At 35.8% G+C, this 50,705-nt stretch carries 43 protein-coding genes and 6 pseudogenes; 36 read left to right on the forward strand and 13 right to left on the reverse strand.

Going from position 1 to position 50,705, the window contains the following annotated elements:
- Positions 1-131 precede the first annotated feature (131 nt).
- The 5 genes and pseudogenes from FZC40_RS14535 (at position 132) to FZC40_RS14555 (ending at position 3,880) form a co-directional block, all read left to right on the forward strand.
- Positions 132-332 carry a hypothetical protein gene (locus tag FZC40_RS14535; RefSeq protein ID WP_148605652.1) on the forward strand — a complete coding sequence of 67 codons (201 nt, stop codon included), beginning with the start codon at positions 132-134 and terminating at the stop codon, positions 330-332.
- Between the two features lie 504 nt (positions 333-836).
- On the forward strand, positions 837-2,336 hold the full coding sequence (gene istA, locus FZC40_RS14540; protein WP_186843872.1) for an IS21 family transposase: 1,500 nt from the start codon (positions 837-839) through the stop codon (positions 2,334-2,336).
- A gap of 68 nt (positions 2,337-2,404) precedes the next feature.
- Positions 2,405-3,129 (forward strand): annotated as a pseudogene (gene istB, locus FZC40_RS14545) (IS21-like element helper ATPase IstB).
- Positions 3,130-3,528, forward strand: a complete 399-nt coding sequence (locus FZC40_RS14550) for a hypothetical protein (protein WP_148605656.1) — start codon at positions 3,130-3,132, stop codon at positions 3,526-3,528.
- 40 nt (positions 3,529-3,568) lie between these two features.
- Positions 3,569-3,880: a hypothetical protein gene (locus FZC40_RS14555; protein ID WP_148605658.1), complete on the forward strand. Its 312-nt coding sequence runs from the start codon at positions 3,569-3,571 to the stop codon at positions 3,878-3,880.
- Between the two features lie 148 nt (positions 3,881-4,028).
- Here the strand turns inward: FZC40_RS14555 and FZC40_RS14560 are convergent, their stop codons facing one another.
- From FZC40_RS14560 to FZC40_RS14580, 5 genes are all read right to left on the reverse strand, one after another.
- A complete protein-coding gene (locus tag FZC40_RS14560) occupies positions 4,029-5,468 on the reverse strand; it encodes an MATE family efflux transporter (protein ID WP_148605660.1) in 1,440 nt (479 codons plus the stop codon).
- A gap of 142 nt (positions 5,469-5,610) precedes the next feature.
- Positions 5,611-5,790, reverse strand: a complete 180-nt coding sequence (locus tag FZC40_RS14565) for a hypothetical protein (RefSeq protein ID WP_148605662.1) — start codon at positions 5,788-5,790, stop codon at positions 5,611-5,613.
- A gap of 64 nt (positions 5,791-5,854) precedes the next feature.
- Positions 5,855-6,157, reverse strand: coding sequence for a helix-turn-helix domain-containing protein (locus FZC40_RS14570; protein WP_148605664.1), 303 nt, complete (start codon positions 6,155-6,157; stop codon positions 5,855-5,857).
- A gap of 52 nt (positions 6,158-6,209) precedes the next feature.
- Positions 6,210-6,383 (reverse strand): type II toxin-antitoxin system RelE/ParE family toxin, encoded by a 174-nt coding sequence (locus FZC40_RS17830; RefSeq protein ID WP_311135697.1) that lies wholly within the window; start codon positions 6,381-6,383, stop codon positions 6,210-6,212.
- Positions 6,384-7,135: 752 nt separating this feature from the next.
- Complete coding sequence (locus FZC40_RS14580; protein ID WP_148605667.1) at positions 7,136-8,581, reverse strand: DHA2 family efflux MFS transporter permease subunit; 1,446 nt, start codon at positions 8,579-8,581, stop codon at positions 7,136-7,138.
- Positions 8,582-8,752: 171 nt separating this feature from the next.
- Between FZC40_RS14580 and FZC40_RS14585 the strand changes: the two genes are divergently transcribed.
- Together FZC40_RS14585 and FZC40_RS14590 are read left to right on the forward strand one after the other, a co-directional pair.
- Entirely contained in the window at positions 8,753-9,508 is a 756-nt protein-coding gene (locus tag FZC40_RS14585; RefSeq protein ID WP_148605669.1) for a MerR family transcriptional regulator, read from the forward strand.
- Between the two features lie 391 nt (positions 9,509-9,899).
- Positions 9,900-10,922 (forward strand): alpha/beta fold hydrolase, encoded by a 1,023-nt coding sequence (locus tag FZC40_RS14590; RefSeq protein ID WP_186843873.1) that lies wholly within the window; start codon positions 9,900-9,902, stop codon positions 10,920-10,922.
- A gap of 538 nt (positions 10,923-11,460) precedes the next feature.
- Here the strand turns inward: FZC40_RS14590 and FZC40_RS14595 are convergent.
- The gene (locus tag FZC40_RS14595; RefSeq protein ID WP_148605673.1) at positions 11,461-12,864 is read right to left on the reverse strand and encodes a sigma-54 interaction domain-containing protein; all 1,404 of its coding nucleotides are present in this window, start codon (positions 12,862-12,864) and stop codon (positions 11,461-11,463) included.
- 253 nt (positions 12,865-13,117) lie between these two features.
- Between FZC40_RS14595 and mtgA the strand changes: the two genes are divergently transcribed.
- From mtgA to FZC40_RS14630, 7 genes are all read left to right on the forward strand, one after another.
- The gene (gene mtgA / locus FZC40_RS14600; protein ID WP_148605676.1) at positions 13,118-14,038 is read left to right on the forward strand and encodes a [methyl-Co(III) glycine betaine-specific corrinoid protein]--tetrahydrofolate methyltransferase MtgA; all 921 of its coding nucleotides are present in this window, start codon (positions 13,118-13,120) and stop codon (positions 14,036-14,038) included.
- 15 nt (positions 14,039-14,053) lie between these two features.
- Positions 14,054-15,631, forward strand: a complete 1,578-nt coding sequence (locus FZC40_RS14605) for a glycine betaine uptake BCCT transporter (RefSeq protein WP_148605678.1) — start codon at positions 14,054-14,056, stop codon at positions 15,629-15,631.
- A 13-nt stretch (positions 15,632-15,644) separates the two neighbouring features.
- Entirely contained in the window at positions 15,645-17,072 is a 1,428-nt protein-coding gene (gene mtgB / locus FZC40_RS14610) for a glycine betaine--corrinoid protein methyltransferase (protein WP_148605681.1), read from the forward strand.
- A 25-nt stretch (positions 17,073-17,097) separates the two neighbouring features.
- Positions 17,098-17,763, forward strand: coding sequence for a glycine betaine-specific corrinoid protein MtgC (gene mtgC / locus FZC40_RS14615; RefSeq protein ID WP_148605683.1), 666 nt, complete (start codon positions 17,098-17,100; stop codon positions 17,761-17,763).
- A 271-nt stretch (positions 17,764-18,034) separates the two neighbouring features.
- Positions 18,035-19,237, forward strand: coding sequence for a quaternary amine ABC transporter ATP-binding protein (locus FZC40_RS14620; protein ID WP_148605685.1), 1,203 nt, complete (start codon positions 18,035-18,037; stop codon positions 19,235-19,237).
- On the forward strand, positions 19,230-20,054 hold the full coding sequence (locus tag FZC40_RS14625) for an ABC transporter permease (RefSeq protein WP_148605687.1): 825 nt from the start codon (positions 19,230-19,232) through the stop codon (positions 20,052-20,054). Before FZC40_RS14620 ends, FZC40_RS14625 begins: the two co-directional genes overlap by 8 nt.
- Before the next feature lie 106 nt (positions 20,055-20,160).
- Positions 20,161-21,069 (forward strand): glycine betaine ABC transporter substrate-binding protein, encoded by a 909-nt coding sequence (locus FZC40_RS14630; protein WP_148605690.1) that lies wholly within the window; start codon positions 20,161-20,163, stop codon positions 21,067-21,069.
- Positions 21,070-21,561: 492 nt separating this feature from the next.
- Here the strand turns inward: FZC40_RS14630 and tnpC are convergent, their stop codons facing one another.
- The 3 genes from tnpC to tnpA form a co-directional block, all read right to left on the reverse strand.
- On the reverse strand, positions 21,562-23,184 hold the full coding sequence (gene tnpC, locus FZC40_RS14635) for an IS66 family transposase (protein WP_148605692.1): 1,623 nt from the start codon (positions 23,182-23,184) through the stop codon (positions 21,562-21,564).
- Between the two features lie 139 nt (positions 23,185-23,323).
- The gene (gene tnpB, locus FZC40_RS14640) at positions 23,324-23,698 is read right to left on the reverse strand and encodes an IS66 family insertion sequence element accessory protein TnpB (protein WP_148605694.1); all 375 of its coding nucleotides are present in this window, start codon (positions 23,696-23,698) and stop codon (positions 23,324-23,326) included.
- Positions 23,695-24,024, reverse strand: coding sequence for an IS66 family insertion sequence element accessory protein TnpA (tnpA, locus tag FZC40_RS14645; RefSeq protein ID WP_148605696.1), 330 nt, complete (start codon positions 24,022-24,024; stop codon positions 23,695-23,697). Before tnpA ends, tnpB begins: the two co-directional genes overlap by 4 nt.
- 781 nt (positions 24,025-24,805) lie before the next feature.
- Between tnpA and FZC40_RS14650 the strand changes: the two genes are divergently transcribed.
- The 15 genes and pseudogenes from FZC40_RS14650 to FZC40_RS14720 all read left to right on the forward strand — a co-directional run.
- Positions 24,806-25,528 (forward strand): LytR/AlgR family response regulator transcription factor, encoded by a 723-nt coding sequence (locus tag FZC40_RS14650; protein WP_148605698.1) that lies wholly within the window; start codon positions 24,806-24,808, stop codon positions 25,526-25,528.
- Positions 25,529-25,785: 257 nt separating this feature from the next.
- Entirely contained in the window at positions 25,786-26,805 is a 1,020-nt protein-coding gene (locus FZC40_RS14655) for a sensor histidine kinase (protein ID WP_243135835.1), read from the forward strand.
- A gap of 161 nt (positions 26,806-26,966) precedes the next feature.
- Positions 26,967-27,110, forward strand: a complete 144-nt coding sequence (locus FZC40_RS14660; RefSeq protein ID WP_148605702.1) for a cyclic lactone autoinducer peptide — start codon at positions 26,967-26,969, stop codon at positions 27,108-27,110.
- Entirely contained in the window at positions 27,110-27,694 is a 585-nt protein-coding gene (locus tag FZC40_RS14665) for an accessory gene regulator B family protein (RefSeq protein ID WP_148605705.1), read from the forward strand. The genes FZC40_RS14660 and FZC40_RS14665 overlap by 1 nt, the downstream gene beginning before the upstream one ends.
- Before the next feature lie 165 nt (positions 27,695-27,859).
- Positions 27,860-28,060 carry a hypothetical protein gene (locus FZC40_RS14670; RefSeq protein ID WP_148605707.1) on the forward strand — a complete coding sequence of 67 codons (201 nt, stop codon included), beginning with the start codon at positions 27,860-27,862 and terminating at the stop codon, positions 28,058-28,060.
- Positions 28,061-28,129: 69 nt separating this feature from the next.
- Positions 28,130-28,702, forward strand: coding sequence for a metalloprotease family protein (locus FZC40_RS14675; protein WP_186843885.1), 573 nt, complete (start codon positions 28,130-28,132; stop codon positions 28,700-28,702).
- On the forward strand, positions 28,696-30,933 hold the full coding sequence (locus FZC40_RS14680) for a peptidase domain-containing ABC transporter (protein WP_243135838.1): 2,238 nt from the start codon (positions 28,696-28,698) through the stop codon (positions 30,931-30,933). Before FZC40_RS14675 ends, FZC40_RS14680 begins: the two co-directional genes overlap by 7 nt.
- A 794-nt stretch (positions 30,934-31,727) precedes the next feature.
- A complete protein-coding gene (locus FZC40_RS14685; protein ID WP_148605711.1) occupies positions 31,728-33,185 on the forward strand; it encodes a beta-barrel domain-containing protein in 1,458 nt (485 codons plus the stop codon).
- 85 nt (positions 33,186-33,270) lie between these two features.
- Positions 33,271-34,101, forward strand: coding sequence for a CPBP family intramembrane glutamic endopeptidase (locus FZC40_RS14690; protein ID WP_148605713.1), 831 nt, complete (start codon positions 33,271-33,273; stop codon positions 34,099-34,101).
- A gap of 1,069 nt (positions 34,102-35,170) precedes the next feature.
- Positions 35,171-37,084 carry a cellulase family glycosylhydrolase gene (locus FZC40_RS14695; protein ID WP_148605715.1) on the forward strand — a complete coding sequence of 638 codons (1,914 nt, stop codon included), beginning with the start codon at positions 35,171-35,173 and terminating at the stop codon, positions 37,082-37,084.
- A complete protein-coding gene (locus FZC40_RS14700) occupies positions 37,030-37,221 on the forward strand; it encodes a hypothetical protein (protein WP_148605717.1) in 192 nt (63 codons plus the stop codon). The genes FZC40_RS14695 and FZC40_RS14700 overlap by 55 nt, the downstream gene beginning before the upstream one ends.
- A 265-nt stretch (positions 37,222-37,486) precedes the next feature.
- Positions 37,487-37,798: pseudogene (locus FZC40_RS14705) on the forward strand (type I restriction-modification system subunit M N-terminal domain-containing protein); the annotation flags it as partial.
- Positions 37,799-38,493: 695 nt separating this feature from the next.
- Positions 38,494-39,201 (forward strand): hypothetical protein, encoded by a 708-nt coding sequence (locus FZC40_RS14710; RefSeq protein ID WP_186843841.1) that lies wholly within the window; start codon positions 38,494-38,496, stop codon positions 39,199-39,201.
- A gap of 162 nt (positions 39,202-39,363) precedes the next feature.
- Positions 39,364-39,552, forward strand: coding sequence for a hypothetical protein (locus FZC40_RS14715; RefSeq protein ID WP_148605721.1), 189 nt, complete (start codon positions 39,364-39,366; stop codon positions 39,550-39,552).
- 763 nt (positions 39,553-40,315) lie between these two features.
- A pseudogene (locus FZC40_RS14720) lies at positions 40,316-41,164 on the forward strand (IS256 family transposase); the annotation flags it as partial.
- A 223-nt stretch (positions 41,165-41,387) separates the two neighbouring features.
- Here FZC40_RS14720 and FZC40_RS14725 read toward each other — a convergent pair.
- Both FZC40_RS14725 and FZC40_RS14730 read right to left on the reverse strand, forming a co-directional pair.
- Positions 41,388-42,329, reverse strand: coding sequence for an alpha/beta fold hydrolase (locus FZC40_RS14725; RefSeq protein ID WP_148605725.1), 942 nt, complete (start codon positions 42,327-42,329; stop codon positions 41,388-41,390).
- Between the two features lie 87 nt (positions 42,330-42,416).
- Complete coding sequence (locus FZC40_RS14730) at positions 42,417-42,857, reverse strand: MarR family winged helix-turn-helix transcriptional regulator (RefSeq protein WP_148605727.1); 441 nt, start codon at positions 42,855-42,857, stop codon at positions 42,417-42,419.
- An 818-nt stretch (positions 42,858-43,675) separates the two neighbouring features.
- On the opposite strand from FZC40_RS14730, the gene FZC40_RS17835 reads away from it, so the two are divergent.
- The 7 genes and pseudogenes from FZC40_RS17835 to FZC40_RS14770 all read left to right on the forward strand — a co-directional run bounded on the left by FZC40_RS17835 (position 43,676) and on the right by FZC40_RS14770 (position 48,147).
- A complete protein-coding gene (locus tag FZC40_RS17835) occupies positions 43,676-43,825 on the forward strand; it encodes a response regulator transcription factor (RefSeq protein ID WP_420534741.1) in 150 nt (49 codons plus the stop codon).
- The gene (locus tag FZC40_RS17840; protein WP_148605729.1) at positions 43,822-44,142 is read left to right on the forward strand and encodes a transposase; all 321 of its coding nucleotides are present in this window, start codon (positions 43,822-43,824) and stop codon (positions 44,140-44,142) included. Before FZC40_RS17835 ends, FZC40_RS17840 begins: the two co-directional genes overlap by 4 nt.
- A gap of 47 nt (positions 44,143-44,189) precedes the next feature.
- Positions 44,190-44,447, forward strand: coding sequence for a transposase (locus FZC40_RS17845; protein WP_148605731.1), 258 nt, complete (start codon positions 44,190-44,192; stop codon positions 44,445-44,447).
- Positions 44,378-44,623: pseudogene (locus FZC40_RS17850) on the forward strand (integrase core domain-containing protein); the annotation flags it as partial. The gene FZC40_RS17845 and the pseudogene FZC40_RS17850, both read left to right, overlap by 70 nt.
- 145 nt (positions 44,624-44,768) lie before the next feature.
- Positions 44,769-45,044: pseudogene (locus tag FZC40_RS14755) on the forward strand (IS3 family transposase); the annotation flags it as partial.
- Between the two features lie 172 nt (positions 45,045-45,216).
- On the forward strand, positions 45,217-46,491 hold the full coding sequence (locus FZC40_RS14760) for an HD-GYP domain-containing protein (RefSeq protein ID WP_148605733.1): 1,275 nt from the start codon (positions 45,217-45,219) through the stop codon (positions 46,489-46,491).
- A gap of 483 nt (positions 46,492-46,974) precedes the next feature.
- Positions 46,975-48,147: a MerR family transcriptional regulator gene (locus FZC40_RS14770; protein ID WP_148605735.1), complete on the forward strand. Its 1,173-nt coding sequence runs from the start codon at positions 46,975-46,977 to the stop codon at positions 48,145-48,147.
- 519 nt (positions 48,148-48,666) lie between these two features.
- Here the strand turns inward: FZC40_RS14770 and FZC40_RS14775 are convergent.
- Both FZC40_RS14775 and FZC40_RS17855 read right to left on the reverse strand, forming a co-directional pair.
- Positions 48,667-49,992 carry a WS/DGAT domain-containing protein gene (locus FZC40_RS14775; RefSeq protein ID WP_148605737.1) on the reverse strand — a complete coding sequence of 442 codons (1,326 nt, stop codon included), beginning with the start codon at positions 49,990-49,992 and terminating at the stop codon, positions 48,667-48,669.
- Positions 49,993-50,128: 136 nt separating this feature from the next.
- Positions 50,129-50,320: pseudogene (locus FZC40_RS17855) on the reverse strand (hypothetical protein); the annotation flags it as partial.
- Positions 50,321-50,705 lie beyond the last annotated feature (385 nt).

The raw sequence follows: 50,705 nt of genomic DNA on the forward strand, positions 1-50,705 counted from the left end.
TTATTAATCTTGATTTTTTACACAAGAAGCATGAAAAAACGACAGGCGCACATCTTTGAATTAAGAGAAAAGATCGCAGAAAATGATCATAGAAATTAAGAAAGAAATAAAATTAAAAGGAGAAAATGAAAATGTTTGATGCAATTTTTACACACTCAACATTAGGATTTTGTATTTGGGATATCCCATCTTTAATTGTACTGATAGCAATTGTTGCTATTTTCATTGTGCATCGCCACAATCAGAAAAAACGCGAGAAGGATTTTGAAGATCAATTAGCGGAACGATGGGCGGATGAATCGGTGGATACCGGGAGAACCAGACGCTCATAAAAGAAATTCTCAAACGGTGCCTGGTACACTAACTTGTTGACCAGGCATTATAAAAAAAGAAGACGACCTGAGTTTGAACCGACCCCCAAAAGTTAGACCAAAAATCTAACAATTGGAGGTCGGTTCAAACTCAGGTCGTCTTTTCTTTATAGACTTTAGTCTGTTGAGTAGCGTATAGTACACGAAACAATAAACCACCTGCTATGCGGGTGAAAGACATAAGGGTTATACCAAAAAATCACCTTTCCATTTAAGATAGAGATGTTCAGGCTCTATCAAAGTAAGCGCTCAATAACACGGTGTCTTACATTCCTAAAAAATCCATGAGATATATTGATTTACAATTAAAAATGACCAGCAATTCACGTTTAAAAAAGACCACTCGAATCGTTTCTTTCAGCAATGACAATAATGAAGCCCAAAAAATAATGACGTTTAAAATTGACCACCTGCCAAATTTAAATTACCATACTTTTGAGACATCTCGAAAGGTGGGACAAAGGAGTGAAAAATTTGCAACAATGGGCAGCGGTTCAGGAACTGCATCGAAAAAAAATTCCGATTGCACAAATCGCAAGAGAATTGGGTATGACGCGAAACACGGTAAAAAAACTAATCAAACAAAAGGAGGAACCCAAATATACAAGAACTACCTATCCATCAAAGATGGAGCCTTACCTGGATAAAATTATCGACTGGCGGACATTGCCGGAATATGATTTTAATGGAACACGGATCTACAGAGAATTACAGAAAATAGGTTATGAAGGATCGATTAATCCCTTATATCGGGCATTAAAACGAATTGATGAACAAAGCAGAAGCTATATACCAATAGCTACGGTTCGCATTGAAACACCCGTTGGTGATCAGGCTCAATTCGACTGGTCGCCTTATGATATGGTGATTGGTCAGGAAATAAAAAGGGTCTATTGTTTCACGATGATTTTAGCAGCCTGCCGGAAAAAAGCGGTCTGCTTTTCACTGACCTGCGATGGTGAAGCCATTTACGAAGCGATTCAGGAGTTGTTTGATGATTTGGGAGGGGTTACTCTGGAACTTCTCATCGATAATCCAAAGGCACTGGTGATTGATAATAATTATCAAAGCGAGGAAGAAATACGTTACAATCCGAAAGCGCTGCTGCTTGCAGCCCATTTGGGAATGGAACTGAATGCCTGCAACTGTTACTGGCCAAGAACCAAGGGAAAGGTGGAAAAGCCTTACCAGTACATTGAAGAACAGTTTATCAAAGGCAATCCATTTAAAACCATGGAAGCCTTAAACTTTGAGGGAAAAGCATTCATCAATGCGTGGAATCATGAAACACATTCAACCACCAGGCGTATTCCCAACGAATACTTTGAAACAGAAGAAAAACAGGCCTTACTTCCCCTTCCACCGAAACGACTGCGGTTTAAACCCCTTATTAATCGCATTGTCAGCAATGACAGTTATATCCATATCAATACCAATCAATACAGTCTGCTCGTTGACTATGTGGCTCAGACCATCCGGTATCGGATTGTGTATGGTTTTCGCATTGAAGTTTATACCGGGGATGATCAGAGGATTCTCACCGTTGAAGCATTCGATGGACGTCATGGTTTATTCAAGCAGGAAGAACATTATGCGGCCATTGCCCCCCGGGCAAGTAAATCCATTCCTCAGATTCGTCGTGACTTTACCCGATTGTTTGAAAATGGGCAGCGCTATCTGGACGAAGCCAGCCATCATTTTCAGCAGCCAACCTATCATGCCCGAAAGATTCTAGAGCTCACAGATCTGTATAAACCAGAGGATCTGGATCAGGTACTGGGTTATGGACTAGCCCATGGTTTGCTCGATATCAAAGCCATTAAACGGCTGTTACGGGATCATTTCTTTGAAATCATTTCTCAAAACAAAGAAATGTCAACAAAAATGGAAGTGCGTGAACATGAATCGGAATTGATTCGAAACTGCGATTATTATGAAATACAGCAGGAGGAGATTACGCTATGAATGCATTGTCAGCACCTGGACCGGATGATTATATTCAAACACAACTGAAACGTTTTAAGCTGGTGGATATGCGGGAAAACGGCGATGAAATCATTCAGGACGCCATCACCAAAAATTTAGGCTATAAAGAATTTCTGATTAAACTCATACAAGTCGAAGAAGAAGGAAAAAAACGTCGATTAACTGAAAAGCTGATTTTAAAAGCCGGTTTCAATTATCTAAAGACTCTGGATGACATTGATTATGCCTTCAATGATCAGATCCAGCACCAGAAAATACGGGAACTGGGAACACTCGCCTTTATGGAAAAACAGGAAAATATTATTATTATCGGGCCACCCGGCGTAGGTAAAAGCATGATTGCAACCGGTATTGGATTGAATGCCTGCAAAGCCGGTAAAACTGTCCGATTCACCAATGCCAAGGAACTGACGGATCAGCTGGGCGATGCGTTGAAAAAAGGAAATCTGAAGCAGGCTCTGGCCCACTGGAGAAAACACAACTTTTGATTATTGACGAATTATCGTATTTAAAAATGGACAGAGAAAAAGAGAGTATCTTCTTTCAAATCATTCGCCAACGATATGAAAAGCACTCCCTTATCATCACAACAAACCTTCCCATGGGTAGATGGGACGAAGTATTTACGGGCCAATTGGCGGCAACCGCTATCCTCGATCGATTGGTTCATCATTGTCATGTCCTCAGTATAACAGGTGATAGTTTTCGTGTCAAAGGGGAAAATTATCAGAGAGAAAAAAGAACATTACACAAGGAAAAGGAGGATCAATAAATGCCGGGAATCTATCGTGATTATGAAAAAATTATTGAAATTTACAATGCAACCGGAAGTAAAGATGCCCAGACCTTCATCCATGATACCTATGGCACTCAAAATCCCTGGGCTTTGATCAGTCGGATGAAAAAATTCAGTTATGATAAAAACAGTCAAAAATTCATAAAAAATCAAGTGTCCACTGAAACCGCTGTTTTTCTCAATCTTGACGATTTATGCCAAATCAGGGCCCAAACGCAAACACCGGATACCCAACTGAACGACTTATACCAAGAGCTTGTTCAGGAAAAGCTACTACTGCTGTTACATTATGTTAAACTGGATACGGTTGGTCGAATGGTATCCATCAACAAAAATCGTTTGACAACCGACGGTTATCAACTGAAACTGGAATAGGGTTTCACTGATCAATTTTAAACGTAAAAAACAAATCCAGATGGTCAAATTTCAACGTAAAAGATACGATTCACGAAAAATAATCATCTGGATTTTAAAAATCATAGTCTGGTCGAGTTTAAACGTAACCATTAAGGACGATGCCTTTGGATCAGACAAAATAGTATACTCGAATGATATTACAAAAATTACCCTGCCGGAAAATGTCACAATCAATGAAACAAACATCCATTCCATGGGAAAATATGGTGCAGGATTTAAAGCGGCTTATAAAAACGTAATATCCGGCGGCAAGGGCACCTACACCTGTAATCCTTTCTCGCGACTCCCCAGGTCAAAACAATTAGAATAAATCGGATTAAGATAATTGTTGTATATCGAGAATGGATACTTATTTCAATACTGGTGAAACAAAACATCGATTAACAAGAACACAATTGGCGTACTCTCCGATTGTGTTCTTGGAATAAAAGCACATTTTTGCGGTACCATTTATTAGATCACTTCTTAAAATAATGCGATTTAACTCTTGACTTTAATAACTTCAATCGATTTGCTTCGGTTTGATTCAAGCTTCTTTGAATTTTTACTAAACTACCGCTTACATCTTCACTCATTTCTTGGGTCATAATATTTTGTAAAATTATGGTTGCGATAACAAGCATAATCAGATCTGTAGTGGCTTCAGCATAAATATATCCCCAAAAGCCAATATAATTATTCATAATTAAAAGCACAGGTATAAATAAAATACCTTGATGTGATACCGGAATAATAAGAGCCGGAATGGCCTTTCCCATGGATTGGACTGTAACGGCGCAAATTAATAATATTCCTAATAAAGGTAAAGACCACTTTAAAGCACGTAGAACCGTCCCTCCTGCTACAATTACCGTTGGATCATTCGTAAATACACTAATGATTTCCTCTGAAAATCCCCCTAAAATCAACGTTAAAGCAATACCAATAAACGTGGTAATGACGATAGCTTTTTTGAAAACATCCTTAACCCTTCCATAATCCCCTGCTCCATAACTATATCCAATCAATGGTTGACACCCTGCAGCAAATCCAAATAAAAGAGAAGTTCCAATAGTCATTACCTTGCTTGCAACCCCAAGGCTTGCCAAAATAATATCACTGTAAGAAGCGGCAATATTATTACTGACGATAATTGCAATACTCATAGCAAATTGAGCCACACTTACTGGAATTCCAATAATAAATATTTCTTTCCAAATTAATTTATCAAAACAAAAATCTCGGATGCGAATTTTCAATAATGTTTTCCCACTAAAATAGCAATACCCATAATATAGTAAGGCAACCAAATGCCCTATTATAGTGGCAAAGGCAGCTCCTTTAATGCCCAACCCCAAAATAAAAATGGGATCTAAAATAATATTAATTATGGTCCCAAGCAAGGTCCCATTCATTGTAATTATTGCTGAGCCTTCTGAACAAAGCAACTGACCTAGGATAATATTTCCCATAATAGGCAGGGTTCCTAAAAGTAAGATACTGATATAATCAAGAGCAAATGGAAACGTTTGCTCACTAGCTCCAAGAATATAAGTTATCGGTGTAATTAACGTAAACCCCAGAACCATCGTCAATAATCCAAGTATAACATAAATCCCGACTCCAATTGCCAATACGCGGTTTGCATTTTTTTCATTATTAGCGCCCAGGCATCGAGAAATATAAGAAGCTCCACCTGCAGCGACAATGCCAGCCATGGCTGACATTATCATAAAAACAGGCTGTACAATGGTGCCTGCAGCCAGTTGAGTTGAGTCATTTAAAAGTCCGATAAAAAAAATGTCAATCAAATTATAAAAAACGCGCGCCATCATTCCCAGAATGATCGGAAAGGTAAGTTTAAAAATAGCATTGGATGTGGGTTCCTTTAGTAATAAAAACAGTCGTTTATCTTCCACTTGTTTTCTCCAATCTATTTGATTAGCTTTCTGGCTTCATCATAAACATATAATTCCTCTGAAATACTCTCAAATAAGGCTTCAGTAACGTGAATTTCTCGTTTAAAATCTACTTACGTGCAATCCATTGAGTTCTCCTAACTCATGGTAAGGTCTGCGACTTTTTTTCAAGCAAAATATTTTGGGCCTTGATTTTAACACTGTCAATATTATAACCAGTGATGACCGAAACAATGGATAGCAAATTATCTTGATCCCCCAGTCTGATAGGCATGGAGTGAAACAGTCCAATGGTACTTTTTTTTGAAGTTGTTATTTCCATGTGTAAGTTTCCTCTCGTTTTTTAAAAGTTAAGTTTACTTGGCTCTAGGGGACCTCAGACATCTTCAGTTCGTTTTTTTTCGTTTTTCTTTGGGAACAATAGCCAAAGTAAAGCCCAATGGATCAAGGAGTTTAAACAGGGTATCAATTTTTGGAATTGCCTTAAGGTTTTCTAAGCGTGCAATAGCCGGTTGTTTTAAACCAGTTAAATCAGCAAGCTTCTTTTGAGACATTCCACTCTTTTCACGGGCTTCAATCAGTTTACTGATAAGGGCCACCTCAAACTCAATTTCAGCTCTCTTTGAATCGCTCACGAAACTGGGATCATAAAGACCGCTAAACTCTTCATTTCCTATTTTAATACTCATTTTAGCTTGTCCTTTCTATGAAATCGCTCATATTGCGTTTAGCTTTATCTATTTACTTTTGTGGAGTCTTTCGAGATTTCTTGTGGAAGTAATGAAGCAAAACAAATGTTTCTTCTTTCCAATAAAAGAAAAACATTCGGTCTGATAAAGGTCTAAGTTTCCAAATGGAGTCATCAATGTGTTTAACAGTTGGGTTGCCGATCCTTATTCCATATCCTACAATGATCGAATATAGGCAGTGATCTTAGTAAATTTGAATGCGATCCTGTTTGATTGGACTGGATCTGACTTTTATTCCCTTACTGGTTCATTTCTGTTTGAATCTTTATAAAATAATATTACTTTAAATATATCAATTTCTTTATTATATGAATAATAACATATTTGTTATATATTGACAATGCTTTTGTGCTATATATAGAATTTTTAGAACGATTAGAAAGAAAAAGCTCTGCAGTAGAGCCTGATTCAATTCCATCTGTAAAGCTTATTTTTGTTTCCTCTTTTGTTTTATACTACCCTCAATAAGTTGAGTCAATAAAGAAAAGAATTATTCTTTTCCTTATTGAGAAGGCAAGAGAAAAAGAAGCAAAAAAAAATCTACCCATTCGTCAGAATGCCTTAAGCATTTTATAGTGCTGTTGGAGGTGTAGAAGCACAAGAAGTTAATAACCAAATTGCTGATAGTGAATTTCAGATTAAATCCGACTATTATTTTGAGCTATGAGTGATTGATGATGTTTTAGGCCTTATGTTATAACTTTTAGGGAGTTTTTCAGAGTTGATTTGAGATTAGACATGACGATAATTCATAAGATTAATTGTCACCTTGAACCGGTACGGCCCACTGGTGGGATAGTGCGCTCTGAATTAGTTATTATCAGGTTAATCCTGACCTTGTGCTAGTTGAATCATATGTTCGACATTTGAATGAGTTCTCTGGTCTGGTCGCTGCCTTAGGGACATAGAAGAAATTTATCAAGGAGCTGTAGTGCTATTCGCTGATTTATGAGAAGCTTTGTTTGTTAAGAACAAAGCTGGAATGAACATTATCAAGCTAAGAACTAAGGCTAACATGAAACCATTATGGTAAGCAGTAGTCATGAGTGAAATCGTTGGCTCTTTACCTTGGATTGAAAGGCTAACGACGGTTGCAAGCGTTGCTGAACCAAACCCACCACCAATACTTTGAACGAGTCGAGTTCCGACGCTGGCTTGGGCTATTTCTTGTTTGACCATACCCGTGTACGCATCAGTCATCATTGGAATGGTGATCCCGCCGATACCGATACCGCGGACAAACAAGACAACACACACAACAATGAGTGAAGATGCCTCATTGAAGATGACAAATGGAATCGTACCAATGATCGCCAGTGCCAAACTTACTAAGACGACATTACACGCCCCCAATTGATCAGTCAGTTTACCGATCAATGGACGAGCAACCAACATGCCCAGTCCTTGTGGAATCAAGATCAATCCAGCGCTCAAAACTGAGAAGCCCATAATGTTTTGGAAAAACAAAGGTAATAACAGCATTGGACCATTGGTGGCAATCCCTGTAAGGAACAAGCCAACCATAACCGCACTGAAATTTTTCGACTTAAATAAGTGTAATGGAAGAATTGCTTGTTCCTTTTTGAAAGCAGCGTGAACCGTATAGATGGCTAAAAATGCGATCCCAGCAACTACAAAACCAATCGTCGTGCTGTTGTTAAAGGTAGCATTTTTCGCTGCTCTAGTAATCCCATAAATCAAAGCGGATGAACTGGCACCCAATAAAATGATACCAATAAAGTCGGATTTTGTTTTAATATTAGAAGGCGTGAAGTTAGGCAACTTCAAAATCATCAAAGTGATGGCAAAAATTCCGATTGGAATGTTGACAAAGAAAATGTAACGCCATGATAGGAATTGAACAATCACAGCCCCAATAACTGGACCAAAGATTGGACCCAAAACCATGGGGATACTAATGGTCGACATTAAACAGCCCATTCGCTCTTTTCCGGCAACTTCAACTGCCAATGTGGTCACTAATGTCATAATAAAGCCAGCACTAGAACCTTGAATAATTCGGAAAACAATCATTGAATTAATACTCCAGCTAAGTCCCGAAGCAATTGAAGTAGCCAAAAATAATATATTAGCGCCAATCATTAACCATTTACCGTTGAAACGTTGAACTGCCCAACCAGCAAGTGGCACTGAAATTGCCATGGATAGCACGTAACCAGTAATTACCCATTGAATCATATCAAGTCCAGTACTGAAATCCGTACTCAAATGCTTGACGGCAATGTTGACCATCGTTGAGTCAAGTAGTGGCATAATTGCTCCAAGCACTAAAATCCAAGCAAGGTTAATAATTTTCTTTGGAATCGGCTCAAGTTCAGGAGCTTTTTCATACTTATTCATAATAAATCCTCCTCATTGTGTTCGTCGTTTTTATTTATTGCTTTTTCACTTTACAAAGCAACGCTTTTTGTTGATAATGAGAGTATATTATGTAACGTTGCGTTCGAGTCAAGCTTTTTTAAAAAATATTCGAAAATATTTTATCGACCTATCGAACAGAAAGAAGAATAAAAATTGAAAAGTGTAAATGAAGTGAGTAAGCTCTCTGGGGTCAGCCGTCGCACCTTGCAATATTATGATGAAATCGGATTATTACCGCCCAGCGCGGTGAAAGAATCGGGCTACCGCCAATATGACGACGAGAGCTTGCGCCGCTTATGGAACATTTTATTCTATAAGGAGCTTGGTATTTCCCTCAACGACATTCGGTTAATACTTGAAAATCCAAAAGAAATGGAAAAAGAGTTAATGCGGCAGCATAAACAAATCCTTTTGGAAAAACAATCCCAATTGCAAAAAATGATAGTGTCAGTTGACCGTATTTTGGATGATAAGTTTGATATTTCAATGCTTCGGGATTTTGATAAAAATCGAATTGAAATGATAAAGAAAACATATGCAAATGAAATCCGAGAGGTCATGCAAAGTGCCTTTTTTCTGCCATTAGTGAAAAGTGGAATACTTCCGGGCCGCGTATTTATCCTTAAAAATGCTTCAAATATAATGACCTTGGATTTTAGCGAGCTCATTGCTCTTAGTGTGAAGGTCCTACAAAAGTTTCGTGAAGCCATGAAGGATGGCCCGGAGAGTTTAACGGCAAGAGAGGCAGTTACTGTTTATCAGGAATTGATATCCAAATGGACTCCAACTAACGATAAAACTTTCCGTAAAATCGGACAGTCATATTTAAAGTATAAAGAAGATTTAGACAAAAAGATGCCAGGACTAGCGGAATTTGTAAGCTCGGCCATTAGGTATATCTATCCATAATCAGATGATGCAGTGTGTGAATAAATATGTTCTTTCGCATATTTCTAAAATAAAAATTGATTTATGCTTCAGCACCAAAAGGATTATCCCAAAAACAGTCCTGTTAAAGAGACTGTAAATAATTTTGTGCTTTCATGTTTAAATATTATGACGATAGTTTTTAATATCAATTGTAACCTTGAACCGGCACGGTCCGCTAGCTTCTGAAATTGATTCAATTATTTGATTTTCCAATTAAAATTTGCAACAGTTCAGGGAAAAACATATTTGAGGTATTGAAAAAAATGAACATGAAAACATCGTCAGATTATTTGATATAATTGACAATGTTTGTAGCGAAAGATATAAACATTCAGGCATGGCAATTCAATTAAAAATTGGAGGCATTCTTATGTCACTATTCAGGGCTTATACACCATCCTTTAAAGATATAAAAGGGAGAGTAGTAGAAAATAGTATTGCAGAAATGAGTATGGTTACAATCGGAAATACAAAACAGTCGATCATAATTCGTGGTGAAAATAGAAACAATCCCGTGCTATTGCTTTTGCATGGCGGACCCGGTTCATCTGAAACTAGTCTTTTCAGATATTACAACTCTCCATTGGAAAAAAAATTTGTAGTTGTGTATTGGGACCAGCGAGCCTGTGGAAAATCATATACAAAAAGGACTGCAACCGAGCCATTATCTGTAAGTATGTTTGTTGAGGATATTTGCGAGTTAACACAGTATTTAAAAGCGCGCTTTAGTAAGAATAAAATTTTCTTATTGGGTCATTCCTGGGGAACCTTAATTGGGACGTTGGCAGTATTGCAACATCCAGAACTTTTTTGCGCATATATCGGAACAGGGCAGGTTTCCAGCATGCCGGCAAGTGAGTTGGAATCTTATCAATTTACATTAAAGGTCGCCGTCGAACAACATAACCGAAAAGCTATTCGTGAACTGAAAGAAATAGGTAAACCCCAGAACGGCATCTATAAATGCGGGGTAACCGGAACAAGAATACAAAGAAAATGGCTCACTTATTTTGGTGGAGCAATTTACGGTTCTAAAAACTTGAGTGCGTTTATTATGAAAATATTTACAGTCAAAGAATATAATCTTACTGATATTATCCGATTCTTCAAAGCAATGAATGCACCATCAAGGAATAGCATGTCACAAAATGAATTTTTAAAAATTGATCTTTTTGAAACAGTGAAAAGCCTGGAATTACCAGTTTACTTTTTCCTTGGCAAGAATGATTTTCAAGTTTCTTCCATTGTTGCTGAAAAATACTTTCATTACTTAAAAGCGCCCAAGAAAAAACTTGTTTGGTTTGAAAAGTCAGCGCATTCTCCCTGTTTTGAAGAATCTGAAAAATTCAACAGATTATTGATCGACATGGTTTTAGCCGAAAACAGATTATAAAATAATAAAACGACGTGGACAAGCTTGGTATTATGAAGACATGATTTTATCTGTTTTTACTACATTCCCGCTATAGACAAAATATACAATGAAGTCATTGCAGGATTTTCTCTCACATTATATTCTACTTGAGAGGTTACCCTTATTATGGAGTTCCTTCGTTGTTATGAGTAACGGGAATCCAGGATTCATACAAATATTTAAGACCTGAAACTCTCCCTGATTAATTAACCATTAATCTAGAAAGGCTTCCTAGACAAAAACGAATTATTTACAGTCTCAATTTTCAAACCAGTGATTGAAAAAAATTATATTTGTTTGTTGTAAGATAAAAATGGTTCTTTCCAATATTGGTTGAAATAATTGTATATCACATTACGAATCGTATTTAAAATGCTCATTTTTTATTCTTAGTAGAGCGCTTTCCACTAACTTTGGAAGGAACCAAAAAACGGCTTACAAAAAACATATACTTAAAGATGGGAGCGATATTTAGTAGCATATTCTCTCTTTTGATAATCAGTATTTCTAAATAATTTCAATTTTTACTTACATATTTTCCGATTAAACGATAGGCTGTCGCTTGACTTAGGCCAAGAGTCTCCGCAAAGTCACTGATTTGAGGATGAATTTTATGATAATTCTGGATAATCTTTTTTTTATAGTCTTCAATTAGTAGTTCAAAGGTACGTTGATAATGTACAAGTTCATTTTCATTGATAAAGTTGAGAATTTGTTCTGGAAGTTTATCATCCGTTATGATATTTCCGAGACTCATTACAGCCATGTAATCAACCGCATTTCTCAATTGTCGTACATTTCCTGGCCAGTCATAATTGGTAAGGGCGTCGATGACTTTATTAGAAAAAGATTTGTTTTGCTGGTATTTTTTATTGTGTTCATTAAGATAGAATGTTGCAATTGGTAAAATATCATGGCGTCGTTCTCTCAAAGCAGGAATTGTTTGAGTAATACCGTTAATTCGCCAAAAAAGATCATCTCTGAATTTATTTTCTTTAACCAATTCTTCTATATTTTTGTTTGTTGCCGTAATTATTCGAGTATCCACTGTTTTCTTTGTCACGTCACCAACAGACATAAAACGTTTGTTTTCTAAAAAATCAAGAAGCTTTAACTGTATTTGAGGTTGTAATTCACCTATTTCGTCAAGAAAAAGTGTGCCTTTATCTGCAAGTTCAACCAGTCCCTTTTTTCCTTTAGGATTGGCTCCAGTGAATGCGTAGGGTACATAGCCAAATAATTCACTTTCAATGAGGTTTTCAGGAATTGACGCACAATTAACCGATATGAATGGATGATCAGCCCGTAGACTATTATCATGAACATATTTTGCAAAAGTACTCTTACCAACACCAGTTTCACCAAGTAATAAAATCGGAATATCTGATTTTGCACCTCGATATAGTTTGTTGAGAGTACTATAGAGACTATAACTTCTTCCTACAATATTATTTTTTTGCTTTGATATTTCCCTGAAATTTTCTTGCTTAGTATTTTTTTCTGAGTCTAAATAATCTATATCGAACTTAATATAGGGTTCGGTTTTTAGAGTCGTATGAACAATATATTGTATTTCTTTATCGTCATCAAAAACTGGAGTTGCTACGGTAATGTGTTTCTCACCTGTAATCATAGATTTTTGGTGTGCAAATATTGTTCGTCTTTTTTCAATAGCATAGGAAGTCGATGGTGGGCTCCAGTAGCCTTGGTACGATGTTAAAAAGTTGGTCTTATACATTTTTTCAAGCGATAGACCATGATATTCATAACACATAGGATTTGAATACAATACAGATCCTTTAATATCGGTAACCGTAATTTCACAAAAGCAATTATTTAATACGGTTAATAAAAAGTCATCAAAATGGTTGAAGTTATTCTTTTTAACATCTGAAATTTTATCAGATTTGATGTTTTTCATAATGCGCTCTCCTTTTACATAAGTATATTTACAAATTATGCTATCAAAAGAATAGTCAAAAGTCTACAAAATTCTTAAGAATGAGAAAATATATTAAAATCATATCATTTATGATAAACAATGATCGATTAAAAACTTTGAAATATGCGTTTGTCGAGGATTAATACGTTGGCACGGTTTTTGCGTGATTATAATAGTAAGTCCATTGTAAGCGTGCACACTTCAATTTGTGACAAACCAAAAGGAGGAGAATATGTATAGATTTACTGCAGATCAATTTGTTTATGACATTGACGGCGTAAAAATAGGTGGTCAGCCTGGAGAGTATCCGACTGTACTTATTGGCAGTATTTTTTACCGAGGTCATAAAATTATGAAAGATCCTGAAAAGGGGATTTTTGATGAAGCAGAAGCAAAAAAATTGTTAGATCAAGAAGCGGAACTTTCAGAAGAAACCGGAAATCCACGTATTGTTGATGTGTTGGGAGATACTGAGATGGCATTGATTAAACATGTGGAGTTTGTATTGAAAAATTCGAATACTCCTATTTTATTTGATAGTCCAAGTCCAGAAGTGCGAATGAATGCTTTGAAACATTTTGCGAACAACTCTTCCGCAATTAATCGGATTATTTACAATTCATTGGATGGAAATTGTAGTGAAGAAGAATTATCTATTGTGAAAGAATGTGGAGTTAAAACAGCCGTAATTTTAGCTTTTGACAAAAAACACTTAAAACCTGATAGAAGGGTTCAGTTGCTAATTGGCAATGAAAAAGAAGAGGGCATGTTGACTAAAGCGAGACGTGCAGGAATTGAACAGTTTTTAATCGATCCAGGGGTACTTGACGTAGCTAGTAGCGGTTGGAGTGCTAAAGCTATAAATGAAGTCAAAGAAAAATATGGTTATCCAGGCGGATGTGCTTCCTCGAATGCGTTGTATCTATGGAAAAAGATGCGTGAAAAAGGGACACCATATTTTGAAGTGGCAGGATCGTCAGTTTTTACATTCCCTGTATGTTTTGGTGCTGATTTTATACTGTATGGACCTTTATCCAATGCTCCGTGGGTATATCAAGCGGTGGCCACTACTGATGGTATTCTGGCATATTGTAATAAATTTACAGGAACAAAACTTGGAACCACTAATCATCCGCTCATGAAGATATTCTAGAAAAGAGGTAATATGATGGAAAATCAAAATGATAAGCCGATAAAAAAGGATAGAACCGTACTAGTCATTTCGGCCGTAATAGCTGCCGTATTTGTAATTGCAAGTATTTTGGCACCAACAGGCATGAATACAATTATCAATGGTTTGTTTTCTAGTATAACAACAAATTTTGGGTGGTTTTATCTGGTTTCTGTAGCATTATTTATTGTAGCTGTTGTAGTCTTTACGATAGGTCCCTGGGGTAAGATAAAGCTTGGTAAGGATGATGATAAGCCAGAATTTACGAATTTTCAGTGGTTTGCTATGTTGTTTGGTGGCGGAATGGGAATCGGACTTGTGTTTTGGTCCGTTTCAGAACCAATGATGGATTATTTGAGTCCACCAGTTGCAGATGCCGGAACAGCAGCTGCAATGGCGGAAGCTATGAGATTAACTTTCTTTCATTGGGGATTTTCTCCGTGGGCGATTTTCGCAATAGGAGGCTTGGGTCTAGCGTATTTCCAATTTCGAAAGGGCGAACGTTTTTTAATAAGTTCTGCATTTAAACCGATATTGGGGGACAGAATTTACGGCCCTATTGGTAAAGCTATTGATATTTTGGCAGTATTTGCTACAATTTTTGGTGTTGCAACTAGTTTGGGACTGGGTGCCAATCAGATAGCTACCGGATTGAATTTCATTTTCGGAATAAAATCTTCGTCATTTATGATAGCTGTTATAATAGCAATAATCACAGTTATCTTCACTCTGGCAACCGTATCTGGTCTTAAGAAAGGTATGCAGCTTGTTGCAAATGCAAAAATATGGTTATCTATTGGTTTTATGGTATTTATATTCATATTTGGTGGTTGTGTTGCCATTCTCAACGGTTTTACGACAACATTTGGTTCTTACATACAAAATTTTATAGGACAAACGTTTTGGATGGGAAATATTAAATGGTTAGATAGTTGGACAATATTCTATTGGGCATGGTGGATTGCCTGGGCTCCCTTTGTAGGTCAATTTGTAGCAAGAGTTTCAAAAGGAAGAACAGTTCGTGAATATCTTCTTGCCGTAACATTGTTACCATCAGGCTTTTCACTTATATGGATTGCCATTTATGGTGGTGCAGCCTTTAATATAGATGCTGTAACTAATGGTGCAATACAAGCGGCGGTTAATCAGGATTATACAACTGGTCTATTTGCTTTACTGCAGCAATTGCCTTTGTATAGTATTACTTCTATATTATCGATTGTGCTCATTATTGCCTGCTTTATAGGTGCCGCGAATTCAGCTACCTATGTGCTTGCAATGTTAACATCTGGCGGTGATATGGATCCTAGTAAAAAATCAAGAGCAGGATGGGGGATTGCGCAGGGTGCTGTTACTATTGCATTGATTCTTGCAAGCGGAACTTCTGCACTAAAGGCTTTGCAAACAGCATCAATTGCAGCAGCCTTCCCCTATACATTTGTGATGTTGTTTATGTGTTATAGTATCTTCAAAGCACTGAAAGAAGATTATAACGAAGGTAAACTTAAATTACCTCAATTAGAAATTAAAACAGAAACAGAACCAATTGAAAAAGAAATAATCAGTGAAAAGTGAAGGAGTGTTAGAAATGTTACCAAAATTTGATATTTTAACGAACGAAGAAGTAAATAAGATTCATGAAAATACCATGAGAATTTTAAGTGAAATAGGTGTTGAATTTGAATTTGAACCTGCAGTTGAAGTACTGAAGAAAAATGGACAAAAGGTGGATGGAAATCGCGTATATTTTGACCGTGATTTTATTGAAGAAATGATTGAAAAGGCACCGTCACAGTTTATCCTGCATGCACGGAATCCTGAAAATAATCTGGTTGTTGGAGACGATAGTATCATTTTTATGCCTGGCTATGGTGCACCATTTATTCATACTGTTGATGGTGAGAGACGCGATGCTACAATGGACGACTATAATAAAATTGTAAAATTAGCAGGTGCAAGCAAGAATTTTCAAATGACAGGTGGTAACGTTGTAGAACCGACAGATATACCGGATGAAATACGACATCTTGAAATGAGTTACAGTCATATTATCAATTCGGATAAATGTTATATGGGAAGCTCTACAGGTTATGAACGAGCAATGGATACAATAAAAATAGCCGGTATTTTACATGGAGGAATGGATGTTATAAAAGAAAAACCTGCTTTAGTATGCCTGATAAATTCACTTACCCCGTTAAAATATGATCAGAGAATGTTAGGTGCACTCATGGCTTATGCAGAAACCGGTCAAGCAATGGTAATCGCTTCACTTGTTATGGCAGGTTCTACTGGTCCGGCAACAATGGCAGGAGCACTATCGTTGCAAAATGCAGAGGTTTTAGCAGGAATAGTATTGGCACAATGTATTAGTCCGGGCACTCCTGTAATATATGGTTCGACATCAGCGATCACAGATATGTCAAGTGGGGCTTTATCAATTGGAAATCCAGAAGGGTCACTATTTACTTCAGCAAGTGCGCAATTAGCTAGATTCTATGGCGTTCCATGTAGAGGAGGTGGCGGGCTGACTGATGCAAAAATCACTGATGGTCAAGCAGGGTATGAATCTATGATGGTTTTATTGACAACCAGTTTGACAGGGGTACATTTTGTAATGCATGCAGCTGGTATTCTTCAGTATTTTATGGCGATGTCTTACGAAAAGCTCATGATGGATGATGAAATAGCCGGTATGATACTGCGCTATTTGAAAGGCTTTGATATGAGTAGTGATGAAAAAATGGCTTTCGATGTTATTAAGAAGGTTGGACCTGGTGGACATTTCTTGACACAGAAACATACGCGCAAAAACTTTAAAGAAGAATTCTTTATGCCTGCATTAAGCAATCGAGGAGCTTTCGATACTTGGCATGATGAAAAAATTGAAATTAATCAAGCTGCAGAAAAAAAATGGCAGAAGGTTCTTGAAAACTACAAAGCACCTGAATTAGATGCCAATGTAAAGGCAAAGATAGAACAATTTATTGAAAAAAGAAAAAGTGAATTAATATAATAAAAATGTAAAAATGGAGGAAAAAATGAGTACAATATTTGAAGAGATTAAAGCATGTATTATCGATGGGGATGATGAGTTGGCGGTAGAATTGGCTGAGAAAGTTATCGCGGAAAAAATAAATCCAGTGGATGCTGTTCATCAAGGTTTTATAAAAGGAATCGAAGAAGTAGGAGCAGCATGGACATCAGGAGAAGCATTTTTGCCAGATGTTATGATGGCTGCAGATGCAATGAAAGCAGGGATGGATGTTCTTGAACCCGCACTAGCTAATTGTGATAAAGGTGATGCTTCTGATAACAAGGGTAGTATTGTTATCGGTACAGTTAAGGGTGATATACATGATATTGGAAAAAATATTTTATCTGCTTTATTAACTGCTGCGAAATTCAAAGTTTATGATATTGGAACAGATCAATCTCCTGAAAATTTTGTCAAAAAAGCAGATGAAGTTGGAGCCTATGTACTTGCGGCTAGTGCACTACTTACTACGACAATGAAATCGCAAAAAGAAATAGTTGATTATCTAGAGGAAAATAATATCAGGGACAAATATTATTTAATTGTTGGTGGAGGACCGACAAGTCAACATTGGGCAGATGAAATTGGTGCAGATGGTTGGGCAGAAACTACTGAAGAAGCCATAAAAGTGATTTCAAATTTAATGGTAAATAAACCGATTGAAGATTAATAATTTGTAAAAAAGGGGCTGTTTTGCAGCCCCTACAATGAGTAATAATATAATATATGATTTTTAAAATTATGACTAGATTTATTAGGTGAATCTGGACTCATTGGTTTCATCTTTCTATAGGTTTGTTTTAATCTATAACAGTTCAAAAAAATCAACATTCTTGCATTTATAAATCATCAATTATATAATATAGATAGCAACTGATTTATTAGATTGCATGTAAACGTTTTTAAATAAGGTGATAATATCAATTAAAAGGAGAATATCTATGGAAGAAAAGTTAATTGTAAAAAACCTTATTAAAATTTTTGGCCAAAATCCTGATAAAGATTTGCAAATGATGCGTAAAGGATTTAGTAAGGAAGAAATTTTAAAGGAAACAAATCAAACAGTTGCGATAAATAATGTCAATTTTACAGTAAAACAAGGCGAATTATTTGTGTTAATGGGTCTGTCAGGTAGTGGAAAATCAACAATTTTACGTTGCTTGAATAGATTAATAGAACCGACTTCCGGAGAAATATTTATTGATGGTACAGATATAAATAAATTAAATGCAAAAGAAATAAGAAAATTCCGTCAAGAAAAAATGGCAATGGTTTTTCAACAGTTTTCACTACTTCCTCATCGAACTATTTTAAGTAATATTGCTTATGGTTTAGAGGTGCAGAAAGTTCCTAGGAAAGAACGAGAAAGAAAAGCTCAGGAATATATAAAATTAGTTGGTCTGTGTGGATGGGAGAACAAATACCCACATGAGTTAAGCGGTGGAATGAAACAACGTGTAGGGTTAGCTAGAGCTCTGACCAATGGATCAGACATTTTGCTGATGGATGAAGCATTTAGCGCTCTTGATCCACTGATTCGTGAAGAAATGCAATGTGAATTAATAACATTACAACAAAAATTAAAAAAAACAATTGTTTTTATTACACATGATTTAAATGAAGCATTAAAGTTGGGTGATCGGATTGCTTTTTTGCGTGATGGTAAACTTATACAAGTCGGAACTCCAAAAGAAATGCTCACTAATCCAGCAGATGATTATATAAAAAAATTTTTACATAGTGTCGATAAAAGTAATTTTTTGACAATAAAAGACATTATGAAAACACCATCGTTTGTATTTGGCTTAAATGATGAGATAAAGCTTGCTTTGGAAAAGATGAAGCAAAGAAATATCAATAATGTTTTTATAGAAGATCAGAATGGCAAATTTGAAGGTATCTTGACATCAGAACAAGCTTGCGAAGCATATAACAAAGGCATCACAAAGATATCAATGATTAAACTAGTACGATGTCCCACTATTACAGAAAATATTTTTGTTAAAAATTCTATTGGAGAATTTATTGAGAGTGAATCAATAGCAGCAGTTGTTAACAATAGCCAGAAATTAGTTGGTTCTGTTTTTAGTAGAGATATTATTTCTGCATTAATCAATGAACAAGGAGGTGGAAAAGATGGCTAAATTTCCACTGGGTGATTTAATTAATCAGGCCGTGGCTTGGATAATGACAACATGGGGCGACCCATTGAGTGCTTTTTCTAAAAATTTTGATAAATTTATCGTTGGTTTTCATCACATATTAGCAATATTGCCATGGTGGTTATTTATCATAATTATTGTGATTTTGGCTTTAAAAACTTCTGGTTGGAAACTTGCATTAGGATCAGCAATTGGATTATTGATTATCTATAATCTTGAATTATGGCCAGATTTTTTAGACACGGTTGTTCTTGTATTGGTATCGGCATTTATTTCTGTTTTATTTGGAATACCTCTTGGAATTATTGCAGGTAAAAGTAAGGGATTTCATAGAATTGTTACGCCGGTACTTGATGTTATGCAAACGATGCCTTCCTTTGTATATTTAATTCCGGCTCTGATGTTCTTTGGACTCGGTAATTTTGCTGCAATTTTTGCAACAATTATATTTGCAATGCCACCGGTAATAAAATTAACCGACTTAGGAATACGGCAAGTGCCTGTGGATTTAATAGAAGTTGGAGAAGCCTTTGGCTCTAATCCATGGCAGCTTTTATTTAACATTCAATTGCCTATAGCATTACCGACCATTATGGCGGGATTAAATCAAACTATGATGCTTTCATTGTCCATGGTTGTTATTACAGCAATGATTGGTGCCGGAGGTTTGGGCGCCGGTGTTTTATATGCCATTAGTCAAATGAATATCGGAATGGGTTTTGAAAATGGCATTGCGGTAGTAATTCTGGCCATTATTCTTGATAGATTAACACAGTCAATTGCTCACTCAAAGAAATAATAATACTTGTTAATATAACATATTTGTAAAATTATACTATTAAAAGATAAAATTTATATATATCATAAAATGCAAGTCAGATTTGAATTTGAGAAAGGATATTATTATGATTCATTGTAAATTAAGTTGGAAAAAGATAATAACTGTAATCGTTGTTTTCATTAGTATAATAACTATAGTAGGATGTTCTAATAATACTAACCAAGCAACCAATAATAATAGTCAGACAAACATAGGTGATTCAAAAGGGATCATAAATATTGGGGAGGTGACTTGGGCTGAAGATGTCGCTGTAAGTAATTTATGGAAAGTTCTATTAGAAGATCAAGGCTATAATGTAAAACTAACTCAATTGGACTTAGCTCCGCTTTATGTTGGTTTAAATAAGGGGGATATTAATATTTTCTTTGACGCATGGCTACCAACTACTCAACAAGCCTATTGGTCACAGTATCAGAGTAATTTGGATGATTATGGTTCTTGGTATGAAGAGGCAAAAATTGGAATTGTTGTTCCAAAATATGTAGATATTAATTCTATCGTAGATTTAGAAGCAAATAAAGACAAGTTTAGTGGTAAAATCATCGGTATTGATCCGGGTGCTGGGATTATGAAGGCTGCGGGGATGGCTTGCTCAGACTATTCACTTGATGATTTTAAAATTATCCAAGGAAGTGAAGCTGCAATGATTTCTTCATTGGAAAAAGCTTATAATAATGGTGAATGGATTGCCATTACTGGCTGGAGCCCTCATTGGATATTTGCAAAATATGATTTAAAATTTTTGGATGATCCAAAGAATTCGTTTGGTAACTCTGAAAAACTTCATATGATAGGAAATAAAGATTTTGCTGCTCAATATCCCGAAATTACAGAGAGAATCAAAAGATTTAAAATGACTGATAAACAAATCGGTAGTTTAGAAGAGCTAATTACGAATGGCATGGATCCTCAAGATGCTGCTAAAAAATGGATAAGTGATAATCAGGATGTTGTTAATACTTGGATTGAGTAACATAAGCACAAGTAGGTATCATATGTAATCATAAGATTTATTCATTAAATATGAAATTGTGTAAAAATGAAAAAAAGATATAATAAGCAAAAAATAAAAAAACTCCATGGTAAGAGTCTGAAAGGATTGAATGTCACTAAACATTGTTGACAGGGAATGGTTTCTTCCCATGCTTGTAATAAAAAGTATATAAGCTAATTTAAACGAAGCAATTGAAAGCTGAAAAATTATATTTCAACCCGGTGATTGAAATATAAAAAAATGATTTATAAGTGCCTATATTTTCTAATGTTAATTGTCACCTTGAACCGGAACGGTCCGCCTCCACCAAATAAAAACGTACAAATTGATACAATTAAGGCCGCCTTGTGATGAGGCGGCCTTTTTATTTTTGGGTAGAAATGGCTTAGCGATGGGGTTTGTCGGATGGTAAGTGCCTCAAAAGATGGCGTATAGCAAGTCTGATCGAAACCTGCTATACTGATCACATCATTATTTGAGGCACTTTTTGTATTTGTGATTGAGTCTGCATACCTCGGGCAATTCCTGAGACCATGGCAGATATTTTTCAAGTACTTCCGGCTGGTGCAGATAGTCACTGTTGGGGATTTCGGACAGAAGGTAATTCAGATATTCGTAGACATTAAGCTCGTTTGCCCGGGCCGATTCCACCAGAGTGTAGAGTACCGCATTGGCAGTTGCACCTTTGGGCGAATCGGCAAAAAGCCAGGCGCGTCGTCCTGTCGCAAAAGGTTTGATGCTGGCCTCGCAGAGATTATTGGAGATGGGAAGGCGTCCGTCTTCCAGGAAGGTCTCCAGATATTTCTTCTGGTTTCTAGAGTAGGTCAGGGCCTGTGTCAACTTTTCATTTGTTGTTGGGATGGCCGTGGTTTCGTCGACCCACGACCAAAAGGCATCGAGGATGCGACGTGATCTATCCTGACGCTTTTCTCTGATCTCCTCAAAGGAAAGATCCTTTATTTCGTTCTCAACTTTAAAAAGCAGGTCGATGTACGCCCGTCCTTCGGCACCTTTTGAACCTGGGATTTCTTTTCCATTGCTAGACAGAGGGATGCTATCGATATAATAACGGCGACAGTGCGACCAACATAAGTTGCGCCGGATATTCTCCACTTTTTCATAGGCAGAATACGCATCGGTCGTTAAATATCCATGGAACCCTGAAAGCAGCCGCCTGGCGATCTCCCCTTTACGACTTGGGGAGTAGTAGAAGAAAACGGCTTGAATTGTCTCGCATGCCGCGCTCCGGATCACCCACATATAGGACTCGCTGCTGGCTTTTTTACCATCCTCCCGGTTACACTGAATCCGTGTTTCATCCATATGCAGAACTTCACAGGAAAGCAGTTCGGTATGAATGCGTTCGTAAATCGGGGTCAGCCATTCTTCGCTGCAACGGTTCGTCCAGTTGGCCATATTTGACCGAGAAAGAATGAGCCCCAGCCGATACCAGTCTTTTTCCTGACGGGCAAAAGGCATGCCCATGGCAAACTTCTGGTACATGATCTGGGCCACCAGTGACGACGTGGCAATGGAATGCGGGAGTACCGGCACCGGTACGGCGGCTTTCTGGAAATGATCCTTGGGATTCTCACTGTCTTCTTTCCCGCACTGGGTGCATTTTGCGATCTGCTGGACAATCTGTTTCACCTTCAATTTTGGCGGTTCGTAGGTCACTTCGGTCCGGACGATCCGCTTGCCGATGACCTTCAGTTCTCCGCCGCACTTGAAGCAAGACTCATCCGGTTCAATGATGTATTCTTCAATCTCTTTGGGCAGACCGGCAAGCATTTCCTGTCGGACTCCAGGTTGGCGGGCTTTCCTGGTATGACTGGGGACGGTTATTTTCTGCTGTTCGTTGAACAGTTCTTTTGCAAGCTCCTGTGTTGTTTCAAACAGGGATAGTTGTCCATCCAGCTTTTTCGATGTTTCGGTTGAGGGGCCAAACAGTTTTTTTCTGGCCTGCAGAAGCGCCTGTACCATGTTTTCAATTCGGATATTCTGTTTGGCAATGATTTCGTCTTTGGCGGCAAGTTCTTCTTTCTGTTTTTCCACCAGCGCCCGCAATATCAGCAGTTCTTCTTGTCCCGTCATCGGTATCCATTCCTTTGCTTTTTATTGGTACTATTATACCATTTTTAGCTTCAAAACGCTACATTTATTGGTAATAAAATGCCTTGAAAACGCTACTTTAAAGCCATTTTCAAAATTTATTTGCGCTTTTTTGAAACCGTTAAAAGCAGCTGTTCTCAAGTGTCATCGTTACCGGCTGAAGGGCTTTTTTCTGCTCGATTTCAAGGCCCTGGAGAAGCCACTGAACTTGCTGGCAGTTTATTTCTTTGACTTCCGAAGGGGTTTTCGGCCACTGAAATTTCATCCCGTTGAGCAGCTTCTTGCTGGCGAGAATAAAGCCGTTGCCGTCGTAACGTAAAACTTTAAGGGCATTTCTTTTCCGGTTGCAGAAGATAAAGGCACATTTGTCAGAGAATGGATCCAGCTTGAACTCCGTATTAACAACGACGGCCAGACCATCCATCTGTTTTCTGAAGTCAGTGGCTCCACATGCAATGTAAATATGGGTTGTGTCTTTGATAAAACGATCCATCATGACTGCGAAAGCTGCCGGATAAACTGCGTTGCGAGGGAGATATCACTGTGATCTGACAGAATCAGCTCAAAACCCCGCCATTTGATAATCAATCCCGCCTTCGTTGTTCTCTCATCAGAAGCCGATGGCATTTCCAGTTTTGCAAACATTGGTGCTGCAGTATCTTTCTCCACCGGTTCCATTTTCGCCTTCCGGATGCGCTGTTTCCAATAATAGAAGGTATACGTGGTAATCTGATTTTGGGTGCACCATATTTTGACCGTCATTCCACTCGATGCCTGTTCCTCAAATCGATCTTCCCAAAGCATTCTTTTTGTTTCATCCATTGTATTCTTAACCTCCTTGAACGTTCTTTCAGGTTAGTCTACAATAATTCGGTCTGATTTGCACTACGCCATCTTTTGAATCGCTTACAAAATATGTAAAATTAATTGAATAGAATGGCTTGTATTTGAGAGGGGGGTTCGGAACGGCTTCAGTGTTTGATTCTCCTTTTTCAAATAGTTTTATTTGTTGTTCAGTTAATTGATTGTACACTGATCCAATTAGTCTACCGTTTTTATTAAACGTAGGGAATTTAAAGGGTAGATAATGAGTTTTGAAGCAGGGCTAGTTTATTCAGTATGTAAGTGATTAATAATTAATTTGTATATTTCCTTTGGTAACAAGTGTCTTACATATAGCATGGTGGTAGATTAGCAATTTAAAAAAAGAGTGAGATTTGTAGTAATCATGTCGCTTTTCACATATTTATGCCTATAGTATGCCATTTTACTATTGTTTAGTTATCAGTAGTGGGTGGTTCGATTCTGCCTGCTAGTTCCAGTAAAACTTGCAAAAGAGAGCCGTTTATCGGATCTCTTTTGTATCTATATTAAAGAAAACTAGATGATAAATATACGATTTATGCACATCAGAAATAAAAACGTTCAAATAATGTGCATTTTGATTCTTTTTGTCTTTAAAATTCAAATAAATAATGTCTTTTAAAATCTTGAAAATGGACTCACAACTAAATTGATAATAGAAAAACAATCAACACATAACTGGACAGTTGTTTTGTTTTCATGTAAAATAATATTATAAATGAAAATGAAGGTGAATTGTATGTTTTTTATTGCAATATGTGATGATCAGTATGAAATTTGTTCAGAAATTGAAAATATTATCTTAAGATATCAAAAATTAACAACACAAGATATAGAAATTGAAGTATTTTATTCCGCTGAAAAACTCAATATTTTTATGGAATATGAACATAATTTTGATTTGATCTTTCTGGATATTGAAATGAACGGCTTAAATGGACTTGATCTGGGCAGAAAAATTCGAGAAGAAATGGACAATCATATCACACAGATTGTGTATGTATCAGGAAAAGAAAGCTATTATCGAGAATTGTTTGAAGTTCGACCGATGCACTTTCTATTAAAACCGTTTGAGCCCGATAAGATTATCAAGGATATCGAGCTTGCAATGAAATTAGCGAACCGAATAGGAGGTCTATTTAGCTATAAAAAAGGGTCTAGTACATATAAGCTTCCTCTAAAAAACATAATTTACTTTCAAAGTGTGAACAGAGAAATTAAAATCGTGACACCTACAGAAGAAGAAATGTTTTATGGAAAACTGCATGACATATTTCATCAAGTTGCCAAGCATCGATTTCTGAATATTCATAAATCATACATTGTAAATTATGAGTATGTAGCTAAGTTTAAATATGACGAGGTTGTTATGTGTAATTCAATTTGTTTGCCTATCAGTCAATTAAAAAGAAAAGAAGTAAGAAGATTACAGATGAGATACGAAAACGAAAGGTTTCTTTAATGAATATAAGCACCTATGAGATGGTATATCTGATATCAAATACTTTTGGAACATATATTGTTTATAAATTCATGCATATATTTTTTGAGACGAAACAAGTAAATAAAAGAATTGAATTTCTATCATATCTGGGATATTCAGTATTTATAGCGATGGTATATTTAAACATTAATATACCGGTCGTTATGATGATCTGTAATATCCTTGCTTTTTTAGGGCTATCTTTCAACTATCGAGCAGTTATGAAAAGGCGTCTTTTGTCAGTATTTTTGATTTATTTAATATTGATGTGTATTGAACTGATCGTTGGGTTGTTTTCGGGCTATTTTAATTTTCCCCTGACGTCAGCTAACAATTATTCGTCAGAATACGGACTCATCATTGTACAAATCATGTTATATTTGGTCGTTCGTGTTCTTAACAATTATAAAAATATCAGGCAAGGAGAAATAATCCCGTTGGCAAGCTGGTTTGCTATTATTTTAATGCCAATTTCATCTTTATATATTATCCTAATCTTATTTCAAGCCAATGGTCTTTCCTGGAAACAGGTTATAATCGCAATTATTCTCATTTTACTCATGAATTTTTCAATCTTTTATTTATATGATGTTATTTCAGCAACCATAGCAGATAAAATGGATAAGAGACTGCTTAACCAGCAAAACAAATATTATAAAAAGCAATTTGAAATAATGGAATCATCATTAAAAACGACAAAAGCAATGAAACATGATTTGAGAAATCATTTATCTGTTATCTACGCATTGGTTGATAAGGGAGAAAGTGAAGCATCTTTAAAACATCTATCCAAGATGACCGATATCTATGATGATAAGAAAAAACATGTATGTACAGAAAACATAGATATTGACAGCATTTTGAATTTTAAAATTCAAGAAGCGGAACAGAAAAACATAAAAACGTCATTGGATCTGTGTGTTCCGGAAAAAATGAGTATTTCATCATTTGATTTGGCAATTATTTTGGGGAACTTACTGGATAACGCAATTGAAGCCATTTCTGAGTTGGAAAAAGAAAGTCAGATAAAAATCAAAATGAACTATAATAAAGGCCGTTTAATTGTTCTGGTGGAAAATCCTTATCAAGGTGAACGATTAAAAAAGGGGAATCGATATCTCACAACGCACAAAGAACAGAACCAACATGGTTTAGGTCTGGAAAATATAAAAAGCGTTTTACAAAAATACGATGGTTCCATGGAAATAACACAGCAAGATAATATCTTCTCGGTTTCCCTTCTGTTGTTTCTATAGAATATGTTGCGGGCAAACTTTTTTAATAAGGTTGCTCGTTTTTTATTTGAATAAAAATCTTAATTCGCTACAAAAAAATATATTAATTTCAACATGAACTCGCACAAATGAAAATATATGGTAGATTTAGGCCAATATAAGATAAAAAAGGGGGAACTATTTTGAAAAATCTATCATTAAAGTGTTATCAGGTTATTGCAGTTATGGCGTTGATGGTAACAACATTAAATATTAATACCGCCTGTTTTTTTATTATGCACCAGCCAAAACTACCAGTGGGTGCAGAAAAACTCCGAAAGTTCTAATGAGAAGCTCGGTTGCAGATAGAATTACAGACAAACTTGTAAGCAAGGAAATCATCATTTCAAAGAACAGGGATCTATATACATATGGTTTAAAGCAAGGAATGGTGATGATCATTAACCTTGCTACGATTTTGGTAATCGGTATTGTGCTACACATGGTGTGGGAAAGTATCATCTTTATTATAACATATGTTCCACTTCGTTCCAACGCAGGGGGCTGTCATGCAAAAACGCAGGTAAGATGTTATATGTATTCGGTAGCAATGATTACAGCCACTTTGATATGTATTAAGATTGTATCATGGACAGGGGTTATTTGTATGTCCCTGACACTAGTAGCGGGAACTATCATCTTTTTTCTTGCGCCAGTAGAGGCTGTAAATAAGCCGTTAAGTCAAACTGAAGAAGCCCTGTACAAAAAAAGAACACATATCTCTTTAGGTTTATTTATATTTTTGGTTTTGTTGTTTTGTTACATTGGACAATTAGTAATTTCAATCTGTATAATGATGGGGTTTGTTGTGGTTAGTATTATGCTTGTATTGGGAAGAGTAACGAATCAATTAAACAGAACAAAAAAATAGTTGGGTGCATTTTATTATTGCACTTAAAAGACGATTCTCCATAAAAAAGGGAGATCATCGCTGTCTCATTGTTAGGAATACTCGCGAATATCGCTAAAGATAAATATAATCGTTGAATTTGCTGTATCATCAATACATTTAAATATAATAACAGGAGGAATTGAAATGGAATTAATGATGAATAATGGAATGACTGAACTGAGTAATAAAGAAATGTATGAAGTAATGGGTGGAATAACTAAGTTAGAAGTTGCAGGTTGGGTTGTAATTGCGGCTTCCTTTCTTCTTGCATCGACTGCTGATTGGGCAATAGGAAAAGTTTTGGACTGGGGCTATGAAACAGTGGCCGGTATGATGGGCTGGTAAATAGGTTAGTTTAAAGAAAAAAATTTCAATTGATGATATAGCAAATTAATTTGAATGAGAGGTGGAATTGTGAAATGGTTTTTTAATAAATTACCTAAAAATGAAGATTTTGATCCTGTGGAAGAAGGCTATAAAGGAATTAATGAGCCTAGTAATGTAAAGATATTCATTATGAAAATATTAGTAGCTACTCTCGTTGTAATAGTGGTTGGATTTATTATAAAACTAATTATTGGGGTTAACTATAAATTTGCTATTTGGGATAACTACATGTGGTTTGTTATTTTGATTGTTATCATTCCAATTCATGAATTGTTGCATGTGATACTTCTACCAGAAAGAATTACTTCAACTAATATATATTTTGGATATTATAGAGGTTCATTTTATGTAGATTACGCAAATGATATAAAAAAAAATAGGTATTTACTCGTTGGGTTATTCCCCTTACTGTTATTGACATTATTTCCAATCATATGTATTTCAATATTCAAATCAAATATTGAAATACTGTCAAAGATAGCTCTAATAAATGGAATGCTATCTTGCGGAGATATCATTTCCTTTTTTGTTATTCTTAGGCAAATACCAAAAGGTGCTTATGTTAGAAATAAGGGTGATGTTACATATTGGAAATGTTGAAGATTAAATTAATTAAAAGGGAATTTATGGTAAATGGAATGTTCAAGAAATATATTTGTGTTAAGCAACATGATATACAAGACTGCGGTGCAGCATGTTTGGCTACAATTTCAAAGACGTATGGTCTAAATTTGTCAATATCAAGAATAAGAGAATTAGCAGGAACGGATACACTGGGAACAAATGCGTTTGGTATGGTACAGGCAGCAGAAAAACTGGGCTTTACTGCAAAAGCGGTTAAAGGAACAGCTGAATCATTATATAATGATTTTCCGCTTCCAGCGATAGCCCATATGTTAATCGATCAAAGCCTACTTCATTACGTGGTAATACATAAAATCAATAAAAAGAAAAAACAAATTATCATAGCTGATCCGGCAAAGGGAATACAAGTACTGTCGGAAGAAGAATTTATAAATCGATGGACAAAAGTTCTTATTATTCTGGTGCCTACGCAAAGTTTTGAAAAGGGAAACCACAATCAAGGGGTATTAAGACGATTCTTTCAATTACTAATGCCACAAAAGGCATTATTGTTTAATGTATTTCTGGCATCAATTATAATCACTTTATTAGGTATTGTAGCTTCGTTTTATTTTAAATTTTTAATGGATGATATATTACCAAATAATTTACGAGGAACACTTAATGTTATATCCATAGGTTTTCTGCTTTTATATGTTTTTCAAACCATACTGGGTGCATTTCGTTCGCATTTATTATTATATCTTTCCCAGCGGTTAGATATACCACTCATATTAGGTTATTACAAACATGTTTTACAGTTGCCGATGAATTTTTTTGGAACACGTAAAGTAGGAGAGATAATATCACGATTTATGGATGCATCAAAAATAAGAGATGCTATTAGTGGTTCGACACTTACTTTGATGATTGATACCATCATGGTTTTTGCAGGCGGGATAATACTTTTCATTCAGAGTAGCATTTTATTTGGAATAGCTGTTATGATTGCAGTTTTTTATGGGATTATTGCTTGGTCATTCAATAAATCTTATAAAAAAAATCAACAAGAAATCATGGAGGAGAATTCCCAAGTTACTTCCTATTTAGTTGAATCATTACAAGGTATAGAAACTGTAAAAAGTTTTAATGCTGAAGATAGAAGTGATTTTGAAACAGAAAAAAGATTTGTGAAATTATTAAAAACTGTTTTCAAAGGTGGTGTCCTTCAAAATGCTCAAGGCAGCTTAAAAACTATTGTTCAATTATCAGGTGGTCTGATTATTCTTTGGGTAGGTTCAATTCAAGTAATGGATGGAATTATGAGCATTGGTCAATTGTTTACGTTTAATGCACTATTGGTGTATTTTCTAGATCCCATCAGAAATCTTATAAATTTACAGTTGTCAATGCAAACAGCAATTGTATCAGCAGAAAGACTGGCAGAAATTTTAGACTTGGAATTGGAAAAAGATGAAACGGAATATAAAAAATTGTCACCTCTGAAACTAATGGGGAAGATTAGTTTCAAAAATGTAAATTTCAGATATGGAACAAGAGAACTGGTGCTAAAAGATATCAATATGAAGATAAACGTGGGTGAACGTATTGCGTTAGTGGGAGAAAGCGGATCTGGAAAAACGACATTAGCAAAACTGCTTTTAAATTTCTATCAAATCGAAAAAGGCGAAATCCTCATCGATGACTACAATATCCAGGATATTAACAGAGATTTATTACGCCAAAGAATAGGGTACATTCCACAGAATATATTTTTATTTAGTGGAACAGTACAAGAAAATTTGATGTTAGGTAATGAGAACGCAACGATGGAAGAAATTATCGATGTATGTAGAATAACCACAGTGCACGATTTTATCAATCAGATGCCATTACGATATAACACCCATCTGGATGAAAATGGTACTAATTTAAGCGGTGGACAGAGACAAAGACTGGCATTGGCAAGGGCAATAATTAAAAACCCGGATATCTTGATCATGGATGAGGCAACATCAAATTTAGACTCAACAACAGAAAAATCCATTGAAAATCTGATAAAGGAAAACTTTAAAGAAATGACCATGATCATTATTGCACATCGTCTAAGTACTATACGCTCTTGTGATAAGATATTTGTAATGGATCAGGGGCAGATTATAGAAGCCGGTACCCATCAAGAATTACTTAAGAAAAAAGAGAAATATTATGAATTATGGGAAAGTCAATTTCCCGATCAAATGTTATCTACTGAAAGGAGCGAATAAAAAGAGATACAAGGCTCTGGATATGGTAGCAATTGCTATTAGTATTATAGAAATTGCATGGACACCGTATAATGTTGTATTAACAGTTAGACCTGGTGCTGTAATGTTGGCAGCTGCCAATGGTCTTGCGGCTGTAATTGGTTTAGTGTCTTCGTTTGCCTAGTGTATTAATATTGAAATAATTTGAAATAGCGTGATGTTAAAATGAGAAAAAAATATTATGTTGATTTAGTATTACTGATTATAATGTTGGCAGTATTTGTTTATTTATTGGATCGCAATCGAATAGATAATCTGATTTATACTGCGATATTGGCAATATTTTTAATTATATCTTTTTACATTTTACATTAATTTAAAATTCAGAATAGTATTAAAATATCCTTATGATGGTTCATCAAGTATTAATGATAATATTGGATATTTTTTAGTAATCTTAGGAAAGGTCGCATACATAATTGACGTAATAGCGGTGACGAATACTGATTCTAATATGAATCATGATTTTATTATATATAGTCTCTTTGCCTTTATGTTGCATTTGTTTGTTTTTAAGAATACTTCATATATATATAACAATAATTTAATCTATAATTTTTCAAAAATAATTGACATTAGTGATATTGATACATATGAAACAAAGGAAAAATCTTTAGATACATATTATTTACTAGTTTATTTAAAGAATGATGTCATCCTTAAATTAAGGCTCAGTGATCACTACTTTCGAAAATTCAAAATAGAAATAAGATAATCTGAATTTTGCTTATCTAAAAAGATTGGAGGTGTCTCTAATGAAAAATATGGTTGACATCAAGGAACTAAGTGACAGCAGAGAACTATTAGAAAAAAAGCCACCGCATTTTATTATTGGTTTCATCTATATATTTCTAGCTTTACTGATTGCATTAATTATTTGGTCTTTTTTTGGTCAAAAAGAAGTGGTGGTGAACGCACAAGGGATTGTTCAGGCAGTAAATTCTAATAATATCATTCCATTGGTAAATGGTAAAATTCAAGAGGTCAAAGTTAATGAAGGCGATTTTGTCAAAGTTGGTGATGTACTGATCACACTGGATGATGAGAGCGTAGTATTGGAAAATAAAACAATAGAAGAAAAAATAATCGATACTAGTGGAAAAAGAGAACTCTTAAAAAAGTATGAAACCAGTATTGTTCAAAATTCAAATTTATTTTCTCAAAATGATGATGAAAAAGAGTATTATTATAAATACTTGAACTTCCAAAATCAATTAAATTTAAACAATAATACTCAATCGCAAGAGACAATAAAAACAGAAGGTTACGAGAGTGCAATTGAAAATAATAATCAAGAATCGAGTGCATTACAAAGCCAAATATCTTCATTGGAAGATGAAAACAATCGCTTATTAACAAATATGAGTGAAATGACAGATACAAGTGCTAAATATGAGGATCAAATTACAACTATAAAAAATAATATCAATTTAGTAGAAAATCAAAGTAGTCTGGATATACAAGAAATCCAGGAAAAACTGGATAAAGTAAATTCGGAAATTTCTATAAACGAATCACAGATAAGTCAAAATCAGCAAATGATTCAGACGTATAAAAGTCAATTAAAATCGTATCAAGCCAATATTGATAATAGTCAACAATCAATCAGCATATCAAATAGTATATCGAAAAGATATGATATTGAAAGTGATAAATATATTGATAATGAGTTAAGTCAAACTCAAGCTCAGATAAAAGAACAAGAAGATCAGTTAAAAGAGTATACATCACAATTAAAGAAAAGTGAAATAGAGCTACAAAATTATGTGATAAAAGCCCAACTGAATGGTTACATACATTTTATTTCGCCATTAAATAAAAATGACATGTTACAAGCAGGCACTGAGATTATTAAAATTAATGGCAATGAAACAAATCAATTAAAGATTGAATTATATATCCCTTCAAAAGAGATATCAAATATTGCAGTAGATCAAACTGTAAAAATTCACAGTTACTCTTTGCCATATCAAGAATACGGATTTATTGAAAGTAAAGTTAATAGTCTGGATATTGATTCATCGATGACTCAAGATAATAGTGGTAGCTATTATAAAGCAGAAATACTGATTGATGACAAAACACTTAAAGGCAATAATGGGAAAGAAGCTGATTTAAAAATAGGAATGCCAATAGAAGGACAGATTATTACAGAACAAAAGAGCTATCTCCAATTATTTCTAGAAAAATTAGAATTGTGGATTAATGGGTAAGTTAATATTTTCGAAATGGTTTTTTTCGGATTCCTACACTGTTTAAAAATATGAAAATATGAAATGAGGGTTAAATTTGATAGAGATGTTAAAAAATATGAAGTATCGGTATCTGATTTTGGGGGTTATTTTTACATTGGCGTTAAGTTTGATCCTCTTTACCTTACTAAGGTTAGGGAGACCATATGTCACTTCGTTTGCCGGAACCTTATCCCTATATTTCTTTCCCATCGGCTGGATGTTATATCATTTTAAAAAATACCATCTATCCTTCCTGGAATGGCTGCAACCGATAAAATTCAAAATTAGAGAAACTATCGCTGCTGCATTATTTCCGGAATTACTTGGAATGGGTATTCTATTGTTGATTACCCTAGGAATTACTTTTATTTTGCCCGCTGGGGGATTCAACGAACTGCCTGAAACCACTACCAATTGGGGGCTTGATTTTGTATCCACTGTTGTATTGGCACCAATCTGTGAAGAACTGATTTTTAGAGGATTTATCTTTAATAAAATGCTGACACGATTTTCACCATCCAAGGCAGTGATTATATCCTCAGTGATTTTTGGAGCGATGCATCTATCCACGGGTATCAGTCCGACCCTCGTTGGTATGGTGCTGTGTGTGATCTTTATGAAATACGGAAGTCTCCTTCCGTGTATTGCCATTCATGGCCTGCATAATCTGGTGGTGGTGTGGTTTAAGTATTTTTCATTACTTAGCTCCGATACTTCAACTGAAATAATACCCACTTATATGCCGCCGTTATTAATTATGTCGGTCATTTTTGTTATTATTGGATTGGTCTGGCTGGTGCTTTTCTTTCAAAAAAACTGGCATTATGCTACTGAGTTTATGCAACAATACTACGGTGATAAGGACCTGCTTTCCAATTATACCGAAAAATTATAAGTTGGTGTCAGACACCGAGGCTACTCTAATAATGCGTTTTAATTTACAGAGTGATTATGGGTGGAGTATGATTAATAAATGATAGTTGAGATGGCTTAGCAGTGAGGTTGCAATGAGTAGAATCAAATAGAATTTAGTAGAATACGGACAAGCATTTGAAAAAAGAGACAAATAACTGTCCAAAACATGTCTTATATAACCAAGTAATGGTTTTAATATGCCATTTTGTTGTTGATTCACAATCAGTAGGTCAATGATTGGATCTGCCTTAACCGAGTAGTTTTGTATGTCTGTAATCAGTTATATTTATTGTCACCTTGAACCGGTACGGTCCGCCTCCACCAAATAAGAATATAGAAATTGATACAATAAAGGCCGCCTTGTTATGAGGTGGCTTTTTTATTTTTTGATATAAATGGCTTTATAAAAGGGTTTGAGAGCCGATGGAAATTTAATAATAACGAAACGGTTGGTTGCCGGAATTGGGAATAATCGCCCATGTGTAGAAGAATTCAGAATCAGAGCAGGGGTGTGCAAAAGGGTGCGTTTTTTAAAAGGGGGTGTGCATTTTGTTAGTTAAAAATGATTTAAATATTTCTTTGAACTAGGCACGCTGAGACAGTCGTATTGATTTCTAGGGGTGAGAGATAAACAGTCGAAAAGTGTTGAAAACAAGGGCTTCTGCATGTTCCAGCGAATTTGGAATAGCAGAATCCTTTGTAAAATGTTGGCATTGCGAGAATCTATATATTGTAAAAAGTCGCATAGTTGAGTAGATAGAATTGTGGCGATACAAAACTTAGGAATCGATTTAATAAAGGCAGCCTTGATTAGATGAGATGGCTTTATTATTTCTAGGTAGAAACGTCTATAGGAATGGTTCTTGGCATACAGATGGCATTGATGATTGTGATGATGTAGATTCTAAGAAAATAAAAAAATCTCTGACGCCCCAGGAGTTCACGTCACAAAAAAGAAAAAACAGTAGCAATAAAAAGAGAATCAGTTTACGATAAGAGCATAACAACCATGAACAAAAAAGCCGAAAGATTAAAGAAGGGGAATACCAATGAAAAAGGGTTATTTGATTATCTTGATTTTGGTACTGAGTGCTGTATTTATGTCTGGCTGTGTTTCAGCCGCTGACAAAAACGAAACGGTGACTGAAATAGGGGTCGCTTACCGTGGTCATGTTCAGGATTATGGCGATTGTCCCACCGATGGAACGTGGGTGGAAGATGGTAACATGCTTGGGACTACCGGAGAAAGTAAGCGGATTGAGGGATTTTGGATCAAGCTGACCGGAACCGATCAATTGCCGGCTGGAACTAGTATTCGATACAATGTCCATGTGCAAAATCAGGGATGGTTGGCTTCAACTGATTTAAATCAATCAACCGATTGGATTGCAGATGGTGATTTCGCCGGATCTCAGGGAAAAGGCCAACGAGTCGAAGCCATTCAGATCATTCTTTTAGGCGCAGATGGTCAACAACTGCCGGGTTATTCCGTTGCTTATTGCGTTCATGGCCAAGATTATGGCTGGTCCCAGGGGTGGAAAAAAGACGGTGAAATTGCCGGCGAAACGGGTCAGTCCCGACGTTTGGAATCGATTCGGATTAAAATTATAAATGAAGATGAGGTCATAACAGATCAGACACCGGTCGATGAACATGGGATGCTATCGGTGGTTGGTACTCAACTGTCCGATGAAAATGGTTCGGCTTTTCAGATAAAAGGGGTTTCAACCCATGGCCTTTCCTGGTTTCCAGAATATGTTAATGCTAACGCCTTTGAAACCATGCGGGATGAATGGGGTATCAATGCAGTGCGGCTGGCTATGTATACTGAAGAATATAATGGCTACTGTGTGGGAGATGAAAATAACCGGGCATTGCTGAAACAACAGGTTGAAAAAGGGGTTAATCTGGCCACTGATTTGGGGTTGTATGTGATTATCGATTGGCATATTCTCAGTGATGGAAATCCCGAGACCCATCAGGCCGAAGCCATTGCGTTCTTTGATGAAATGGCTGAGCAGTTCAAAGACAATAACAATGTCATTTATGAAATCTGTAATGAGCCAAACAACGGAACGACCTGGAATCAGATCAAGGGTTATGCTGAAAAAGTGATCCCGGTGATCAAGGCGCATAATCAAGATGCGGTTATCATTGTTGGTACCCCAACCTGGTCGCAAGATGTCGATCAGGCGGCGGCCGATCCTATTTCCGGATATTCCAATATCATGTATAGCCTCCATTTTTATGCTGATACCCATCGGGATGGGTTGCGAAATAAAATGGTTGCAGCAATTGAAAAGGGACTGCCCATCTTTGTCAGCGAATACGGCATTTGCGATTCCTCGGGAAATGGGGCAATCAATGAAGCAGAAGCCACCAAGTGGATGGACGTATTAAATCAATATGGGGTCAGCTATATTGCCTGGAACTTGTCAAATAAAAATGAAACTTCGGCGCTGATTCGCAGTGATTGCAGTAAAACCGGTAATTGGCTGGAATCCGAACTTTCGGCTTCGGGACAATGGCTGGTCAAAATGTTGGGTAATGATAAAGATCTGGGGTTGGGCCAAGATACTGACCAGGGCGAAGCTGATAACACTCCACCGGTGGTTGAAAATCCCACCGAAGAAAATGATTCAGCGGGAAAAGAAGAGGTAGTTGCGACTGTAAAAATGACAAATTCATGGTCTGAAGGTAATAATTATTATTATCAGTATGCCATCACAATTAATAATCAGAATGATGTGGATATCAATGGCTGGAAAATAAAATTATCATTTCCGGGAACGATAACCGTTGACCAAAACTGGAACTCAACGGCGGAATTAAGTGATCAAGTTGTCTGGCTATTACCGGTTGACTATAATCGCAGTATTCCTTCGGGCAGCGTGATTAATGATATCGGATGCATTGTTTATTCGCCGCAAAAAATGGCAACACCAACGGTTGCTTTGGAATAGCGGTAGTAAATGAAGTCGATTTTACCGGCTATATGCTGATTGAAGTCGATGGTGGTGGGACCTGGAATAAAAGCAAGAGTGATCCGGCCGAGTTGTATGATAGTAGCGGGAAACTGGTGGATACATATAACGATTAAGAAAAAATAGCAGAAACGACGAGGTAGCGATACCTGGTCGTTTTTTTTAGTGTCCAAACCGGTAAATATCAAATCGTTGACATGTGCTAAAAAAAGTGAATACAAGGAAGTCGCGTGGCGTAAAACTGTGATTTTCACTAGCCATTTAAGAGCCTGAAGCGTATAATTAAAGAGATAAAGTCAAAATTCAAATGATCACGTCATTAAAAAAAATTCGGGTAATGTTACGCCTGGTGTGATAAAAAAACCGTAAACGGAGGCCAACATAAAAAACACAGGTAACATCGGGTTTGAAGAAACCCTCTGGAAAGCAGCAGATAAATTAAGAGGCAGTATGGACACCAGCGAATACAAGCACGTCGTGCTGGGGCTGATCTTCTTAAAATATATCTCGGATAAATTTGAAACCAAATATAACGAACTGGTGACCGAAGGGGAAGGCTTTGAGGAAGATCGGGACGAATATGCATCCGAGAATATCTTCTGGGTGCCCAAAGAATCCCGGTGGACCTTTATTATGGATAACGCCAAGGATATCAAAATCGGCCAGTTTATTGACGACGCGATGATGGGGGTGCGGACATTTTTCTGGACTTATTCTGTAGCGTAAATAATTTTGTGCTTTCTTGTTTACATGTCATGTCGATAATCTTTTATGTGAATTGTCACCTTGAACCGGTACGGTCCGCCTTCGCCAAAAATGAATATAATGCAATATAAAAGCGATTAAATAGAAACATTTAGTCGCTTTTTATTTTAAATGAATACTAAAAGTAAATTATCGGTAATAAAATAGAACTAAATTGCTTATTTCCGTGAAGGGGGTTCAGTACGGCTCCGTTGCTTAATTCTCATTTTGAACGAACAAATTCAATTATTTTTGAATTTAAAGTAACTGTGAATTATTTTTTTAAAAGTACTTGTATTTGCTGATGATTTTCTGGTCAAATAAAATTTCTCAGTTGTTTTAGCTCTTGATGTTGAGGAACAATTGAACCATCTCATTCTCCCGTCCGAGAATGTTGATATAGCACAATGTTAAGCGGTCTTTCTCTTTTCATGAAGCTAAACACACCGCCAAAAATTTAAATAGAACCGCTGTTATGAGTATGACAGGCTCATTTCTTGGCTATGTTTAGGCTGTTATTGCTGCTATGCTTGTTTCTTCGAATTGCCGGTGCATTGCCTGTAGGCTTATTTTTATGACATGGGAGACGTTTCGTTTGTTGCGTTCTCATAAATGTGCTATACTGAAAAAAAGAAGGTGAGAATTTGAAACGAATATTGGGTATGATTCCGATGGTTATTTGCATATTATATGCGTTTCTACCTATTTGTAAAATCATTGCGGCGATCGGTGGATACGATTTTGTTCTGAACAATTATCTGATATCAATTATAGTACTGGCGCTTATTTCAATAGTTGCATTGGTGTCTTTGTGGGTCTTGAAAATTTCGTTAAGCAAAACTCAAGCAATATTTTCGGCGTTGATGCTACCATTGTCTGCCATAAATGGTTTGTTTTATATTTATGAAAGTAACTGGAAATTAACGATTATCTTTGTGCTTATAGGTTGTGGCTGTTCGATTGTAATGTTAGCCAAATTTTCATCTCCGTTCATATTAAAAATTGTTTCCGCAGTTTTATCAATTCTGCTAATCGTTCTATTACTATTCTTTGCATTTATTGATTTTATTTTTGAGGACTTTGGGTTTAATAAAGTAGTAAAATCCGTAGCATCTCCACAAAATACATATACTGTTGATGTTATTGACAACGATCAAGGCGGACTGGGAGGGGCAACACTTGTCGATGTCAATTACAACAACAAGACGGTTAACTTTTTTTTCTGTAAACTTTCGAAATTTCCGGTCCGCATTTATACCGGAAAGTGGGGCGAATTTGAAAATATGCAAATATCATGGAAAGACGAACATAACCTGATAATAAATGGTATAAAATATTATATTGATGATTAACTCAGGTTATGCAGCAGTGAGAGTTTATAAATTGAGGTGATAGTGCTGAAACTCTAAAATTTACAGTAACCATGATTCTTGCCGCCCGGTTACCGTTGAAGAGGATTGCGTAAATTGCTTAATTTATTTTTGTAAAGTGTGATGTTAAAAAAGGAGTTGAAAATGAAAAAAATATTATTTGCTAAAATTATGATTATAATATGTATAGCTGGATTGATATTATGCACATTTAATGCGTTCACTGGGGGAATAAATCCAAAGATGACAGGAGGAGCTACGACAATATGTATAGCTGGTTTGATGGTTGCCATAATTAATATGGTTTTGCTCTTGAAAAAGAACGAGAAATAAGATCTTTCAACAGCATTTGATAACGGTGATTCGACATATTTATCAAAAACAATTAATTTTCGTCGTTAGTTTAGGATTCGATCAATACCGTAAGAAAGGATAAAGCAGCATGAATATTAATTTTCCGGAGATGCATATCCCTGTCGAAGGACTTGACAGGATCGTAATTCCTAAAATGTATACCATCAAACAAAAATATGATAACGCAAAAATTGATGATGTAGCAACTACAATCCGCACTCAATAGAAAAAATGATCATAGATAAAGAAAGCTATGCCGGAAAATCGATCTGTATAACTGTTGACAGTCGCGGAATACCGGGGTGATGGGACAGGTATAACATTTGAACAAGAAAGAATATTAAATGTATAAGATGATTGAATATGTAAAGGGATAGATTGTAGAAGGTAGATAAAATTTGAGTAGTATTTTGAATAATTCATTATTATATAAATGGCTGCGACATGACAGAGAAATTAAATGGGAATTAACTCTTGGAATAAACAGTCAACGATCCGCTGATATAAATGGAAATTTTGTAACTAACTTATCATATTTGGACGATCAGGGAGAAAAATGGGGTGATACTTACATAAAAATTATCGAAACTGTAAATAATTTTGTGTCAAGCTAGAAAAGCCTTCAAGATTAATGTTAAAATAAAATTAATCTGGGAGGATTTTTAATTATGGCAAGACAACGAAAACTCACCGAAGAACGGAAAAAACTAATCAGTCAACTTCTATCCACGTACCAACCGAACATCTGCAGACGGTTTACGGCGTGGAAGCTTCCCCCACGATGATTTCAAAAATGACGGATAAGATTCTACCCATCGCAAAGGAATGGCAAAATCGACTGTTGGCCAATAAATATGCAATCGTCTTTATGGATGCAATTCACTACAATGTCCGACAGGACAATGCCGTGATCAAAAAGGCGGTTTATATTGTCATTGGCACGCGACTTGACGGTACGAAGGAAGTCATGGGCATGTGGGTAGGCGGCAACGAGAGCGCCAAATACTGGCTGGGAGTGCTCAATGAAATCAAGAATCGGGGCACTGAAGACATTCTGATTGTCTCAGTTGATGGTCTCACTGGTTTTGGGGATGCCATCCATGCCGTCTTTCCCAATGCCGAGATTCAGCGTTGTATCATTCATCAGATCCGATATTCCACCCGTTTTGTGTCATACAAGGATATCAAACTATTTATGGCTGACTTGAAATTGGTCTATCAGGCAGTGACTGAAGATATCGCCTTACAGCAGCTGGATGCTCTGGAAAATAAATGGAGTAAAAAATATCCCAGTTCCATCCGATCGTGGCAGAATAACTGGGCCGATTTATCCACCTATTTCAAATATCCGCCGGAATTGAGAAAGATAATTTATACAACGAATTCGATTGATAACTTGAACCGTCAACTCCGAAAAGTGACCAAGTCAAAATCGATTTTCCCGACCGATGATGCGCTTTTTAAAATGCTCTACATGGCGATGATAGATATCACTAAAAAATGGAATGGCCGGCCAAGGGAATGATCAAGAATTTTGGAACAGCTTCTCATTTATTTTAAAGGAAGAATCAGCCTTACAGACGTCGAATAACCCCTACACCATTCGAAGGCTGTCAATGATCACTATTGACAGCCTTCGAATCATGTGCAAAAATGGATTTATATTTTAAAACTATTATTTTCATCGTAAATTTTCAATTATGTATTTTACATTAACCTGGAAAACTAGAAAATACAAAATTATTTACACTGCCTCTTGTGACATGATATAAGTAAATTATGAATTAATATTAAATGTCAATTATACTCATTTTCTACATTAAAGCCATCCTCTCAATACAAGTTTTAAGTAACTCCAAATCAGTTAAATGAATAAAGTGACCACTTTGATTAGCTGTTATATGTTTTGTATTATTGGATATATTTTTATACCTATACATTAGCTCCTGCCATACTGTTTCTATTTTATTTGCGGTTTCCAAATCGATGTGTGTATATTTCATTAGTTCATTTATATATATTTCGCTGGAATGTGTAAGTAACATAACAGGTGTCATACCCAAAGCAGCATTATTTATAGCATTTTTTAAGTCCAGTGTGTTTTTATCATTATGGGTACAAAGATATTCATCAATTGCAGTTTGATACGTATTTTCATTACATAAAGATTGAATTATGTACTTTTCCGCCTGTTTTGAGTATTCGTAGTAGCAAAGAGGCTGTTGCTTTTTTAAAGCACCTTTAAAAAGTTTGATAATTCCAATATGAGCTAACTGTTTTTGTAGTTTCAATAATTCTGTTTTATCAACTCCACTTTTTTTGAATTCTTTAGCAGATAGACGATTTTTAAATTCCCCATCATATGGCGTTGCAGGATCTAATAGAATCAAGCCATCAACCTCGCTTTTATATTTTACAGCATACTGAGATACATTATATCCCCCTTGAGAATGACCGATTAAAATTAATTTCTCGTTTGCTCTTACATAATCAATTAGTTGCTTTAGTTCTGTTACTATGTTTTCTGGATTTCTTTCCGTTACTGAAAATTTACTGTGACCATATCCCGCTCTATCATATAAAAGGACTTTATATTGCCTGCTTAGTTCTTCAGCTATATGCCACCATTCTGCACTACATGAACCCAAAGCACAATCAACTACAAGAAGTGTTTTTGAACTACCAAATACTTTATAATTAAGGCCGAACATCATATTCATACTTATTTCATACTCCTTTACAATTTCTATAACCATTTTCTCCTCGAATGAATATAGTTTGCTTTATTTTATAGATTGAAACTATTCTTATTTTGGCACAATTGACATAGGTATAGCCCGTTGTTATAAACCATGAGAAATCGTCTCCAATAAATTGATTAGTTTTTCGCGGTCAGTATCACTATCTAAAGCTCCAAGCATACTTTCCCACATCTTCTTCTCGACGTCCTCATGTAGAGCGCTTATCCTCATACCATCCTCAGTTAGTTCCAAAGAATAGGAACGCCTATTTCTTTCAGAGACCATACGATGTACCAATCTACGACATTCAAGCCGGTCAACCACACTTGTAAGTGTACTGCCAGGCAAATTCAGGCTTTGTGAAATTTCCTTTAAAAATGCTCCAGGATGAGTCCTCACAAAACTTAAAACATTAAGTTCAGAGTTAGTGATATCCTCAGGGAAAACAGAATCTAAGTCTTGGTGTAGACTGTACAACCGCTTGTAAATCATGTGCATTGCTGCACTAAATTTCTGATATTGTTCCATGCTTGCTACTTTCATAATATATCCTTTCTTTATTCGATATAGTAATATTACTATATCGAATAATACTACATCTAGTACTAAAATTCAATAAGAAATTATATTATTTTCCCGCCTGTTCAGTTCTTCAGTGCCCTTCTCATGGCGGGATGGTATTTATCATCTATATATGGGTCACACCAGCATTTCGGACAAAACCCACGCTAAGAAAAAAAATATAAAGTATACGCCAATATTTACATCTCAAAAAACTATAGTTAATTGCAATATCAATAATTCATAATAAAATGTTACAATCGTCGCCTATTTCCAACACTTACAAAAGTTAAAAGTGTATCATTTATGTAAGCGCTTCAGTGTGTCCTGAAGGATTCAGGAAAGTGGAAGGAGTAAAGTAGAAAATTTGAATTCATGCTTTAAAAGAGATGAGAGCAGGCCTCTCAAAATCGACATTCAGGTGTGGGTTTAAAACCACCTTTGGGTGCTGTAACCAAAAGTTATGGTACTGATCGCAAACGGAAAAGGCTGAATAATCAGTCAGGTGTGTGCCATGAAGCTGGAGCGAAAGTGAAGAGACCGAAGAAGTATCGTTAATACTAAAATGCAGACTTATCCCAACTGTTCAGAAACATCAATGGATTAGAAATTGGCAGTCAAATTAAAGCACACTATCCTTTAATTCCCGTCGTCTTTTTAACCGGTTTTAATCCAGATATCAAGCCAATAAAATTGGAGCTGACGGTTTTTTCAACAAAAGTATTTTACCCAAGGAACTATTTAGCAAACTTAAAGAAATCGTTGATGGATCAACTTTAAAATCCACTACGCACGCTCAAATAAAAACCCTATTAACCGAAAGGGAAAAGAAAGTGCTTATCTACGTTAGTCAAGGTTTTTCACATAGTGATATCGCAGAAAAACTTGAACTCAGCAAACGTACTATTGAAACACAACTCCAGAGTATATATGCTAAACTATACACATGAGTAGAAAACGACGAACCTGGACCCCGGAGGTGAAAGCAGCAATTGTGCTGGAAATCCTCAGAGAAGAAAATACGTTAGCTGAGATCTCTAAGAAGTATGATGTATCTCAGCAATTATTAAGCCGCTGGAAAACCGAATTTATCGCCAATATGTCAACCGTCTTCAATAAGAAAAATGAAGATGTTGACAAACTCAAGCAGGAGCATGAAGACGAAAAGGAGCTGCTCGTAAAGAAAATAGGCGAATTAACACTGGATGTCAATTGGCTTAAAAAAAAACAAATTCAAATTTCACAAATGAAGAAAAAAGAGCGCTGATTGATTGGAAACACCCTTTCTTAACCATAAAAAAACAATGTAAATTTTTGAAGTTATCGCGATCAACAGCTTATCATGAACCCGTAGGTGTTGCGCCATCCAAGGATGAAATCAATATCAAAAATACCATTGACCTTATTCATTTTGAGGAACCATCCTATGGTGTCAGACGAATCCGTAATGAATTGTATAAACTAGGCTTTCATCCAGTAGGCAGGCGTCTTGTCAGACGTTATATGGTGCCCCTGAAATCATCAACAGCGATCAGGGTGCGCAATTTACTTCAAATGCCTATATTGATCTGATTAAAAGCTTTAAAACTACCAAAATCAGCATGGACGGCAAAGGCCGTGCTACTGACAATATTGCCATTGAACGGTTTTTTCGATCTTATAAGTGGGAACGCCTATATTTGTTGTACTCGGAAACCGTCACTGAAGTGAGAGCCGTGACGAAAAAACACATCGCTAAATATAACCATTAACGCGGACACCAACGATTCGATTACAAAACACCGGTAGCTGTATTCTATGAAAATATGGCATTGGCTGCCTAATTCATAACGCGAAAGGAGATTTATCTAAAAAATTCTAATTTAGTATCTTGACAAGCGTGTACAATATAATCGGTGGCCTGGATGGATTTTGAGGATGTAGAATGCCAGATTGAAAAGATCCATGTCAAAGTAAGGTTGTTCTCCAGATAATTCTGCCTGCGAAGGCTTTTTTGGGAGGCTCAAAAATGAGATGTTTTATTATCGTTCGTGGAAAAATGTTTCCATCGATGTGTTTATTAATGAACTTGATCTTTATCTAAGATGGTATAATGAAAAAAGAATCAAGATAACCCTTGGAGGAATGAGTCCCATCACTTATAGACGGAGTATCGGTTTAGCGGCATGAATAAGTCCAGAAAAATGTCCGCACCCCCATTGTGATTTCCGAAAGTTATTAATATAGTGGGTTTATTGTAAAATCTAAATATATTGCATTTATATGCATAAATTACAGCAAAAGAAGCAATTGCTGATATTATTGTGGCGGAAAAAATAACTAATAAAAGGGAGGTAAGTTTATGAACAGACAGTTACTTGTAAACTTAAATAATTTGCTATTATCGTTATCCGAAGCAGTTGATCTGGCAAATCCATCAATTGCACAACATCAGCAAAGAACGGCTTTTCTTGCACTTGAAATTGCAAGAAAAGCTGATCTGGAAACAGAGCTGACAAAAAATATTTTTACAGCTGCGTTACTACATGATATTGGGGCAGTAACAGTGGAAGAAAAAATTGCTATTCATAGTTTTACTGAAACAGATTATAATATCCATACTATCAGGGGAGAAATATTATTAGAACAAATACCATGGTTAAAAGGGATTGCAAAGATTGTGCGCAATCATCATAAAAATTGGAATGATTGGGAAGAAGGCTTAGAAAACCCAGTTGTTTTAGCATCTCAAATCATTTTACTCTCAGATTTTGTAGAGAGATTAATTGATAGAAATAAATATATTTTACATCAAAGCAATAATATTGTAGAAACCATAAAAAAATTAGCGGATACAGTTCTCAATAAAAAAATTGTTGATTATTTTGTTGAGTTATCGAAAAGAGAAGAATTTTGGTTAGAATTAATTTCGCCACGACTCTACTCATCATTATTAAACGATGGACCGTTTATGGACATACAAATAGGATTAGAAGACATATCATTAATATCTAATTTATATCGAGATCTAATCGATTTTAAGTCGAGATTTACGGCTACTCATACAACGGGCGTATCAGAATGTGCGGTAATGTTAGCTGAATTATTTGGATTTGCAAAGGTAGATGTAACGTCAATGAGGATCGCAGGAAATTTTCATGATATCGGGAAATTGAAAATACCAAACAGTATCCTTGAGAAACCTGCCAAATTAACGGTTGATGAGTTTGCAACAATGAGATGCCACACATACTATACATACTATACATTATATTCAATTGGCGGATTGCAACGCATAGCAGAATGGGCGGCTTACCACCATGAAAAATTAGATGGAAGTGGTTATCCATTTCATTGTACGAAAGACGAAATTGGCACCGGTTCCAGAATAATGACAGTTGCAGATATATTTACAGCAATAGCTGAGGATAGACCTTATCGAAAAGGCATGGATAAAGATGAAATTTATCAGCTTTTGAAAAAACAAACAGACGAAAAATTATTGGATCAACGGATTGTTGAATTATTATTTGACAATTATAATATCATAAGAAGTCAAGTAAAAGAAAAACAATCAAAAGCTTTGGATTTTTACGAAAGACGATTTTCATTAATAACTGATGAGGTAAACCTATAAGATGCTGAAATAGTGGAAATATAACCTTCAAAAGGAAACATAATCACACCAGATTACATTTGCCCAGAATTGTTTAACCGTGTTGCAATCACTGGGCTTCACCATACAACCGGATCGGTATCATTTTCAAGGAACCAATTAATGGACATGATTTCAATCCAGTTTTACTTGAAATGGGAAACAGACTAAACCTTAATTAGAAAGCTGCTGTTTTAGTACACATAGGGACAGCGATCAGATGTTTTTCCGTCGGCATTTTGATGCAGACTAAAGTCTAATAAAAACAAGAATAATTCTACTCTTATTTATGAAGAATAAATGAACTTTGCGTACCAAACACAATAGCAGTATAAAAAATGTTGACTCTCACATCATGTCATAGTGTAATATAAAATTAGAGTTTGAAAATATAAACTAAAACTCATAGCCGGCAGAGTATTAGGCATTATTGACAGCTCTAAATCATGTTTGGAGGGAATAGCTATGAGAACAATAAAACAAGTTTCGGATCTGACTGGGGTAAGTGTGCGCATGTTGCATTACTATGATGAAATAAGTTTGTTAAAGCCAAGTGCAGTTACAGAGGCAGGTTACAGGCTTTATGACGATAAAGCTCTTGAGATCTTACAGCAGATTTTATTTTTTAAAGAACTTGATATTCCACTAAAAGAAGTTAAAAAAATCATGGTTAGCCCATATTTTGATAAAATGCAAGCTCTGGAAAATCAAAAAAAGATTCTGATTTTAAAACGAGATAGATTGAATGGTTTGATAGGGCTTATAAATAAAACCTTAAAAGGAGATAATACCATGAGCTTTAAAGAATTTGATATGACGAATTATTATAATGTATGGATAGAATTTAAGAAAGAAAATAAAGATAGAGTCATCAAGACTTGGGGAAGTATAGAAAAATTTGATGAAATGATTGAACAAGTGAAACATAATGAAACTAAACTTGCTAAAAACGCTATAAAACTGTATGGAAGTATAGAAAAATTTATTGAATCTACGAGGAAAGATTTAAATAATGACAGGTTAATAACTATGGGAGAAAAATATGATGAGTTTGAAAAGGATTTTCTTCACGATAATCATCCTGTATTAAAGGAATTATACAAAAATCTTACAATTGATTTAAATAAAGATCCTTTTTCAAATGAAATTCAGCAAATTGCTAAAGAAATAACAGATACTGTTAAAAAAGACTATGAAATTTTTAAAATGGATAGAGGCGATAACCATTGGTACATTATGATGACCATGACAGATCCTAAGTGGAGAGAAGTCGTAGATAATAAATATGGAAAAGGTGCAGCTAAGTTTATTAAAGAAGTTTTTAAAATTTATTTGAGAGATAAGCAGCCTAAATTAGATAGATTATATGAAAAGCTTGTAGCTGACCTAAGTAAAGATTCTACTTCAACAGAGATTCAACAAATTGTTGAAGAAATAGCAGATACAACTAAAAGCAATTATGAACATTATCATATAGATATGGGAATAAACTGTAAGGCTTTTTTATCCAACATGGCTGATATTTATTTATCAAATGCCAATAAAAATCTGAATGTTGTAGATAAAAAATTTACGAATGATGAAGCTAAATTTATTGGAGAATCTCTAAAATTTTATTCTGAAAATAATAAGTTGTGAATTAAAATGGGATGCTAAGCAGATTTTAATAGATTAAATACTTGATATGATATATCATAAAAAAGAACTAGTAGAGCGCTTTTTATTAGAGACTGTAAATAATTTTGTGCTTTCATGTTTAAATATTATGACGATAGTTTTTAAGATCAATTGTCACCTTGAACCGGTACGGTCCGCCTCCACCAAAGATGTATATAATGCACTATAAAAGCGGATAAATGGAAATATTTGGTCGCTTTTTATTTTAAATGAATAAAAAAAGTGAATTATAGGCAATAAAATAGAACTGAATTGCTTATTTCCGCGAAGGGGGTTCAGTACGGCCTCCGTTGTTTAATTCTCGTTTTTTAAATAGTTTTATTTGTTGGTTGTTTAATTAATTGTACACTGATCCAGTTAGTCTACCGTTTTAATTAAACTAGGGAATTCAAAGAGCAGACAAAGAGATTTAGACGTAGTGTTATGATATCAGATGTTTCATTTAAATATTTTCTACTGTATTTTGCGTATGCTTTATAATTAGTCCATTTTCAATTCATTGTCCAAAAGCGTAAAAAACTTTTCTACACGTCGCTTGTCTTTGTCCGTTCCGTTGAGGCAAACGGTAAACGTAGCGGTATTGCGAAAGCTTGACAAAGCCAGAAGAAAATATGGATAGAACTTTACCGCTCCGGTGATAAAAGCATCTTCAACGCACAGTGTGTCAAAAATCAGTTGACTATCATCGATGATTCCAATATTGGATATGCTTGTTAATGGGTTGACAAAATGCCGGCTGATCATTTTTTGGGCTATCTTGTATGGGAAAAGGCTGAATACGATATCAAGCAGTAAAAGTCCCTTTAATCCCGGGAGTTGACTCTTTTGCCTATCCATGGTTCTCTTGACTTTGACCACAGTTTCACTAAAGCTTTCTTCTGCCTTAAAATCTATATTACAAAGAATTGTCGAAGTCAGATTGCAAATTTCATCTGCCTTTTTATCAGGTAAGTAATGTCTTAAATCCATAATGCACGAAACGCTTATAGGCGTGTCATCTTTCACATCAAGCATTGTGCAAAGCACCCTGATAAATGCCGCGAATACGATATCGTTGATCGTAGCGTTTGCTTTTTTACCATATTGCTTTATTTTTTCAAAACGGGTGCTGTTCAGTTTAAAGGATAAAAGGCAGGGAACTTCACCAGCCTCACCGCATAATGGAAAAAAAAACTGCCCGGATTTTTTTGGCTGATAATCGGGCATCAATAGTGCTTTTATCCTATTCTTTAACCCGATTTGCTTTACAACCTGTTTAACACTTCTTGAGCCTCCGATTTTATAAGCAGGCGATAATGCAGGATTCCGTTTAAGTCTGGTATAGGTTTCAGCCAGCATGTATAGATACTCTTTAAATCCTGCTCCATCGCTTATCATATGGTTCATTAGAATACATAAGGTATCATTTTTCTCTGTGCGCACAACCCGCACTTTGATCTGTGGTCCGGCAAAGGTATCTGTTTGACAGGTCAAAAAGGTTTCAATTTCGGTTGTTTGATCGTGGCTATTTACACATGTGACAACCTCGTCAGGAAGTGGGTGAATTTCCTTCCAATAAGGGCGCAGAATATCCTCTACGTATCGGCTACTCAATTCGGGTAACTGTTTCATGGTTATGAGCACAGCCTTTTTTAAGCAGTCCAAGTCCAGAAACCCGGAAAAATACAGGACTCCGTGAAGCTGGTGGTCGTTATACTGCTGAAAAATCAAATGCATTTGATCCCAAAGCTCCACACGATGTTTAGTTTCGCCACGCGGAGCATTTCCGCGTTGGTCTTGCAAATGGATATTTAAAGATTTACTCATAGTTTTATCCTCAACCGCCAACGTACTTTTCAGCTCACGGAAACGTGCGTTATCTGTGCCGACCTTTCAAATTATTTCTCGTGCGTTATATATAGTTTTCTATATTAAATAAAAAATCTGTGGTTAGATTGAAGAGTTACCTGAAATATTTAATTATATAATCACGGAGCATCTTTGCTGAATTAGAAAAATGTTTGCGCTTGCGCCAATATAAACCAATTTGGATCTTGGAGTTCGGTGAATCAATTTTCAGCATGCAAAGATGACGATTTTCTGCGTGAGGACGTTCGATTAGATATTTTGGTAGAAGTGCAATCCCCTTTTTTAGCTCAACATATCTTTTATAAGGCTGTCATCCCATTCGAATTAAAACTGTTTCCAAATATTCAGCAATATTCTCCTGCTCATTTAAATAACAAAAGCTTCAACATCGGGCCAGTATTTTATGACATCGACAAAAAGCTGCGCTTTCTCTTGCGAAACTTCAGTGCCATAACCTCTAACAACTACTTTAGGTTTTGATGGATAACGAGGCGGGTGACACGTAGTACCATCCGGCTTTCTCACAAATAGCGGCAACACATTTGGCAGCCATCGTCCCGGATTATCGCATTTTGTTTATCAAATACTCTTCACACCAGTGCATAGCAAAGTCGTAACAATCTATCCCGAAATCCAGTGTGCAAAGCCCAAATGGGTCCGCTTCATGATCC

This window comes from Acetobacterium tundrae (assembly GCF_008086615.1).
Classification (GTDB): domain Bacteria; phylum Bacillota; class Clostridia; order Eubacteriales; family Eubacteriaceae; genus Acetobacterium; species Acetobacterium tundrae.

Coding starts and splice junctions, on each gene's coding strand:
- FZC40_RS14535 (WP_148605652.1), top strand. CDS start 132: ATGTTTGATGCAATTTTTACACACTCAACATTAGGATTTTGTATTTGG.
- FZC40_RS14550 (WP_148605656.1), top strand. CDS start 3,130: ATGCCGGGAATCTATCGTGATTATGAAAAAATTATTGAAATTTACAAT.
- FZC40_RS14555 (WP_148605658.1), top strand. CDS start 3,569: ATGGTCAAATTTCAACGTAAAAGATACGATTCACGAAAAATAATCATC.
- FZC40_RS14565 (WP_148605662.1), bottom strand. CDS start 5,790: ATGGAAATAACAACTTCAAAAAAAAGTACCATTGGACTGTTTCACTCC.
- FZC40_RS14570 (WP_148605664.1), bottom strand. CDS start 6,157: ATGAGTATTAAAATAGGAAATGAAGAGTTTAGCGGTCTTTATGATCCC.
- FZC40_RS14590 (WP_186843873.1), top strand. CDS start 9,900: ATGTCACTATTCAGGGCTTATACACCATCCTTTAAAGATATAAAAGGG.
- FZC40_RS14595 (WP_148605673.1), bottom strand. CDS start 12,864: ATGAAAAACATCAAATCTGATAAAATTTCAGATGTTAAAAAGAATAAC.
- mtgA (WP_148605676.1), top strand. CDS start 13,118: ATGTATAGATTTACTGCAGATCAATTTGTTTATGACATTGACGGCGTA.
- FZC40_RS14605 (WP_148605678.1), top strand. CDS start 14,054: ATGGAAAATCAAAATGATAAGCCGATAAAAAAGGATAGAACCGTACTA.
- mtgB (WP_148605681.1), top strand. CDS start 15,645: ATGTTACCAAAATTTGATATTTTAACGAACGAAGAAGTAAATAAGATT.
- mtgC (WP_148605683.1), top strand. CDS start 17,098: ATGAGTACAATATTTGAAGAGATTAAAGCATGTATTATCGATGGGGAT.
- FZC40_RS14620 (WP_148605685.1), top strand. CDS start 18,035: ATGGAAGAAAAGTTAATTGTAAAAAACCTTATTAAAATTTTTGGCCAA.
- FZC40_RS14625 (WP_148605687.1), top strand. CDS start 19,230: ATGGCTAAATTTCCACTGGGTGATTTAATTAATCAGGCCGTGGCTTGG.
- FZC40_RS14630 (WP_148605690.1), top strand. CDS start 20,161: ATGATTCATTGTAAATTAAGTTGGAAAAAGATAATAACTGTAATCGTT.
- tnpC (WP_148605692.1), bottom strand. CDS start 23,184: ATGACGGGACAAGAAGAACTGCTGATATTGCGGGCGCTGGTGGAAAAA.
- tnpB (WP_148605694.1), bottom strand. CDS start 23,698: ATGATGGATCGTTTTATCAAAGACACAACCCATATTTACATTGCATGT.
- tnpA (WP_148605696.1), bottom strand. CDS start 24,024: ATGGATGAAACAAAAAGAATGCTTTGGGAAGATCGATTTGAGGAACAG.
- FZC40_RS14650 (WP_148605698.1), top strand. CDS start 24,806: ATGTTTTTTATTGCAATATGTGATGATCAGTATGAAATTTGTTCAGAA.
- FZC40_RS14665 (WP_148605705.1), top strand. CDS start 27,110: ATGAGAAGCTCGGTTGCAGATAGAATTACAGACAAACTTGTAAGCAAG.
- FZC40_RS14670 (WP_148605707.1), top strand. CDS start 27,860: ATGGAATTAATGATGAATAATGGAATGACTGAACTGAGTAATAAAGAA.
- FZC40_RS14680 (WP_243135838.1), top strand. CDS start 28,696: ATGTTGAAGATTAAATTAATTAAAAGGGAATTTATGGTAAATGGAATG.
- FZC40_RS14685 (WP_148605711.1), top strand. CDS start 31,728: ATGAAAAATATGGTTGACATCAAGGAACTAAGTGACAGCAGAGAACTA.
- FZC40_RS14690 (WP_148605713.1), top strand. CDS start 33,271: ATGTTAAAAAATATGAAGTATCGGTATCTGATTTTGGGGGTTATTTTT.
- FZC40_RS14695 (WP_148605715.1), top strand. CDS start 35,171: ATGAAAAAGGGTTATTTGATTATCTTGATTTTGGTACTGAGTGCTGTA.
- FZC40_RS14700 (WP_148605717.1), top strand. CDS start 37,030: ATGCATTGTTTATTCGCCGCAAAAAATGGCAACACCAACGGTTGCTTT.
- FZC40_RS14715 (WP_148605721.1), top strand. CDS start 39,364: ATGAAAAAAATATTATTTGCTAAAATTATGATTATAATATGTATAGCT.
- FZC40_RS14725 (WP_148605725.1), bottom strand. CDS start 42,329: ATGGTTATAGAAATTGTAAAGGAGTATGAAATAAGTATGAATATGATG.
- FZC40_RS14730 (WP_148605727.1), bottom strand. CDS start 42,857: ATGAAAGTAGCAAGCATGGAACAATATCAGAAATTTAGTGCAGCAATG.
- FZC40_RS17840 (WP_148605729.1), top strand. CDS start 43,822: ATGAGTAGAAAACGACGAACCTGGACCCCGGAGGTGAAAGCAGCAATT.
- FZC40_RS14760 (WP_148605733.1), top strand. CDS start 45,217: ATGAACAGACAGTTACTTGTAAACTTAAATAATTTGCTATTATCGTTA.
- FZC40_RS14770 (WP_148605735.1), top strand. CDS start 46,975: ATGAGAACAATAAAACAAGTTTCGGATCTGACTGGGGTAAGTGTGCGC.
- FZC40_RS14775 (WP_148605737.1), bottom strand. CDS start 49,992: ATGAGTAAATCTTTAAATATCCATTTGCAAGACCAACGCGGAAATGCT.